The sequence below is a fragment of the Kitasatospora sp. NPDC127060 genome (assembly GCF_042724935.1).
In the GTDB taxonomy this organism is placed as follows: Bacteria; Actinomycetota; Actinomycetes; order Streptomycetales; family Streptomycetaceae; genus Kitasatospora.
The window spans coordinates 1-55,384 of the sequence record NZ_JBHXEG010000059.1 but is presented as its reverse complement, the minus strand read 5'-3'; the positions used below and the strand labels follow the sequence as shown (position 1 = coordinate 55,384).

Here is a 55,384-nt window from a genome sequence, read left to right as displayed (position 1 = left end):
GGGGTCTTGGCGAAGCCGAGCCCGGGGTCGAGGATCAACTGGTCCTCCTTGACCCCGGCGGCCAGCAGCGCCTCCATCCGCGCGGTCAGCTCGGCGACCACGTCCCGTACGACGTCCTGGTAGACGGCCAGCCGGTCCATGTCGGCGGACTGCCCGCGCCAGTGCATGACCACGAAGGGCGCGCCGGTCTCGGCGACCACCCGGGCCATCGCCGGGTCGGCGAGGCCGCCGGAGACGTCGTTGACGATCGCGGCGCCGGCCTCCACGGCCCGCTCGGCGACCGAGGCCCGCATGGTGTCGACGGACACCAGCACCCCGGCGTCGGCCAGCTCGCGCACCACCGGCAGCACCCGGCGCAGCTCCTCCTCCTCGGGCACCCGCGCCGAGCCGGGCCGGGTGGACTCGCCACCGACGTCCACCAGGTCCGCGCCGCGGGCCCGCAGCGCCAGCCCGTGGGCGATCGCCTTGGCGGGGTCCGACCACAGCCCGCCGTCCGAGAAGGAGTCCGGCGTGACGTTGACCACGCCCATCACGGCGCAGCGGTCGAGCCGCGGTAGTCCGGCCGGCAGCGAGAAGGACGGCGAGTTGCTCATGCCCCCATTATCGAACGGGGCCCCCGCCGAGGATTCTCGGCGGGGGCCCCGGACGGTACGAGGTGCCTCAGGCGGCCTCGCCGACCTCGCGGGTCGACGGGACGGGCATCAGGCCCTGACGCTGGCGCTTGCGGCCGAAGCGCGGCATGCCCAGGGTGATGAAGGCCTCCGCCTGCATCGCGGCGAAGCCGATCCGCGGCAGGTCCCGGGTGCTCGGGAAGACCAGGAAGCGCGGCTCCCACTCGGGCTGGAACTTGGCGTTGAACTTGTACAGCGACTCGATCTGGAACCAGCGCGACAGGAACACCAGCAGTCCGCGCCAGGCCCGCAGCACCGGGCCGGCGCCGATCCGCTCGCCGCGGGCCAGCGCCGAGCGGAACATCGCGAAGTTGAGCGACACCCGGCGGATGCCCAGGGCACCCACCTCCTGCAACGCGGCGACGATCAGCAGCTCGTTCAGGCCCGGGTCGGCGGCACGGTCGCGGCGCATCAGCTCCAGCGAGATGCCGTCCGGCCCCCAGGGCACGAAGTGCAGCACGGCCTTCAGGTCGTCGCCGCTCTCCCCCTCCTCCGGGGCCTTGTGGGCGGTGACCACCACGCAGTCGTCGTCCAGCGGGTCACCGAAGCGGCCCAGGGCCATCGAGAAGCCGCGCTCGGTGTCGGTGCCGCGCCAGCGGGCGGCGGCGTCGGCGATCCGGTACTTCTCCTCGGCGGTGAGGTCGGAGACCCGGCGCACCTTGCAGGAGTAGCCGTTGCGCTCGATCCGCTTGACCATCTGGCGCACGTTGCGCATGGCCCGGCCGGAGAGCGAGAAGGCACCGGTGTCGACGATCGCCTCGTCGCCCAGCTCCAGCGCGTCCAGGCCCGCCTCACGGGTCCAGACCTCGCCGCCGACCTCGCTGCAGCCCATCACGGCCGGCACCCAGGCGTGCTCGCGGGCCTCGGCCATGAACACCTTGATCGCGCCCGGCCAGGCCTCGACGTCGCCGACCGGGTCACCGGAGGCGAGCATCACGCCGGAGACCACCCGGTAGGAGATGGCGGCCTTGCCGGTGGGCGAGAACAGCACGCTCTTGTCGCGGCGCAGCGCGAAGTAGCCGAGCGAGTCGCGCTCGCCGTGCCGCTTGAGCAGCTCGCGGACCTTCTCCTCGTCCTCGGCGGTGAGCTCCGGCTTCGGCTTGCCCGGGCGCAGCGCCAGGTAGGCGGTGGTGAAGGCGGTCAGCAGGCCGAGGCCGCCGAGCAGGTAGGCGACCAGGTCGGACATCCGCTCGTTGGTGTAGCGGACGGGGCCCTCGAAGCCGAACAGCCCGTACCCGACGTGCTGCAGCCGCTCGGACAGCCCGGGGTGGCCGAGCTCGTACCGGGTGCGGGTGCTCACGATCAGCAGACCGAGCAGCACGCTGAAGGTACCCATCACGACCAGGTTGACCACCGCGCCCCAGCGGGTGCGCGGGTCGGCCTTGGCGTAGAACTCGCGCTGGTGCACCAGCATCACGGCGAGCACCACCAGCGAGACGACCGCGGGGCCGATCTGGTGCCAGCGCACGATGTGCAGCGCGGCGCTGAGCGGCAGCAGCACGCAGACCGCGCGCCAGGCCCGCCGCTTGCGCCGGCGAAGAGCGTGCGCCAGCGGCACCAGCAGGATGCCGACCATCAGCGTGCCCACCGCGGCCAGGCTGGTGGTGCCGCCCGGCAGCTGCCCGGCGAAGGTGTGCATCTTGGTGTGCCGGAGCTTGGGGAACACCGCGCTCGCGATGTCCACCAGCCCGATCAGCAGACAGGCGTAGCCGACCGCGCCGGGGAGCCAGGCCCTCGGGACGGTGGCCGCCTGGTTGCGCAGCGTCTGCAGACCGCGCCGACGGCGCGGCGGCTGCTCGGGGCTCGGCTCAACGGACACGGGAACGCTCATGGAAGCTCAGCGTAGAGGCTGCGGGGCGGTGTCCGTTCACTCCGGGGGAGCACGTGTGATGGACCTTCATGCCTATTCCTTCATCAGGCAATGCGCATACCAAGGATCCGGAAACGGACGGTAATCCGGTGCCGTGGGCGCGCTGCGGGTTGAGCCGGGGTGGAAGCCGTGGGCCCGCCGCCGCGTGGCGGCACAGGGCCCTCCGGCACGTGGTACGTACGGTGGACGCCGCATTCTAGGGCGCCGGTTGCCCCGGACCTCCCCCCACCCTCCCGACGCCGCCGGGGTGCCCGGACAGCCTAGCTGCGGTGGCCCGGTCTGACGCCCCGCCAGACGATGAAGCCTGCATCGACAGCGTCCCACCGGAAGGCCGACCGCATGGAACTGACCAGCGACGTGCTGGTGAACTCGCTGCTCGCCCTGGGAGCGGCGGCCCTGGTCACCACCTTGTGGATCTGGCCCCGGCTGGCCCGGCAGCGCCCGCTGCCGGTACTCGGCCGGATCGGCCTGCTGACAGTCGTTCAAGTCTCGATCCTCGCGGTGCTGGCGCTGTCGGTGAACAACTCCTTCGGGTTCTACACCTCCTGGGACGACCTGCTCAACCCCGGCGGCGCCAAGCTCGCGCTGGCCGGCAACGAGAACCACAACGGCACCCCGGTCTCCGAGCAGCTGGTCCAGCCGACCAACGAGGGCGGCCTGGAGGGGGTCTCCAACCTGCCCAAGGGCACGCCGGAGGAGGTCGGCAAGGTCGAGTCGGTCCGGGTCAACGGCAAGGACACCGGCTTCTCCGACCAGATGTTCGTCTACCTGCCGCCCGAGTACTTCGACCCGAAGTTCGCCCTGGTCCGCTTCCCGGCCGTGGTGGCCCTCGCCGGGTTCCCGGGCACCACCCTGAACCTGATGAAGGAGCTGCCGCTGCTGCAGACCGCGATCGAGCTGCAGCGCTCCGGCAAGATGCCGCCGACCGTCCTGGTGATGGCCCGCCCGGCGGTCACCCCGTCCCGGGACACCGAGTGCGTGGACGTTCCCGGCGGGCCGCGCACCGAGACCTGGTTCGTCAAGGACCTGCCCGAGGCGCTGCACAGCGCCTACCGGCTCGGCCGCTCGGCCGGCTCCTGGGGCGTGTTCGGCTACTCCACCGGCGGCAGCTGCGCGATGCGCCTGTCGATGCGCTTCCCGAACGTCTACGGCAACGCGGTCGGCCTGCACGGCGACTTCTCGGTGCGCCAGGACCAGTACACCGGCGGCGACCTCTTCAACGGTGACAAGGCGCTGGCCCAGCAGCACGACCTCGGCTGGCGGCTGCAGAACCTCCCGGCCCCGCGGCTCAACCTGCTGGTGGTCTCCACCCGCAAGGAGGGGGACTACCCGCAGACCGTCCAGTTCGTCGACCAGGCCACCCAGGTCGCGGCCGCCAACCCGCAGTTCAAGGTGGAGTCGCTGTACCTGGACGACGGCGGGCACAACTTCGACAGCTGGACCAGGGAGCTGCCCGCCTCGCTCGAATGGCTGGGCTCCCACCTCGGTTAGCGCGGACGAGTGACTACCCGCCGGTCGGCCCGCCCGGCCGGCGACTCGGGGGGACGTATCGCGACCGCCCGTCCGACCCCGGGCGGGCGGTCGCCCCGGATCCGCGCAGGAGGCGCCGTGCTGAGTACCAGATCGCTGTTCGACGAGATCTACCGGAACGACCAGGCGTACCAGCTGTTCTGCAGCATCGCGGCCGACGGGGAGGACCAGGGCGGCTGGGAGAACGAGCGGATCACCGCCCTCACCCGGGATCCGGTGCTCGCCCCGAAGATCGCCCGGCACGGCGCGGACGAGCGCAAGCACGGCCGGATCTTCAACCAGCTGCTGCACAAGCGCGGCCTGTCCAAGGTGCCCGTCCCGGACGACGCCGACTACTGCATGCTGCTGGAGCGCCTGGGCGTCGGCCTCTCCCACGAACGGCTGAACAGCGACGCCCCGCTGACCGACCGCGAGATCATCACCTACCTCGCGCACAGCCGGGTCACCGAGCAGCGCGCGGCCGAGCAGATGCGCCAGCTGGTCCGGGTGTACGAGGACAACCCCGAGCTGGGCCGGGCGATGCGGATGATCTCCGCCGACGAGGACAACCACCTCGCGTACTGCCACGAGGAGCTGCTGCGGCTGAGCGCCGAGGGCCACGGCCCGTACATCCGGCACGTCCTGGAGACCAGTGCCCGCGGCGAGATCCGCACCCACCGGGACGTCGGGCTGGCCGTCACCGCCCGGATGGCCCGGATCCTGCGCTGGTCGCGCTGGCGGCTGACCGTCGTCACCCTCGGGGTGCACGCGCTCTACCTGTACGACCGGGCCTTCGGCTGGCGCCGGATGGTCACGCTGCGGATGCCGGAGCGCCGCAACGCACTGGGCACCCCGGCTCCGCCGCATGCGGAGCCCGAGGTGCCCTGAGTCGTCGCCGGACCGCGGTCCGGTCCCGCCCTATCGACCGATGATGAGGCTCATCGCCTCGGCCCGGGTGGCCGGGTCGCGCAGCTGGCCGCGGACGCAGGAGGTGATGGTCTTGGCCCCGGGCTTGCGGATGCCGCGCATCGACATGCACATGTGCTCGCACTCGACCACGACGATCGCCCCGCGCGGTTCCAGGATCCGCATCAGCGCGTCGGCCACCTGGCTGGTCAGCCGTTCCTGCACCTGGGGGCGGCGGGCGTAGACGTCGACCAGCCGGGCGAGCTTGGACAGCCCGGTGATCTTGCCGCTGGTGGACGGGATGTACCCGACGTGCGCCACGCCGCGGAACGGCACCAGGTGGTGCTCGCAGACCGAGGTCAGCTCGATGTCCTTGACCAGCACCATCTCGTCGTGGCCGAGGTCGAAGGTGGTGGTCAGGACCTCCTCGGGCTCCTGCCACAGGCCCGCGAATATCTCCTTGTAGGCCCGCGCGACCCGGGCCGGCGTCTCCAACAGGCCCTCGCGGTCCGGGTCCTCCCCGACGGCGAGGAGCAGCTCGCGGATGGCGTTCTCGGCCCGCTTCTGGTCGAAGGCACCGACGGCGGGCGGACCGTCGAGCGTCACCGGGTCGATCATGCGGGCCTCGCTTACTCGTGGGAAGACTCTGGCTGAACAGCACGGATGCCGCGCCTCCAGGGTACAAACCCTGGTGACGCGGCATCCATTCCCTACGGTGGCCGAAATCAGCTCTCGGTCGGCGGCTCGGTGGCCGGCAGCGGCGGGAGCTTCACGATGTCGACCGGCGCGGTGTCCGAGGCGGCGGCGCCGTTGGTGAGCGCCAGCTCCTTCGGCGACTGCACCGGCGGCCGGGTGGACGGCGTGCGGCGGGCGGAGCCCGTCCAGGCCGGCCGGGCCGGGCGCTTGACGATCGGGGCGAAGATCTCGGCGATCTGCTCCTTGTTCAGGGTCTCCTTCTCCAGGAGTTCCAGAACCAGGTTGTCGAGCACGTCACGGTTCTCGACCAGGATCTCCCAGGCCTCGTTGTGCGCGCTCTCGATGAGCTTCTTGACCTCTTCGTCGACCAGCCCGGCGACCTCTTCCGAGTAGTCGCGCTGGTGGCCCATCTCGCGGCCCAGGAAGGGCTCCGAGTTGTCGTTGCCGAACTTGATCGCACCCAGGCGCTCGGTCATGCCGTACTGGGTGACCATGGCCCGCGCCGTGGCGGTGGCCTTCTCGATGTCGTTCGAGGCACCGGTGGTCGGGTCGTGGAAGACCAGCTCCTCCGCCGCACGCCCGCCCAGCATGTAAGCCAGCTGGTCGAGCATCTCGTTGCGGGTGGTGGAGTACTTGTCCTCCTCCGGCAGCACCATGGTGTAGCCGAGGGCCCGACCGCGGGACAGGATGGTGATCTTGTGCACCGGGTCGCTGTACTGGCAGGCCGCCGCGACCAGGGCGTGACCGCCCTCGTGGTACGCGGTGATCTTCTTCTCCTTGTCGGACATGATCCGCGTGCGCTTCTGCGGACCGGCCACGACGCGGTCGATCGCCTCGTCCAGGATGCCGTTGTCGATCAGCTTCTTGTCCGAGCGGGCGGTCAGCAGCGCGGCCTCGTTGAGGACGTTCGACAGGTCCGCGCCGGTGAAGCCGGGGGTGCGCTTGGCGACGGCCGACATGTCGACGTCGGGCGCGATCGGCTTGCCCTTCTGGTGCACCTTGAGGATGTCCAGACGGCCCTGGAGGTCGGGGCGCTCCACCGCGATCTGGCGGTCGAAGCGGCCCGGGCGCAGCAGCGCCGGGTCCAGGATGTCGGGGCGGTTGGTCGCCGCGATCAGGATCACGCCGCCCTTGACGTCGAAGCCGTCCATCTCGACCAGCAGCTGGTTGAGGGTCTGCTCGCGCTCGTCGTGGCCACCGCCGAGGCCCGCACCGCGGTGCCGGCCGACGGCGTCGATCTCGTCGACGAAGATGATCGCCGGGGCGTTCGCCTTGGCCTGCTCGAACAGGTCGCGGACGCGGCTGGCGCCGACGCCGACGAACATCTCGACGAAGTCGGAACCGGAGATCGAGTAGAACGGCACCCCGGCCTCGCCCGCGACGGCACGCGCCAGCAGGGTCTTGCCGGTACCGGGCGGGCCGTAGAGCAGCACACCCTTGGGGATCTTGGCGCCGACCGCCTGGAACTTGGCCGGCTCCTGCAGGAACTCCTTGATCTCGTGGAGCTCCTCGACCGCCTCGTCCGCGCCGGCGACGTCGGCGAAGGTGGTCTTCGGGGTGTCCTTGGTCAGCAGCTTGGCCTTGGACTTGCCGAACTGCATGACCCTGGAGCCGCCGCCCTGCATCTGGTTCATCAGGAACAGGAAGACCAGGACGATGATCACGATCGGCAGCATCGACAGCAGCAGGCTGACGAAGGTGCTCTGCTTCTCCGGGCTGACGGTGTAGCCCTCGGTGAGCGAACTGCTCTTGTCGTTCATCTGCGACTGCAGCTTGTCGGCGATCGCGACGCCCTGGTCACCGATGTACGAGGCCTGGAACTTGGTGCCGGAAGGGGCCTTGCCCGTACCGGCCGGGGACAGCGTAGCGCCGTCCTTCAACTGGATCTTGATCGTGTTCGAGTCACCGGTGGTGATCTGCGCCGACTTGACGTTGTGCGCGTCGATCGCCGCGACAACTTGACCGGTGTCGACCGTCTTGTAGCCGTTCGAGTCCGAAACGACCTGCATCAGTACGATGACGGCGAGGACGGCCAGCACGATCCACATGATCGGCGCACGGAAGTATCGCTTGACGTCCATCCATGCGGGGCGTTGCCGCCCCGTCCCTCCTGCCACTCAGCGGCGCCGGCCGGCTGTGGGCCGCGGCGCATCCGGTCGATGCTCATGTGAAGAGCGGTTTATTGGACCGTACCGCAGTCGGACCCGCCCATGGCGGGAGCACGGCGACACGGCTGTCGTTCTTTGTCCCCCCGGGTCCAACGGGCGGGAACGGCCTACTGTTCCCACCCGTAGCCCGAACGGGCCCTCAGCCGCCGTAGACGTGCGGAGCGAGGGTGCCGATGAAGGGCAGGTTACGCAGCTTCTCCGCGTAGTCCAGGCCGTAGCCGACCACGAACTCGTTGGGGATGTCGAACCCGACGTACTTCACGTCGATCTCGACCTTGGCCGCGTCCGGCTTGCGGAGCAGGGTGCAGACCTCGAGCGAGGCCGGGCCGCGCGAGCCCAGGTTGCCCAGCAGCCAGGACAGCGTCAGGCCGGAGTCGATGATGTCCTCGACGATCAGGACGTCCCGGCCGGCGATGTCGGTGTCCAGGTCCTTCAGGATCCGCACGACGCCGGAGGACTTGGTACCCATGCCGTACGAGGAGACGGCCATCCAGTCCATGGTGACCTGCGAGTGCAGGGCCCGGGCGAGATCGGCCATGACCATCACGGCCCCCTTGAGGACGCCGACGATCAGCAGGTCCTTGCCTGCGTAGTCCCGGTCGATACGCTCGGCCAGCTCCTGGAGCTTGGCGTCGATCTCGTCCTTGCTGATGAGCACCTTCGCGAGGTCAGCGCCCATGTCGTTCTGGTCCACCGGGGATACGTCCTCAAACGTTCGGGGTCTGTGTGGCCGGCGGCCGGCTCCCCCGGGACATGCCTCGCCCTCAGTCGCCCTGCCGCCGAAAGACCAGCGTGCCACACCTGCGGGTGGCCTCGACGCCCCCGGGTAGGTGCAGCGGCCCCTGGCCCCGCCATCCGGTGACCAGCAGGTCCACCGTCTCCAGGTGCCGGGCGAAGAGGTCCCCGGCCGGACAGCCCGCGCGGAGCGCGGCCCGGCGCAGCACCCGGCGCCGCACCGCGGACGGCAGTTCGGCCAGTTTCACGGCGTCCAGGGCACCCTCGCCCGTACGGAGGTCGCGTTCGGCCAAGGAAGCCCACTGGTCGAGGGCGTCGGCGTCGTCGCGGAACAGCCGGGCGGTCCGGGCCAGCGCCTCCACCACGCCACCGCCGAGGTGCTTCTCCAGCACCGGCAGCACCTCGTGGCGGACCCGGGAGCGGGTGTAGGCGGGATCACAGTTGTGCGGGTCGTCCCAGACCGGGATCGCCTGGGCGGAGCAGGCCTGCCGGGTGGCCGCCCGGTCCAGCTCCAGCAGCGGGCGGCGGTAGCGGCCCTTCTGGGCGGGCATCCCGGCCAGCGAGCGGGAGCCGGAGCCGCGGGCCAGACCCAGCAGCACCGTCTCGGCCTGGTCGTCCCGGGTGTGGCCGAGCAGCACCGCGATCGCGCCGTGGCGCTCGGCGGCCTCGTCCAGGGCGGCGTAGCGGGCGTCCCGGGCGGCGGCCTCCGGGCCGCCGGAGCGGCCGACCAGCACCGGGACCGCCTCGACCGGGTCCAGGCCCAGCGAGCGCAGGCGCTCGGCGACCTGGGCGGCCCGGTCGGCGGAGCCGGCCTGGAGGCCGTGGTCGACGGTGACGGCACCGACCCTCAGGCCGATCTTGGGGGCCTCGAAGGCGGTGGCGATGGCCAGCGCCATCGAGTCCGCGCCGCCGCTGACGGCGACCAGGACCAGCGGCGAGCCGGGCGCGGCCGGGGTGCGGGGCAGCCCGGAGGGGTGGCGGGCGGCGTTGCCGATCAGGGTGGTGCCGACGGCGGCACCCACCAGCGGCGCCCCGGCCGGGCGCTCGCGGGGCTCGCGCACGGGCGCGGTGAAGGTGGTACCGGCCTCGGCGGCGAGGTCGGTGAGCGTGCGGCGAACGGCCAGGCGTATCGCGGCGACTGCGGGGTGAGGGCCCACGGCGGACGACTCCTCGACGGAGGGGACAGGACTGCGGCGGGCGGCCGGAACCGCGCACCAGCATTGCGCCGCGTTACCGGGCGCTCACAGATGGTGGCAGAAAGTGGGGACCCACTACGCCACCCGCGCCACCGGTACGACCACCGTCCCACGTTCGGGTGAATGGAGAAACGTATCTTCACCCACGCTCTGCACGATTGGACCACTCGTACGAGCGGGTTTGACCGCCGCCGACCGACGGCGGCCCCACTGCGCGCCGGGATTGCCCGATCGGGCTCCCGGGGTCCCTCAGCGGGCGACCCGGGCGACCCAGGCGGCCGGGGCGTGGATCTCGTCCTTGGTCGGCAGGGTGTTCGGGGACGTCCACACCCGGTTGAAGCCCTCCATGCCGACCTGCTCCACCACGGCCCGGACGAACACCGCGCCGTCCTGGTACTGCCGCAGCTTGGCGTCCATGCCGAGCAGCCGGCGCAGCACCAGGTCGAGCCGGTTCGCCCCGCGGTCGCGGCGCTGCTGGAACTTCTCCCGGATCTCCGCGACCGTCGGCACCACCGCCGGGCCGACGCCGTCCATCACCACGTCCGCGTGGCCCTCCAGCAGCGACATCACCGCCGTCAGCCGGCCCAGGATCTCGCGCTGCGCGGGCGACTGGACGATCTCCAGCAGGGTTCCGGCCGGGGCGCCGTCCCGGCCCTCCCGGCCGCCCGTCCCCGGGAGCCCGCCGCCCAGCACGCCCGCCGCGTCGCGCAGCCGGTCCAGCAGCGCGCCCGGGTCCACGTCCGTCTCGGCCAGGAAGGACTGCACCTCGGACTGGATGTGGTCGCGCAGCCAGGGCACCGCGGTGAACTGGGTGCGGTGGGTCTCCTCGTGCAGGCAGACCCAGAGCCGGAAGTCGGACGGGTCGACGTCCAGCTCGCGCTCGACGTGCACGATGTTCGGCGCCACCAGCAGCAGTCGGCCCGGGCCCGGGCTCTCCGGGCCCAGCCGCGGCTTGTCGAACAGCGCCGCCGGACTGTCCGGCGCCTCCAGCGAGGGCTCGGCCGGGGCGAAGGTCTCGTACTGGCCCAGCACCTTCGTCGCCAGGAACGCCAGCAGCGCACCGACCTCGATCCCGGTGGCCTTCTCCCCCACCGCCCCGAAGACGCCCGCCGTCGCGCTGTTCGCCCGCCGCGCCTGGAGCTTCTCCACCAGCGGCTGGACCACGGTGCGGAAGCCCGCCACGTTCGCCCGCACCCAGCCCGGACGGTCCACCACCAGCACCGGCGTCGCGGTGGCCGCGGCCAGGCTGCTCGACCGCATCCCGGTGAACGCCCGCACGTGCTCCTCGGCCTCCAGCGCGTGCCGGCGCAGCTCGGCGACGACCGCCGCCGCCTCCGCCCGGCTCACCTCCGGCCCCGGCCGCACCAACCTGGTCGCGGTTGCGACCGCGAGATTCCAGTCGACCATGTCAGCCCCGCCACTCGCGCTCGTCATGCCCTCACCGTACGTGCTCACCACCACCGACGGCAGCCATCGGATCCCAACACCGACCCACCCTCCTCCCTGCCCTTCCCAGGCCCCCGTGAACCCGCCCGGCGGCTCCCCCGAAGGGCCCGGAAACCCTCGCCGCCCGGCCGGGCGCGGGAGGGGGTCGGGCTCAGTGGCAGCCGCAGGAGGTGAGGCGGGCGGCGATCCGGTCCATGGCGGCACGAGCGGTGTCGGCGGGGGCGGCGGTGCGGGTCATGACGGCGAAGGCGAGCAGGCGGCCGTCGGCGTCGACGGCGGTGCCGGCCAGGGTGTTGACGCCGCTGAGGGTGCCGGTCTTGGCGCGGATCAGGCCGGCCGCGTCGGCGGCGCCGGAGCCGGAGCCGTAGCGCTTGTTGAGGGTGCCGGTGAAGCCCGCGACCGGGAGGCCGGTGAGCACCGGGCGCAGGGTGGGGTGCTGGTCGGAGCCGGCCAGGGCGAGCAGCTTGACCAGCACGGCGGGCGGGATCTCGTTGTCCGGGTGCAGGCCGCTGCCGTCGTGGAGGACCACACCGGTCATCGGCACGCCGAGCTTGGCCAGCTCCTGGGTGACGGCGGTCGCCGCACCCTCGAAGCTGGCCGGCTGGTGACCGGCGAGGGCGACCTGACGGGCGATCGCCTCGGCGAGCTGGTTGTCCGAGGTGGTCAGCAGGCGCTCGACCAGCCGGGCGACGGTGGGCGAGTCGACCTTGCCGAGGACGGGGGCGTCGGTGGCGGCCGGGGCGGCGGCCGGCTTGGCCTTGCCCTCGACGGTGACGCCCTGGGCGGCGAGCATCGTGGCGAAGGCCGTGGCGGCCGCGCCGGCCGGGTCGGCGACCCGAGCCGGGGCGTCCTCCCTGCTCTTCGGGTCGATCCTCGCCTCGTCCACCATCAGCGGGACGACCAGGGCGATGTTCTGGTTGTCCGGGTTCCGGTGCTGCGGGCTGCCGCTGTACAGGGACAGGTCGTAGTCCAGCTTGACCGTGGTGGTGCCGGCCGCCTTGAGGGCGGTGGCGGTCTGCCGGGCGAGGGCCTCCAGCGAGGCGGGGGCGGTGTCGGCGTCGGCGGGCTGGCCGCCGATCTGCACCTGGTCGGCGGGCAGCGCGGTGAGCGTCGGGTCCCCGCCGCCGACCAGGGTCACGGTGCCCGGGTCCGCGCCGCGGACCACCCGGGTGGTGAGCCGGGTGTCGGCGGGGATCAGCGACAGGGCCGCGACCGTGGTGGCCAGCTTGGTGGTGGAGGCGGGGGTGGCCGGGGTGTTCTCCCCGGAGCCGTACAGGAGTCGGCCGTCGGCGGCGTCCGCGACGGCGATCGTCACGGTGCCCAGGCTCTTGTCGCCGAGGGCGGGGGCGAGCGCCTGCTGGAGGCCCTGCGTCGTGGGAACGGCGGCGGCCTCCGGGCCGCTGCCGGCGGTGGCCAGGACGGCGCCCGCCACGGGCGCCGGGCGCGCGGTCGGCGGAGCGCTGTCACCGGGCGTGGTGCTCCCCGACCCGTTCCGGCGGGCGGGCCCGGTGGAGCTCTGGCCCGGACCGGGCCTGGTCTTCCCGTGGTCACCCTTGCGGCCGTCGCGACCCCCCTGGTCGCCCTGGTCGCCCTGGCCGCCCTGGCCGTTGTCGTCCTCGCCCTGCCCCGCGCTGTGCCCGGCGGCACCGGGAGACGGCTGCGCGTACGCACCGCCCGCGCCCAGCACCGTTCCGGCGACCAGCAGGGCCGCTCCGAACAGTCCGGCCGCCCTCCCCCTGCGACGGCGCACCGCCCCCACCCCAGCTCCCACCGACCGGCCCCTTTCCCGAGCACTCACTCCCGTAGGAGACACTTGGATTCTGTCAGTCCCTACCTTGGAGGAACCGTTGGAGTTCGACGTCCTTATCGAAATCCCGAAGGGCTCTCGTAACAAGTACGAGGTCGACCACGAGACCGGTCGGCTGCGGCTCGACCGGATGCTCTTCACCTCGACCCGCTACCCGGCCGACTACGGCTACGTCGAGGGCACGCTCGGCGAGGACGGCGACCCGCTGGACGCCCTGGTCATCCTGGACGAGCCGACCTTCCCGGGCTGCCTCATCAAGTGCCGCGCCATCGGCATGTTCCAGATGACCGACGAGGCCGGCGGCGACGACAAGCTGCTGTGCGTCCCGGCGACGGACCCGCGCTGGGAGCACCTGCGCGACATCCACCACGTGTCGGAGTTCGACCGCCTGGAGATCCAGCACTTCTTCGAGGTCTACAAGGACCTGGAGCCGGGCAAGTCCGTCGAGGGTGCCAACTGGGTCGGCCGCGCCGAGGCCGAGGCCGAGGTCACCGCTTCGATCAAGCGCCTCGCGGAGCAGGGCGGCCACTGAGCCGTCGTTCCGATCTCGTTCGCTCCCCGTTCGATCGGGGGAGTTCGAGGTAGGTCGGGACAGCCTGGGCCGGGGTCCGCGGATTCGTCCGCGGGCCCCGGCCCCTGTCGTGTCCGGGGGCGATGGCCGTACGGTTTTACCGACAGGCTGTCGGCAAGAGTATCGACTTAGGTTAGCCTAACCAAATCTAGGGCCGATCCCGATCCCAGGAGGCCGCATGACCACGCCCGAGCCCACCCCGTTCTCCGCGGTGCTCCGCACCGCCAGCAGCGAGGAGCACGAGGCCGCGGAGCAGTCCTCGTTCATGAGCCGCCTGCTGGGCGGACAGCTCGGGATCGAGGCCTACGCCGACCTCACCGGCCAGCTCTGGCACGTCTACCGGGCCCTGGAGAGCCGGGCCGGGCAGCTCGCGGACCACCCGCTGGCCGGGCCCTTCATCGACCGGGCGCTGCTGCGCACCGCCGCCGTCGAGCGCGACCTGGCGCACCTGCGAGGCCCCGACTGGCGGGACGGACTGGCCCCGCTGCCGGCCACCACCGCCCTGGTCACCCGGATCGAGGAACTGGCCGCCGAGTGGCCGGCCGGGTACCTGGCCCACCACTACACCCGCTACCTGGGCGACCTCTCCGGCGGCCAGATCATCCGCGGCGTGGCCGAGAAGACCTGGGGCTTCGAGCGCAAGGGCGACGGCGTGCGGTTCTACGTCTTCGAGGAGATCGACAACCCGGCCGCCTTCAAGCGGGAGTACCGGGCCAAGCTGGACGCGGCGGGTGCGGCGATGGACGAGGTGGAGCGGCGCCGGGTGGTCGAGGAGTGCAAGCGGGCCTTCGTGCTCAACGGGGCGGTCTTCCACGACCTGGACGCCGGCTATCCGCTGAGCGCCTGAGGCCCCCGCGCCCAGGGAACCGGCCCCGGCGAGCGGGCGGGGGTGGCGCCGGTCCGGGCGCCGGCCCAGCGCGCCCCGCTGCCGCCGGTTCAGTCCTCCAGCCGGAAGCCGACCTTGAGGTACACCTGGTAGTGCTTGACCCGGCCGTCCTCCAGGTGGCCCCGGACCTGCCCGACCTCGAACCAGTCGAGGTTGCGCAGCGTCCGGGACGCCCTTTCCACCCCGTTGCGGATCGCGGCGTCGACGCTCTCGGTCGAGGACCCGACGATCTCGGTCACCCGGTACACGTGGTCGGTCATGGCGGACTCCCTCAGCTGTGCGACGGCCCCCGGTCCACCGTGCACCGCCCCGGGGCCGCCCGCACCCCGACGGCCGCCGCGACCGCTGCCGGGGCGGGCGGCCGGGGCCGGCCGGACACGTCCTAAAACGCCGCCCGGACCAGCCCGACCGGGGCGCCGCCGCCGAGCAGCGGGGCCGCGCCGATCCGCTCCACGGTGTCGTCCGCGCCGGTCACGCCGAGCCGGCGCAGGGCCGCCGCGAGCACCGGGCCGCGGGCCCGCTCCGCGCCGTCGTCGATCTTGAAGCCGAGCGCCCGGCCGTCCGGCAGCGCGACCAGTTGGACGGCCTCGGCGCCCATCTTGGACAGCGCGCCCGGGACGGCCCGCATCAGCCACGTGTCGGCCCGGCGGGTGCCGGCCACGTACTCGGGGTGGGTGCGCATGGCGTCGGCCACCCGGCGCTGCGCGGTGCCCTCGGCGGCCAGCACCAGGCTGCGGTAGCCGCGGGCCAGGCCGGTGAGCGAGACGGCCAGCAGCGGGGCGCCGCAGCCGTCCACCCCGGTGTGCCCGGGGGTCTCGCCGGTGGCCTCCGCCAGGGCCTCGCGGGCCAGCTGCTGGATCGGGTGCACCGGGTCGAGGTAGCCCTCGGTGTCCCAGCCGTTGGCGACGCAGGCGGCCAGCCAGCCGGCGTGCTTGCCGGAGCAGTCCATCAGGATCGGGGCGCGCCGGCCGCCGGCCGCGAGCAGCAGCTCCGCCTCGGTCTCGTCCAGCGGGAGGTCGGCCGGGGTGCGCAGGGCCGACTCGTCGAGGCCGGCCGAGCCGAGGATGGCCCGCACGCCGTCCAGGTGAAACGATTCTGCAGAGTGACTGGAGGCCGCCAGCGCCAGCAGCTCGCCCTCGATCGCCAGCCCGGCCCGCAGGGTGGCCACCGCCTGGAACGGCTTGGCCGTGGAGCGCGGGAAGACCGGCGCGTCGGGGTCACCGAGCGCGAACTCCACCGAGCCGTCGGCGGCGAGCAGGACCAGCGAGCCGTGGTGACGGCCCTCGGTGAAGCCCGAGCGTATGACCTCGGCGAGCACGGGCGGGTTGGCGGACTGGGACATCGGGAGCCTTCCGGGGGCGAGGGTGTGGGCCGGGAGGAAGCCGGAGTCCCACCCGCCCGCGACGCCTCAGCCGGTCAGAGCGGCCTCTCCGAGAGCAGGTCGTCGACCCGTGCTTCCCCATCACGGTACCTGCGGGTGATCTCCGCATTGCAACCGTCGGCCGTCCGCAGCAGCCGCTGGCGCCGGCCGGACACCTCGCGCTCGTGCGCCCGCAGCCGTTCCAGGGCGGCCAGCAGCTCCTCGGCCGGGTGGGCCGCCAGGTCGGCGAGCTGGACGTCGCCCATCAGGGCGTCCGCCTCCAGCTGCGACTCCTGGGTGCGCGGCGGGCCGAGGGTGACGTGCCGGGCCGAGCGCCGCACGGTGGAGGGCGCGTCGGTCAGGATGGCCGGCAGCCGGTCCAGCAGGTCGCCGCCGGGCTCCTCGCCGGCCGCCCGGGCGGGGTGGGCCGGGCCGCCGCCGGGGCGCCGGTCCAGTTCGGCGCGCAGGATGTCCATCCGCCCGTGCAGCAGCCGCCGCAGGTAGGACAGGTCGGCCTCCTGCTCCAGGGTCTCCCGGCGCAGGACCCGCAGCTGGTCCAGGCCCAGCCGCTCCAGGTCGGGCTCGCCGTCCGGGCCGACCGCCCAGGACGGGCCCCCGGGGGCCTGCGCCACCTGCCCGGAGCGACTCCACGCCGCGCTGCTCGCGTCCATCATCCAGCCCACCTGCCGTCGTCCGATCCCGCCCGCTCGCGGCAGCCCGTCCCTGCCGCCGGCCCGGCCCGTCCCCCGACGGGCTCGCGCGTCCCGTCCGTTGGCACGCCCGGGGGCCCCGAAGGGTTCCACTCCCCGGCCGGGACCACCCGCCGGGGCGACCCCGACAGAACGCCTGACCTACCGGCTCGACCGCCCGGCCGAACCCCGGCCCGGTGCGGCGGACCTTCAGGCGCGCCGGGCCCTTCGTACGACCCCCAGCGTGCCACCCCACCCGGCGCGCGCGCACCGCCCGTGCACCCGAACGGCCCCCCTGGCGAACAGGGGTGGCTGATATGACCGGGCCTTTCCGCAGGAAGAGTGGCGCCCGACCCTGCGCAGGCGCGCGCTGCACGGCGTGCGCCACCCTTTCGTGCGCCCCTGATGTGCGCCCCTGGTGCGCACCTCTCCCCGCGGGGCGGTGCGGCGCTCCGGCACAATGGCGGCATGCGAGCAGTGGTGCAGCGAGTGACCGAGGCCCGGGTGACCGTGGCCGGCGAGACCGTCGGCGCGATCGAGGGGCCCGGCCTGTGCGTCCTGGTCGGCGTGACCCACGAGGACACCCCGGCCAAGGCGGCCCAACTGGCCCGCAAGCTCTGGACGCTGCGGATCCTGCCGGCCGACGACCAGGGCGTGGAGCAGAGCTGCTCGGACATCGGCGGCCCGCTGCTGGTGATCAGCCAGTTCACCCTCTACGGCGACACCCGCAAGGGCCGCCGCCCCACCTGGAACGCCGCCGCCTCCGGCCCGGTCGCCGAGCCGCTGGTGGACGAGGTGGTCGCCCAACTGCGCGTGCTCGGCGCCAAGGTGGAGACGGGCAGGTTCGGCGCCGACATGCAGGTGGCGCTGGTGAACGACGGCCCGTTCACCGTCCTGGTCGAGGTCTGAGCCAGAGAACCGCCGAGCTCCCGGGCCACCGGACTACTGCGGGACGATCACGTCCTGGGTGCCCGGCACCGTCCCGGCCAGCAGCACCGCGTCCACCGGGACGTTCCGCTTGACGATCGCCAGCGCGATCGGGCCCAGCTCGTGGTGCCGGGCCGAGGAGGTCACGAAGCCCAGCGACCGCCCGTCCGGGTCGGAGGCCAGCCGCACCTCGGTGCCGTGCGGGGGCAGGGTCTCCTCGGTGCCGTCCAGGTGCAGGAAGACCAGCCGGCGCGGCGGGCGGCCCAGGTTGTGCACCCGGGCGACGGTCTCCTGACCGCGGTAGCAGCCCTTCTGCAGGTGGACGGCGGTGCGCAGCCAGTCCACCTCGTGCGGGATGGTCCGGTGGTCGGTCTCGAAGCCGAGCCGGGGGCGGTGGCCCTCGATCCGCAGCGCCTCGTACGCCCAGACCCCGGCTGCCGGACCGTACCCGGCGGTGAGCTTCTCCAGCTCGGCGCGCGGCACGAACAGGTCGCGCCCGTACGGGAGTTCGCGAACGGCGGCGGCGCCCTCGACGGAGCCGGTGGAGCCGGCCGGCAGGTGCACCACGGCGTACTCGGGGGTCGCGTCGGCGACCTCCACCCGGTAGAAGAACTTCATGCTCTCCAGGTACCCGACCAGCGCGCCCTGGGTGCCGGGCTCGACGTGGGCCCAGGTGGTGGTGCCGTCGTCGACCAGGTAGAGCGCGTGCTCGACGTGTCCGTTCGGGGAGAGCACCAGCGCCTCGGTGGCGTGCTGCGGCTCCAGCCCGCTGACGTGCTGGGTGAGCAGCAGGTGCAGCCAGGCGAGGCGGTCGGCGCCGGTGACGGTGACCACGCCGCGGTGCGAGAGGTCGACGAAGCCGGTGCCCCGGGACAGGTTCCGTTGCTCGCGGAAGATGTCGCCGTAGTGGGCGGCGACACCCTCGTCGGCCCCCTCGGCGGGGACGGCTCCGGGCAGGGCAAGCAGCGGGCTCTTCTCACCGGTCATACCGGCCAGCTTACGACCGGCCGTCGTCCTGCCCGGCGGCGCAGTCGGCGCAGCGCCCGAAGATGGCGAAGTGCTTGAGGTCGGTGTCGAAGCCGTGCTGCTCGCGCAGCCGGTCGATCAGCGGCTGGGCGATCTCGGTCCCGGTCTCGGTGACCTTCTCGCAGTCCCGGCAGACCAGGTGCAGGTGGTGGTGGCGGCCGGCCAGGTGGTAGGTCGGGGCGCCGTGGCCGAGGTGGGCGTGCGAGACCAGGCCCAGCTCCTCCAGCAGCTCCAGGGTCCGGTAGACGGTGGAGATGTTGACGCCGCTGGCGGTCTTGCGGACGTGGCAGAGGATGTCGTCGGGGGTGGCGTGGTCGAGCACGTCCACGGCCTCCAGGACGAGCTGTCGCTGCGGCGTGAGGCGGTAGCCGCGCTCGCGCAGGTCGGCCTTCCAGTCGCCGGAGAGCTGCCAGTCGGTGGTGCCGGTGTCCGCCACGGTTCTGTCCCTGCCAAGGTCGGGGGTCCTGAGGCAAGTGTAGGGACCGGCCGGGGGCCGGTCCCTACCTCGTGCACGGATTGTGCGGGCCTACTCGGAGAAGCCGGTCACTTGAAGAACGCGATGCCGTCGTCCGGGAGGTCGTTGATGTCCTTGATCAGCTGGGCCGGGCTGAGCACCTTCTTCAGCTGCGCGGACATGTACGGGCGCAGCGGCACGTTCGGGGCGGCCTTCTCGCCGACCCAGAGCAGCTCGCCGTTGACGAAGCCGTACAGCCGCTTGCCGCCGGAGTACTCCGGGGAGCCCTCGATGCGGGCCACCGCGTCGGTGGAGACGTCGACCTGCGGCTTGCCGTCGGCCAGCTCGCCGTACCAGATCTCGACCGTGCCGTCGTCGCGGACGGAGGAGATCTCGATCCCCCGGGCGCCGCTGGTGCCGTCGTGGTTGCTGGTGATGCGCCAGAAGGCGTGCTCGTTCTCCAGCGGACGGACCTTCTCACCCTCCTCGTTCAGCACCCAGGTGCGGGAGCGGAACTCCAGGAAGGGGCGGCCGTCGTGCCGGATCACGATCTCCTGGCCGAAGTTGCACTTCTCCGCGCCGGGGCCCGACTCATTGGGCAGGGGGGCGTACACGCCCGCGCCCTCCCAGGTACCGAGGAGGAAGGCGAGCGGGACGACGTCCCTGTGGAGGTCAGAAGGGATCTCGATCATGTTCCTGGTCGCTGTCGTGGTCGGTGCGGTCTGCCTCAACCGTACGGCAGGGTCAGCGCTGGCCCTGGTACAGCTTCATCACCGAGAAGATGGCGAACCAGGTGATCAGCACGGCCATCAGGGCCAGCAGACCGTCGAAGAAGATTTCCAGACCGGACACGGGGGGCTCCCAGGCGGCGACAGTGTGGTGGATTTTGCTCGCGCTCACTCTATCCGGCGGGCTACGGCCGGTCGCGGTGAGCCCCACCACGTCGGGTTTCGCGTCCCACCGCGTCGGGTTCCGCGCCCCGCCGCGCCGGTTGCCGGGCCGGCCGGCCGGGGCCGCGTCCGGACGCCGTCCAAGGTTTGCCCAAGGGATTCCGCGATGACGGCGGACGGGGCCCGCGCGGCCTCTAAGGTGGCGCCATGTCGAAGAAGCTCGTCATCAAGGTGACCGCCGGGGCGGATGCGCCCGAGCGGTGCTCACAGGCCTTCACGGTGGCGGCCGTGGCCGTCGCCAGCGGGATCGACGTCTCGCTCTGGCTGACCGGGGAGTCGTCCTGGTTCGCCGTGCCGGGGCGGGCGGCGGAGTTCGAGCTGCCGCACGCCGCGCCGCTGCCGGACCTCCTGGAGTCCGTCCTGGCGGCCGGCTCGGTGACCCTGTGCACCCAGTGCGCGGCCCGGCGCGGGATCGAGCAGAAGGACACCGTCGAGGGCGTCCGGATCGCGGGCGCGCAGGTCTTCCTCAGCGAGATCATGGCGGACGGCGTCCAGGCGCTCGTCTACTGACCGCTACGACCGGTCCTCGTGGTCGGGGCGGTCCCGGTCGTGGCCGGGGTCGTCCCACTTCGGGTCGTCCCAGCGCGGGTCGTTCCACCAGTCGTCGTCCGGGTCCCGCTTGTTGGCGAACACCGCGGCGAGCGGCGGGATGACCATCGCGACCACGCAGAGGCCGACCGCCGCGCCCACCGAGAAGAACCGCACCACGCCCCAGGCCAGGACGAACAGGCCCAGGCACACGCCCATCATGGCGTAGTAGTAGCGCCGCCGGCGCCTCGTCTGCACGTCTTCCACGGTACGACCGAGGGCCCCTGCACGGCAGGGGCCCCGGTGTGGTCGTCCGAACCGGTCAGACCGCGATCGCGACCTCGACGGCGGTGCCCTGGGAGGCCACCACCTGACGGTCCACGGTCTGGCCCGGGACCAGCGCGCGCAGGGTCCACTTGCCCGGGCGGGCGAAGAACCGGAACTGGCCGGTCGCCGAGGTGGGCACCTCGGCCGTGAACTCGCCGCCCTCGTCGAGCAACCGGACGTAGCCGTTGACCGGCTCACCGTCGCGGGTCACCGAACCCTGGATGATCGTCTCGTTCGCCACGTCAACTCCTGCCAGGTCCGGGCCGCCGGCCTTCGCACCGCACATGTCTGTCTCCTTCTGACTTACGGGTCGAGCCGGGGGCTCAGTTGTTGCCGAGCTCGATCGGCACGCCGACGAGGCTGCCGTACTCGGTCCAGGAACCGTCGTAGTTCTTGACGTTCTGCTGGTCCAGCAGCTCGTGCAGCACGAACCAGGTGAGCGCGGAGCGCTCGCCGATGCGGCAGTAGGCGATGGTGTCCTTCGCCAGGTCGATGCCCTCGGCCTCGTACAGGGCCTTGAGCTCCTCGTCGCTCTTGAAGGTGCCGTCGTCGTTGGCGTTCTTGGCCCACGGGATGTTGCGGGCGCTCGGCACGTGGCCGGGGCGCTGCGACTGCTCCTGCGGGAGGTGCGCCGGGGCGAGCAGCTTGCCGGAGAACTCGTCGGGCGAGCGGACGTCGACCAGGTTGAGGGTGCCGATGGCGGCGATCACGTCGTCGCGGAAGGCGCGGATCGAGGAGTCGGCGGCCTGCGCCTTGTACTCGGTCGCGGCGCGGGCCGGCACCTCGGAGACCAGGTCGCGGGAGTCCAGCTCCCACTTCTTGCGGCCGCCGTCCAGCAGGCGGACGTCGCCGTGGCCGTACAGCTTGAAGTACCAGTAGGCGTACGAGGCGAACCAGTTGTTGTTGCCGCCGTACAGGACGACGGTGTCGTCGTTGGCGATGCCCTTGGCGCTGAGCAGCGCCTCGAAGCCGGCCTGGTCGATGAAGTCGCGGCGGACCGGGTCCTGGAGGTCCTTCTTCCAGTCGATCCGGACGGCGTTGCGGATGTGGTTCTTGTCGTACGCGGAGGTGTCCTCGTCGACCTCGACGATGACGACCTTCGGGTCGTCCAGGCGGGCCTGGACCCAGTCGGCGTCGACCAGGACGTCACTGCGGCTCATGGTGGTGTTCTCCATCCGGGGGCGGTTGGCGGAAGGTGCTGCTCAACAGGTGCTGCAGGGGTGCCCGAAACGGGTGCGGTCCGAATACCCGTCCGAATGATGGGACGGAGGAGCGAAGCCGGGACGACCGGGCGGGGACTGCGGCGTACGGCGGCGACCAGCGGCCGCAAGGGCTCCACGAGGTCACCGGGGAATCGGCGGCGGGCGTCAACTGCCCTGCCAGGATGCCGACTTAGCGCATTCGACACAGACAGGCGGCCACGCGGCACAGGTCGACCGCCCGCCGCTTCGTGAGATCCGTCTGTCGCTTCATGCCGACGATGCTAGGGACACCGGGGGTCGCCTGTCATCAGCGTATCGAATGGCGAGATCAAAACGATCGAATGTTGGGATTCGCCCCCGCGCCGCCCGACCGGCGCCCAGCCGGGCCCGTGCCGGGCACCCCGCCGCGGCGCACAACGGGCGGAAACGACGCCGCTCCGCGGTCCGCGCTGGACAGCGCGTCTCGCGGAGCGGAACGGGGCGCACCCGGGCCGGGCTCAGCCCAGCAGCTTCACGCCCTTGCCCTCGAAGGACAGCTGGAGTCCCTCCGGCAGCGGCGTCACGCCGTCCTTCGCCGCCAGCTTCAGCCCGGCCGGCATCGAGTCCAGGGTGACGCTGGCCGGCTCGACCTTCCGGTTGGAGAGCCCGGCGAACATCTCGGCCAGCGAGCTCAGCCGGAGGCCGTCCACCGTGATGGTGTTGCCGTCGTTGTGCACGGTGGCCTCGCCGACCGAGACCGGCCCCAGCGAGGCCTTGACCTTGCCCGGCCCGCCGTACGACAGGCTCAGCCGGGAGTTGCCGCCGACCGGCAGCGAGGCGCCGCCCAGCAGTTGGGAGGCCGGGGGCAGCAGCTTGGCGAGGTCCTGGTAGGTGATCACGCCGCTGCCGGTGCCGGTGTCCACCGTGGCGCTGTTCAGGTTGTCGCTCACCTCGACCCCGGAGAGCTTGGCCTTGAAGGAGTGCAGCGCCACCTGCTGGCCGTTGTTCCGCACGGTCAGGCCGTCCGAGGAGATCCGGACGTCGTCGAGCTTCTTCGACACCACCTGGGTGAGGAACGGGAAGCCCTCGATCGTGACGTCCGGCCGCTTGCTCATCTGGCCGCTCTTCACCAACTGGTCGGCGGCCTCGTCCTCGGCCACTCCGACCGCGATCCGGTCCGCGCCCAGCAGCAGCCCGGAGAGCACCGCCACGCCGATCGTCGCCTTCAGCCATCCGCGCATCGTGTCCCCCGTCGTCACCGGTCGCCGTCGTCGCCCGCCGCGGTCCGCCGCCGTCCCGTCCCTGGACCGCCCCGGACGCGGCCCCTACCGCACGACCGTACGACGTCCCGCCCCGGAAGGTGGTTCCGGGGCGGGACGCGGTCGCGGCGGACGGGCTCAGCCGGCCAGCGGGCCGGTGGCCATCCAGATCAGCGGCGCGGCCACCGCCAGCGGCAGCGCCACGCCCGCCGTCATGTGCACGAAGCGGGACGGGAAGTCGTACGCCGCGACCCGGCGCCCGACCAACGCACCCAGCCCGGCCAGCGCACCCAGCGCCACCGGCGCGCCCACCAGGAAGCCCAGCAGCACCGCCGCGACCAGGCCCAGCACCGGGCCCAGCTGCTTCGGCCCGGGCAGCGGCGCCGCCGCCAGCACGGTGGCCAGCGCCACCGCGCCCACCCCGGCCGGCACCCAGTCGGCCAGCAGCAGCGCGGTGCACAGCGCCGTCACCACGGTGGCCGAACCCAGCACGGTCAGCGCGTAGAACCGCTCCTTCGGGTCCGACGGCCGGAACGTCTGCAGCACCAGCACCAGCAGGAAGAACCCGCCCAGCGTGCCCACCACGGCCGCCACGCCGCCGTCCGAGTCCGCCAGCAGCACCGCCGCATCGGCCACGAAGCCGGACAGCGCCGCCAGCAGGATGCCCTGCCGAGCCGGCCACATGCCGTTCAGCCGGAACCAGCCGGCCGCCGTCAGCAGCTGCAGCAGCGCCACCACCAGGGCCAGCGCCACCTGCCCCAGCGCCGCACCGCCGGCCAGCAGCGCGGCCGCGCCGGCCGTGATCAGGGCGGGCTGGAGGCCCGGGTCGATGATCGGCGAACCGGTCCGGCCCTGCGGGCCCCCGGCCCCCGGGGCGGCCGGCACCGGCCGCCCCGGGGGGGCGCCGTACGGCGGGGCGGCAGGGGCGTCCGGGCGCTTGAGCGTCATGGTCGGCGAGTCGAAACCGAGCCCGGCGGCGGGCGGCATCCCGGCGGCGGGCGGCCCGGCGGGCGCGGGGTGGCCGACGGGCGCGGCCTGCCGCGGGGCCTGCTGCGGCACCGGGGCCGCGTGCCGTGCCCGGGACGGCTGCTGCGGCTGCGGCGGCATCACCGGCTGCGGCATCGGCTGATGCCGCATCGGGGGCTGCTGCACCGGCTGCTGCTGCTGCGGCGGCCGGCCGGAGTACTGCGGCGGGGCGACCGGCATCGCACCGGCGACCCGCACCGGCGGCAGCAGGGTGGTCGCCGCCGCGTCGTCCAGCGGCGGGACGGGCGGCAGCAGCGTCGTCGCCGCGTCGTCCAGCGGGGGCACCGGCGGCAGCAGCGTGGTCGCGGCCGGGTCGTCCAGCGGCGGGACGGGCGGCAGCACCGTGGTCGCCGCGTCGTCGTCCACCGGATAGCCGTACGGGTGCTGCGCGTACTGCGGCGGGTACGGCGCCTGCTGCTGCGGATGCGGATGCCGGGGCTGCTGCGGCCAGTCGCCGTAGCCGCCGCCGTCGTTCGGGTAGTTCATGTCCGTCACGCCGCTCAGCCTCCCGCGAACGGCGGGAGGACCTCGACCGTCCCGCCCTCGGTCAGGGCCACGGTCGCGTGGTCCCGGCCGCCCACCTGCGCCCCGTCGACCAGGTACGAGCAGTGCCCGAGCAGCCCGACGAACTTCGGCCGGTCGGCGTGCCGCTCCTTGGCCGCCGCCAGCGCCTCCGCCAGGGTCGCCGCCTCGTACGGCTCCTCGGCCAGCCCGGCCTCGGACTTCGCCGCCGCCCAGTAGCGGATCGTCCCGCGCACCCGGGCGCCGCTGGCGGGCTCGGTGGTCGCGCCCATCGGGCCACCCCTTCCGTTCGTCCTCGCCCGGCCCCGGTGACCCGGTCCGGCTCGCCACCGCAGCGCCGTCCGACCACCCGAACGATGGACCCCGACAGCGCCGCCGATGTGGGTCCCATGATGGCCTGTCCGCCGGTCCCGGCGGCAATCGCCCCGGCCGGGCGGGCCCGCGGCGGCGCTCGAAGCTGTGTCCAGACTCACCCGGCGTGCGCCCGCATTGGGCGAACCGCCGGATTCGCGCACTCCCGGCGCGGAAGGCGGTCGGCTATCCTCATGGACCAAGAGGGATCCGGGCAGAGTCGCCCCCGGGTCCTTTTGTGCTTTCAGGACGCCAGTACGGACGTTCGTGCGATTCGCCGGCCCACCCCCGGCGTGCCGCAGGGACCGCCCCGCCTCTCGCGGCACAAGGACGTGCCGGGTCGGCGGGGTGACGCCACCCGGCGCCGGGCCGCCACCCGGAACCGGACCAGACCGGAGGGTTCGCGGGATGAGCAGGGCAGGAACGGTGCACCAGGGGTTGCGGGACCCCCGGCCCGTCGAGCGCTCCCCCGACCCCGCCCGGGCGTCCTTCCCCCTCCCCTCAGCACTTGCGCCCTCCGGCTGCGGCGGCAACCGTGGCGCTACCGCGACGACCCGGAAAGGGGACCACCGGGTATGAGTTCACTCCTCCTCCTCACCAACGCACTGCAGCCGTCCGCCGAAGTGCTGCCGGCCCTCGGCCTGCTGCTGCACAACGTCCGGGTGGCCCCCGCCGAGGGAGCGGCCCTGGTGGACACCCCCAGCGCGGACGTCATCCTGGTCGACGGGCGGCGCGACCTGCCGCAGATCCGCAGCCTGTGCCAGCTGCTGCGCTCCACCGGCATCGGCTGCCCGCTGATCCTGGTGGTCACCGAGGGCGGCCTGGCCGCCGTGACCGCCGAGTGGGGCATCGACGACGTCCTGCTGGACACCGCCGGCCCGGCCGAGGTCGAGGCCCGGCTTCGGCTGGCGCTCGGCCGCCTCCAGGTCGTCACCGACGACAGCCCGATGGAGATCCGCAACGGCGACCTCTCGGTCGACGAGGCCACCTACTCCGCCAAGCTCAAGGGCCGGGCACTCGACCTCACCTTCAAGGAGTTCGAGCTGCTCAAGTACCTCGCCCAGCACCCCGGCCGGGTCTTCACCCGGGCCCAGCTGCTGCAGGAGGTCTGGGGCTACGACTACTTCGGCGGCACCCGCACGGTGGACGTGCACGTCCGCCGGCTGCGCGCCAAGCTCGGCGTCGAGAACGAGCAGCTGATCGGCACCGTGCGCAACGTCGGCTACCGCTTCGTCGTCCCGGAGAAGGCCGAGAAGAGCGAGCGCCCGGAGCTCGCCCAGCGCCCCTCGGCCCCGCTGGAGGCCTGACCTCCCCGCCGGACGAGCCGGGCGGGCCGTCCCCCGCCCGGCTCGTCCGGATTGCTCCCGGTGCGCCCCCGGAGCGGCCCCAGGTCCCACTGCCGCCCCGGGGACCACACGCGTAGACTCGCCCCGTGGCCAAGGTGACGCGCGACGATGTAGCCCGACTGGCTGGGACCTCGACCGCGGTCGTCAGCTACGTGATCAACAACGGTCCGCGCCCGGTCGCGCCCGCGACCCGGGAGAAGGTCCTCGCGGCGATCGAGCAGCTCGGCTACCGGCCGAACAGCGTCGCCCAGGCGATGGCCTCCCGGCGGACCAACCTGATCGGCATGGTCGTCCCGGACGCCCGCCAGCCCTTCTTCGCCGAGATGGCGCACGCCGTCGAACGGGCCGCCTCCGAGCGCGGCAAGCTCGTGCTGATCGGGAACTCCGACTACGTCGACGACCGCGAGGTCCACTACGTCCGTGCCTTCCTCGGCATGCGGGTCTCCGGCCTGATCCTGGTCAGCCAGGGCCCCTCGCAGCGCGCCGCCGAGGAGTTCGCCGCGATGGAGGGGGCGAAGGTCGTCCTGCTGCACCGCCGTCCCGAGGCGATCGACGACGTCGCGGTGGTCACCGACGACGTCGGCGGCGCCGAGGCCGTCGTCCGCCACCTGCTGGAGGAGCACGGACACCCGTACGTGGCCTGCTTCGGCGGCCCGGTGGAGTCCCCCGCGCCCGGCGACCCGGTCATCGACCACGTCGAGGGCTGGCAGCGCGCCATGGACGCCCACGGCATCCCCACCGCACCGCACCTGATCGACGCGCCCTTCCACCGCTACGGCGCCTACGAGGTCGCGCTCGAAGTGCTGCGCTCCCCCGACCGGCCGCGGGCGGTCTTCTGCTCCACCGACGACCAGGCCATCGGCGTGCTGCGGGCCGCCCGCGAGGTCGGCCTGCGCGTCCCCGAGGACCTCGCGGTGGCCGGCTTCGACGACGTGCCCGAGGCCGCGCTCGCCGACCCGCCGCTGACCACCGTCGCCTCCGACCGCGACGCGATGGCCCGGGCCGCCGTGGACCTGGTGCTGGACGACTCCCTGATGGTGCCCGGCTCGGACACCGAACGGGTCCGCAAGTTCCCGTCCCGCCTGGTCATCCGCCGTTCCTGCGGCTGCGACGGCGCCGCCCCCGGCCGGGCCGCCCAGGAGTAACCGGAGCGGAACCACCGGTTCCGCCCCATCGGCGGCCTGACCAGGCTTTATGAGAACCCAACGGGGTTCTCGGCACGTTCTGAGCCGCTTCTCATCCGGTCCTCATCCACCAGGCGGAGCTTGGTCGGCATGAGCGAACAGCGGCACAACCCCAGCGAGCAGTACGGCCAGTACGAGCCCCGCGTCATCGAGGGCACCGTGCTGGGCTCCGACACCGGCGGCACCGACCCGTACGCCGGGTACGGCCACCGCGCGGGCGGCACCGACCCGTACGCCGGGTACGGCCACCGCGAGGGCGGCACCGACCCGTGCGCCGGATACGGCCACCGCGAGGACCACTCCGACGGCGCCTTCGGCGCGACGCCGCCCCCGCCGCCCATGCCGCCCGAGCCGCCCACCCTGTTCGGTCACCCCTCGGGCCCTGAGGGCCCCGAGGGCCCCGAGGGCCCCGGCGACCACGGCGGCCGGGCGCGGCGCGGACTGCTGCGCGGGCGGCTCGCCCTGGTGACCGCCGTCGCCGCGATCGCCGCCGTGATCGGCGGGGTCACCGGCGGGATCATCGCCGCCGACCGGCAGTCCGCCGACACCCGGGTCGGCACCATCGCCAGCCCCGTCTCGGCCCGTACCGACGGCACCGCCAACGTGCCCGCCGTCGCCGCCGCCGTCTCGCCCAGCGTCGTGCAGATCACCGTCAAGGACCGCACCGGCACCGCCACCGGCACCGGCGTCGTCCTGAACACCGACGGCCGGATCCTCACCAACTTCCACGTGATCGCCACCGCCTCCGACGGCGGACAGATCACCGTCACCTTCAAGGACGGCTCCACCGCCTCCGCCACCGTCACCGGCACCGACAAGAAGCTCGACGTCGCCGTGATCACCGCGAGCGGCGCCAAGAACCTCACCCCCGCCGTCCTCGGCGACTCCTCCACCACGGCCATCGGCGACCCGGTCGTCGCCATCGGCAACCCCGACGGCCTCACCGGCACCGTCACCTCCGGCATCATCAGCGCCGAGAACCGCGACGTCACCGTCCAGCTCGACGAGGGCGCCACCAGCGGCAACGGCGGCTTCGGCCTCCCGTTCCTGCCCGGCCTGCCCGGTACCCGCGGCGGCGGCGCCCAGCAGCAGCAGAACAACGGCGACACCACCACCTACAAGGCCTTCCAGACCGACGCGGCCCTCAACCCCGGCAACTCGGGCGGGCCGCTGATCAACGCCAACGGGCAGGTCATCGCCATCAACTCGGCGATGTACGCGCCCAGCGGATCCAACTCCTCCGGCAGCAGCGGCGCCGGCAGCGTCGGTCTCGGCTTCGCCATCCCGATCAACGACATCAAGCAGGTCCTGCCGAAGCTCGAATCCGGCCAGAGCCTGTGAGCCACAATCCGTAGGAACCGGTAGACGTCCGCGAGGCGGACAATTACCTCCAGTACCTCCAGCAGACCCAGCAGGCCCTCCACCCGACGAGAAAGGGCACCAGCCCATGACCCCGTCCGCCGACGACCGCAGCACCGCCGAGGCCGGCCACCCCTCCGCCCGGCTCCTCGTGGTCGACGACGAACCCGCCCTCCGGGACGCCCTGGAGAGCAGCCTCGCCTTCGAGGGCTACGAGGTCGCCACCGCCACCGACGGCTACGAGGCCCTGGAGTCCGTCGAACGCGACAAGCCCGACCTCGTCCTGCTGGACATCATGATGCCCCGGATGGACGGCCTCACCGCCGTCCGCCGGATGCGCTCCCGCGGCGACACCGTCCCCGTGCTGATGCTCACCGCCCGCGACGCCGTCGGCGACCGCGTCACCGGCCTCGACGTCGGCGCCGACGACTACCTCGCCAAGCCCTTCGAACTCGACGAACTCCTCGCCCGCGTCCGCGCCCTGCTGCGCCGCAACGCCCTCGCCACCGAGGCCGCCGCCCGCGCCGTCGTCGAGGACGACAGCGAGGTCCTCGCCTTCGCCGACCTGCGGATGAACACCGCCACCCGCGAGGTCACCCGGGCCGGCAAGTCCGTCGAACTCACCCGCACCGAGTTCATGCTGCTGGAGATGTTCCTCTCCCACCCCCGCCAGGTCCTCACCCGCGAGCAGATCCTCAAGGCGGTCTGGGGCTTCGACTTCGAGCCGTCCTCCAACTCCCTGGACGTCTACGTGATGTACCTGCGCCGCAAGACCGAGCAGGGCGGCATGCCGCGCCTCATCCAGACCGTACGAGGCGTCGGCTACGCCCTGCGCCCGGCCGCCGGCACCAGCGCGTGAGCACTGTTCCGCCTCCCCCGCCGCTGACGCCGCCACGAGCCCCGCGTCGGCGCGCACGCGTCGTCCAGTGGTTCCGCTCGCGCTCACTCCGCGGCCGCCTCACCTTCCTGAGCGCGGCAGCGGTGGCGGTGGCCATCGCCATGTCGGCGCTGGCCTGCTGGTTCATCGTGGACAAGCAGTTGTACGGACAGGTGAAAGCGGACCTGGCGAGCGCGCCGCCGGCCATGATCGGCAGGAATCTCAATCTGTACGAGACTCCGGAAGCGGCTCTGGCAGCCAACCAGCCCCGTAACAACACCCCGGAGTTCAGCGGGGCCGCACCCCGGGACACCCAGTTCCTCACGTCGAACGGCGTGGGTCTGCCCCCGGGTTCGCCTCGGGCGATCGTGGTCGAGCCGGAGGATGACGCCGCATTCCGGCTCAAGGCCGGTCAGTCCATCATCCGTGACGGCCACTACACGAACGGGGCTCCCGCGCTGGTCCGGCTCTCCCTGGTCCACTACTTCTCACAGCCCACCGTCGTGATGGTCGCCACCCCCACCCAGTCCGTCGAGGACTCCCTCCAGGGCCTCGCCATCCTCCTCGGCGCCGTCTCCCTCGGCGGCATCCTGCTCGCCGCCGTCGCCGGCCGGCTCGTCGCCCTCTCCTCCCTCAAGCCCGTCGACCAACTCACCGACGCCGTCGAGCACATCGCCCGCACCGAGGAGGTCGGCACCACCATCCCGGTGAACGGCGACGACGAGATCGCCCGCCTGTCCACCTCCTTCAACTCGATGAGCACCGCCCTGGCCAACTCCCGCGAGCGCCAGACCCGGCTGATCGCCGACGCGGGCCACGAGCTGCGCACGCCCCTCACCTCGCTGCGGACCAACGTCGACCTGCTGATCCGCAGCAACGACACCGGCCGCCCGCTGCCCCCGGCGACCAAGACCAAGCTGCTGGGCAACATGAAGGCCCAGATGCAGGAACTCACCGTGCTGATCGGCGACCTGCTGCAGCTCTCCCGCCCCGACACCCCCAAGGCCGGGCCGAACCTCACCGTGGTCGCCCTGCACGAGATCGTCGGCCGGGCGGTCGAACGGGCCAAGCTCCGCGGCCCCGGGCTGGTCTTCGAGACGAGCACCGAGCCCTGGTACGCGCACGGCGACGCGGCCGGACTGGAGCGGGCCGTGATCAACCTGCTGGACAACGCGGTGAAGTACAGCCCGCCCGGCGGCACCATCGACGTCCGGCTCCGGCAGGGCGTGCTGACCGTCCGCGACCACGGCCCGGGCATCCCGCCGGACGAGCTCCAGTACGTCTTCGACCGGTTCTGGCGCTCCCCGTCCTCACGTCAACTCCCCGGATCCGGCCTGGGGTTGTCGATCGTCGCGCAGAGCGTCCGGGAGGCCGGCGGCGAGGTCACGCTCGGCCCGGCCGCGGACGGCGGCCCCGGCGCGCTGGCGACCGTACGACTTCCCGGCGGCCCCGCCCCCGAGTAGCCGCCGGGAGAACAGCAGGGGCGGGGCGCCCCGACAGCGCCCCGCCCCTCCTCATGTCCGGCTCACGGTCAGTCGACGTCGCTGCCCGGGCCGAGGACCTTGATCCGGTCCTGCGCCGGCGGCTTCAGCGGCGAGCCCGCCGTGCTGTGGGCCGTCAGGTAGGCCGTGAAGACGTCCAGGTCGGAGGCGCCGACGAGCTTGTCGGTGCCGGCCGCGAAGGCCGGGAAGCCGTCGCCGCCGCCGGCCAGGAACTCATTGGCCGCGACCCGGTAGGTGGCGGCCGGGTCGACCGGCGCGCCGTTCAGCCGGATCGAGTCCAGCACGACGCGGTCCGCGCCGGTCTTGCGCATGTCCAGGGTGTAGTGGAGGTTCGAGGACACCTGGAGGATCTTCGGCGCCGCGTCGTTGAGACCGCTCACCTGCTGCTGGAGCGCCTGGACCAGCTGGGCGCCGGTCAGCGTCTTGACCTGCATCATGTTGGTGAACGGCTGGACGGTGAACGCCTCGCCGTAGGTCACCACCCCGTCGCCCTCGCCGCCGGAGGCCTTGTAGACCAGGTCGGAGCGCAGGCCCCCAGGGTTCATGAAGGCGACCTGGGCCCCGCCCTTGCCGACCGGGGCGAGCCCCTCCAGCTGGGCGTCGGCGATCACGTCGCCGAGCGGCTTCTCCAGGTCGGCGCTGCCGCGGCCGTTGACGTCCGCGGAGATGTAGCCGATCGGGCGGTTGGCCTTCGGCGCGGCCAGCTTGGAGTAGTGGTCGATCAGCGCCGTCATGTCCGGGGCCTTCTCGACCGTACGGCGCACCACGTGGTTCTCGGCCTTGACCGACGGGCGGACGATCTCGCCGGTGGTCTTGTCCAGCTTCATGTCGATCTCGGTGAACAGCCGGCCGAAGGAGGCGGCGCTGGTCACCGAGCGCGGCACGCCGGCGGGGTCGGGGATGGTGCAGGCGTACGCGTTGTGGGTGTGGCCGGTGACGATGGCGCCGACCGCGGGGTCGATCTGCTTGGCGATGTCGACGATCGGGCCGGAGATGCCCTGACCGGCCGCGCCGCAGTCGTAGTTGTAGACGCTGCTGGCCGGGTACCCGCCCTCGTGGATCAGCGCGACGATCGAGTTGACGCCCTTGGCCTTCAGCTCCGCGGCGTACTTGTTGATCGTGGTGACCTCGTTGGCGAACTTCAGGCCCTTGACGCCCTCGGCGGTCACGATGTTCGGCGTGCCCTCCAGGGTGACACCGATGAAGCCGATCTTCACGCCCTGCGACTTGGTCACCCAGTACGGCGGCAGCAGCGGCTTGCCGGACTTCTCGTCGGTGACGTTGGCCGACAGGTAGTTGAAGTTGGCGCCCTTGAAGGTGCGGCCGGGCTCGTAGCAGCCGTCAGTCGGGTGGCAGCCGCCCTCCTGCTTGCGCAGCAGCTCCGCCGCGCCCTGGTCGAACTCGTGGTTGCCGACCGAGGTGACGTCCAGGCCCAGCTTGTCCATCGCCTCGATGGTCGGCTCGTCGTGGAACAGCGCCGAGGTGAGGGGGCTGGCACCGACGATGTCGCCGGCCGCGACGGTGATCGAGTCGTCGGCCGGGATCCGCGCCTTGCGCAGTTCGGTGGCCAGGTACTCGATGCCGCCGGCCGGGGTCGACACGACCTGCCCGGTGGCCGGGTCGACCTCCTTGATCGTGCCGGAGGAGCCGGCCGGCGGCTCCAGGTTGCCGTGGAAGTCGTTGATCGCCAACAGCTGGAGGTTGACGGTCTTGTGACGCTTGGCGTTGGCGTCGGCGGCCTGGGCGGCCGTCGGCACGACCACCGTGCCGAACAGACCTGCGGCGGCGACGACGGCGAACGCCGACCGTCGGGATCTGACGGTGAGCATGAGAGGTTCCCCTGCACCTTGGAGGAGCACGCGGCGGCGGAGCGCAGCGGCGTGCGGGCGATGTGTTGCGCGAGTGCAGCCTAGGGTCAACGCGCGTAGCTGTCAGGAGGTCGGACGTAACGAGAGGATTACCTGCTGACGAACCATCGCCACCGGAGCGGGACGGGCAGCCTGCGCACCGACTCACGGGCCCCGCTCAGACCCCCGGTTCGGCCGCCAACTGCCGCTCGGCCCTGGTGCGTTCGGCCACCGCGTCCTCGGTCATCGCGCGGTCGGTGTACACCAGCGGCCGCTCGGTGTCGGTGATAATGTGCTTGACCACCTGGACGTTGCCGTTGACGTCCCACACCGCGATGCCCGGCGACAGCGTCGGGATGATCTCCACCGCCCAGCGCGGCAGGCCCAGCACCCGGCCGGTGGCCCGCGCCTCATCGGCCTTCTGCATGTAGATCGTCCGGGTGGAGGCCATCTTCAGGATCGCCGACGCCTCCTTGGCCGCCGCACCGTCCACCACGTCCGACAGGTGGTGCACAACCGCCACGAACGAGAGCCCGAGCCGACGGCCGAACTTCAGCAGCCGTTGGAACAGCTGGGCCACGAAGGGGCTGTTGATGATGTGCCAGGCCTCCTCGACCAGGAAGATGCGCTTCCTCCGGTCCGGCCGGATCCAGGTGTGCTCCAGCCACACCCCGACGATCGCCATCAGGATCGGCATCGCGATCGAGTTGCGGTCGATGTGCGAGAGGTCGAAGACGATCAGCGGCGCGTCCAGGTCGATGCCGTCACTGGTCGGGCCGTCGAACATGCCACGCAGGTCACCGTCGACCAGCCGGTCCAGCACCAGCGCCACGTCCAGGCCCCAGGACTGCACCTCCTCCACCGCCACGCCCAGCGACTCCACCGAGGACAGCTCGGGGCTGCGCAGGGTGTCGATGATGTCGTCCAGCACCGGCTGGCGGTCCTTCACCGTGGCCACCACATGGGCGTGCGCGGCCTTCAGCGCGAAGCCCGCCCGCTCCTCCAGACCGCGCCCCATCGCCACCTCGATGATGGTGCGCAGCAGCGACAGCTGTCCGGTCTGGGTGATCGCCGGATCCAGCGGATTGAGCTTCACCCCGCCGTCGCGGGCCGCCATCGGGTCGAGCCGGATCGACTTTATGCCCAGCGCGTTCGCGATCAGGTTCCACTCGCCGACGCCGTCCTCGCCCTGCGCGTCGAGCACCACGACCTGCCGGTCACGGAACCTCAACTGCCGCAGCACGTACGTCTTCTCCAGCGCCGACTTGCCGTTGCCGGACTCGCCCAGCACCAGCCAGTGCGGGGCCGGCAGCTGCTGCCCGTACAGCTGGAACGGGTCGTAGACGTAGCCTTTGCCGCTGTACACCTCGCGCCCGATGATCACTCCGGAGTCGCCCAACCCCGGTGCGGCGGTGGGCAGGTAGACCGCCTGCGCCTGACCGGTGGAGGTGCGCACCGGCAGCCGGGTGGTCTCCACCTTGCCGAACATCAGGCTGGTGAACGCGTCGGTGAGGTTGCCGAGCGCCATGGGCGGCCTCCTGGTGTCAGCGGTAGGGGTGGACAAGCGCGGGTCCGGGGTGGACCGGCGCGACGGTCAGCGGCGGATGCCGGTGGCGAACGGCAGGGTGTTGACGAACGCCCGGTGGTGCTCCCGGTCGCACCACTCCAGCTTGAGGTAGCTCTTGCCGGCCGAGGCCCGGATGGTCCGCTTGTCACGGGCCAGCGCGTCGGGGTTGCGCGAGGAGACCGTGATGTAGCCGACCAGGTTCACCCCGGCCGCGCCGGAGGCCAGGTCATCACCGCGCTGGTCCACCCGGCCGGTGTGGGCCAGGTCGCGCGGGTCGACCGTACGGTTCATCTTGGCCGCGCGGCTGGCCTCCGCCTCGTCGTTGGTCTTCTCGGTCAGCATCCGCTCGATCGCGACGTCGGTGGGCTCCAGGTCCATCGTCACCGCGACCGTCCGGATCACGTCCGGGGTGTGCACCAGCAGCGGCGCCAGGAAGTTGACGCCCACCGGGGTGAGCGGCCACTCCTTGACCCACGCGGTGGCGTGGCACCACGGCTCCCGGGTCGCCGACTCGCGGGTCTTCGCGGTCAGGTACTGCGGGTGGGTCGCGTCCAGCTCGGCCGGCCAGGCGTTGCGCCGGGACATCGCCTGGATGTGGTCGATCGGGTGGTCCGGGTCGTACATCGAGTGCAGCAGCGAGGACAGCCGGGCCTGGCCCAGCGGCTGGCGCACCCGGATGTCCGCCTCCGCCAGCCGGGCGCAGATGTCGGTCAGCTCGCGGGCCATCACTGCCGCCAGCCCGTCGTCGTCCCGGGCCCGCCCGCCGGTGGCCGTGCGACCCATCGCGTGCGCCTCGGCGGCCAGGTCCCGGGTGTAGTGCATGCAGGCCACCAGGTACGCCCGGTGCTGCTCCGAGGAGGTCGACACCATCGACTGCAGCTGGTCGTACGACTCCTGCAGCCAGCGCGGCGCGTCGTGGTCGCCGCGCCGCTCGACGTCCTTGGCGTGGGCGTCCGGGTCAGCGGGCAGGGTGCGGGCCAGGATCTGCAGCCGGGTCACGAAGCCGTCCCCGTTGGCGACGTGCTTGAGCAGCGTGCCGAAGCGGTCGACCAGCGCCTCCTGGTCCTCCGAGTCCCGCAGCCCGACGCCCGGACCCTCGATCTCGATCGCGGCCGTCACCGTCCGCCGCTCCAGGTGCATCAGCACCCCGACCTCGTCCGGCCCGAACGGCGCGGTCAGCCAGCGCAGCCGGCCCACCCCCGGCGGCGGGCCGATCTCCACCTCGCGGCCGTCCATCCGGGTGCCCGAGTCCATCGCCTCCGAGCGCCACACCGCGCGCCCGCTGCGGATCGTCCGACGGTAGGTGCGGTTGATCTCCACCCACTTGTAGAACGTCCGCTTGCGGTACGGCACGTAGACCGCCGCGATGGCCAGCAGCGGCAGGCCGATCAGACCGGCGATCCGCAGCGGCAGGACGGGCATCAGCAGACCCCAGAGCATCCCGAGGAACGCCCCGAAGATGATCAGTATGATCTCGCCGGACTCCCGGTTCCGGCCGATCGGCGCATTCGGGCGGGCCTTGCCGATCAGGTAGGTGCGGCGCTGGTGCACGTACGGCTGGGCGTACTGGGCACCGTACTGACCGAGCGGTTCGCTGCTCACTTACCCGTCACCCTCCCTTCGCTGGATTGCTGTCGCGGATCGGAACCGGGGCGGCCTGCGGCGGCCCGGCCTGCGGCGGTGGGGCCGGCGTCCGGCCGGCGTGCGCGGCGATGCCGGGCGCCACCGAGCCACCCCCCGCACCGCCGCCCCCGCCGCCTGCCGGCGCACCGCGGTCGCCGTGGGTGGTGATGCCCTGCTTCATCAGGTTCGCGGTGCCGTTGATCATCGCCGAACCGGCCTGCACCGCGCTGGCCCGGGCCCGACGCATGTTCAGCATCTCGTCGCCGAAGGTCGGGACGAACCGGTACACCGCGGCACTCGCGAAGATCGACAGGAACAGGATCGCCAGCCCGGACAACACCCGGGCGAAGTCGTCGTTCGCCCCGGCCCCGGTCGCCACCGCGCCCGCCAGCCCCATGATGATCACGATGATCGGCTTCGCCAGGTCCACCGCCAGCATCATCCCGGCCCAGCGGCGCACGTGCTTCCACAACTGCCGGTCCACCAGCCCCGCGTAGACCGCCGTCCCCAGCAGCGCCCCGACGTACAGCATCGCCGCGCGGATCACCAGCTCGATCCAGAGCACCGCCGCCGCCAGCACCGCGACCAGCGACACGATCACCAGGATCAGCGGCCCGCCGCCGACGTCCCCCTTCTCCAGGGTGTCCGCGAACCCGCCCAGGTACGTCCCGGTGTCCGACTTCGTCCCGACCGCGATCGCCTTCGTCAGCCCGTCCGTCACGCTCACCACGGTGAACAGGATCAACGGTGTGAACGCGGAGGCCACCACCGTCAGCCACAGGAACCCGACCGCCTCCGAGATCGCCGTCGTCAACGGCGCCCCCCGCACCGCCCGCTTGGTCACCGCCAACAGCCACAGCACCAGCGTGATCACCGTCGACACCGCGAACACCACGGCGTACTGCTGCAGGAACGACTGGTTGGTGAAGTCCACCGCCGTCGTCCCGTCGATCGCCCCCGACAACTTCCGCACCACCCAAGCCGCCGCCTGGGCACACCCCTTGGCCAACGACCCGAGCGGATCGGTCACGGTCCCGACGGTCCCACTGCCGGGCAGCGAACCGCCACCGGGCGGGGCGCAGTAGACATCATTGCCGGGAAGCGGCACTCCCGGGCATGCCGTGTTGGTCACCCCGGCGCTGGGCGTGGGCGCCGGGTCAGCCGTCGCGCGGCCGGTCGCCAGCACGACCGAGAGCGCGCCGAACAGCGCCGTCCCGGCCACCCGACCGACTATCCGCCGAATGGGACCCGAGTTACCGTCAGCGGGCATAGCGGAAGCCTCCGAACTGCTCGACGGCACCAGTGATCTCCTCCGCGGTCGCGGCTTGCTGGTCCGGCGGGATCGGGGCCGGGCCCGCCGCTCGGCTGTAGTCGGTGAGCTTCCAGTCCGTCCCGGTCCATCGCAGGCTGAGGGTGAGCGTGAACCACTCCTCGGACACCGGTTTGGTCGACCGGTCGCCGGCCAGCCCGAACAGGCCGGTGCACCAGACGTCGACCTTGACGCTGTCCGGGGTGTAGCCGTTGGACTTGGTCCCGGCCGGAATCGTCCGGCTGACGAAGGTCAGGCCCTTGGGAGGCCGGCCCTGGGCGTCCACGCCGAACCGGGCCGCCGTCTCCGGTGAGAACCCCTGGTCCAGCCGGCTCTGCAGGGCCCCCGCCGCGCCCGGTTCGGCGATGGTGGCGACGATGGTGTGGCGGCTGTCGGTGCGGAACATGTCCGCGGAGCCGATGGCCACCGCGTAGTTGGCGGCGGCGGACTGGGCGCCCTGGTCGCTGTGCGGGAAGCCGGAGGCGATGCCGTTGACGGTGGTGCCGACGGGCTGGTCGCCGCTGGGCGCCGGGCCGGCGCCGGTGCCAGTGGTGGGGGCGGCGCGGTCGGCGGAGCCGCCGTTGCCGCCGGGGCCGGGCTTGCCGCGGTTGGCGATGGAGATGGCGACGACGAGCAGGGTGACGACCACGAGGACGGTCAGCAGGGTTCTCAGTGGCCGGGACTGACGGGCGGTCGCCGGAACGGAGGGCTGTTCGTCGACCGGCAGCCGCGTACGGGTGTGCGGCTGGTCGTCGGACAACGGCACGGCGGCCCTCCTGGTGCGGGGAGCCGGGACGGCTCCGGGGGCCCTCCGCCCGGGGGCGGGCGCGGACGGAGGGTGGGAACGGGGGTGGACTCCTGGCGGTCGGCCCGCTGGGGAGGTCCGGGCGGGAACCTGCCCTCAGGAGGTCCGGGTCGCTGCTGTCCGATCGTCAGATGGCCATGCCGTAGACAATGGTGAACAGAGTGCCGAGTGATCCAATGATGAACACGCCGGTCAGGCCGGCGACGATCAGCCCCTTGCCCTGTTCGGCTCCGAAGCTGTCGCGCATCGCGGTCGCGCCGATCCGCTGTTTGGCCGCACCCCAGACCGCGAGGCCGAGGCAGACGAGGATGGCGACGGCCATGATGACCTCGACCATCACCCGGGCCTCCGACCCGAGGCTCGCGAACGGGCCCCAGTCCGGGGCGATCCCGCCGATGATGGTGTCGATATTCGGCTTCTTGGGAGGGTCCTCGGCCAGGTGGCCGACCGCATAGCTGTGCACGCTGCTCAGGTTCATTTCCATCTCACCGCCCGATCAGGCAAATTCAAGGGCCCGGACCCCGTCCGCGCGAAGGGCCGGTGCCTATTCTTGGCCAGATCTGATGTCGACTTGGCTACTTCTCGCGGATTGGTCGTGAGGCATCGGACACGTACGCGAGGATGTCCACCGTACGAAGGATAGCGCTCACTCTTTGTATCTCTGATGATTGCGGTGAGCAACGCCTTCCGGGACACTTCGACTGACGATTCGTCGGGATGGTGCTGATGGTACTCCGGAAGGGCGGTACGGCCGCCGCTGCTGCGGGAGTTGTTGCGTTCGGGTTCCTCGGTCTGGTGACCATGGGGACGTTTGCGGCGAGTGGGGCGCCGCAGCAGTCGGCGAATCGTTCCGCCCTCTCTCCGGGGACGGTGCCGGCGGCCTACCAGGACGCGATCCAGAAGTGGGGCTCGCTCTGCTCGGAGATCTCCCCGCCGATGCTCGCGGCGCAGCTGTACCAGGAAAGCGGTTTCGATCCCAAGGCCCAATCCGGCGTCGGGGCCCAGGGAATGGCGCAGTTCATGCCGGGCACCTGGCCGGGGTACGCCACGGACGGTGACGGGGACGGCAAGAAGGACGTCTGGAACCCGTACGACGCGATCGCCACGGCGGCGGTCTACGACTGCGCGCTCGCCAAGGACGTGGCGGGGGTGCCGGGCGATCCGCAGGCCAACATGCTGGCCGCCTACAACGCCGGCCCGTACGCGGTGACGGCGAACCGGGGCATCCCGCCGTACAAGGAGACCCAGGGGTACGTGCGGAACATCCAGGCGATGGCCCGCAGTTTCACCGCGCCGACGGCGCCGGTGGCGGTGTCCGCGCAGTCGGCCGCCGCGATCTACTTCGCGCAGACCAAGCTCGGCACCCCGTACCTGTGGGGCGGTGACGGGGCGGCCTGGCAGAACGGGCGGTTCGACTGCTCCGGGCTCACCGTGGCCGCGTTCGGCACCGTGGGCATCACCCTGCCCCGGGTGGCCAACGACCAGTGGTACGCCGGTCCGCACCCGTCGCGGGATCAGTTGCGGCCGGGTGACCTGGTGTTCTTCGCGACGGACCTGAACGATCCGCGGACCATCCACCACGTGGGGATCTACGTCGGCGGCGGCTACATGATCAACGCGCCGCACACCGGAGCGGTGATCCGCTACGACAAGATCGACACCAAGGAGTACATCGGAGCGACCCGGGTCACCACGGACGGCGCCCAGGCGCTGCCGACCCGCAACGACACCAGCGGCGCGGTCAACGCCCCGAGCCGGCCGGGCACGACGGCGCCGACCACCCCGGCGGCCCCGGCCCAGCCCGCGCTCGCCGCCCCGCCCGCCCCGACCACCCCGGGGCGGACCGGCTGAGGCGGCGGAACCGGTGGGACCGGCCGAAACGTCCGTGCACCTGTGTGCGGCCTGTGGACGCTGAGTCAAGTTTCCATAACCGCGCGTTTCCGTGGAACGCTGTGTCCCGGCGATGACGTTGGGTCCGGTGGCCCCCCGTCAGCTTCACGCGTCGGGCGGGCCCCGGCGGGAACGAACAGGTGCAGCGGACCAGAAGAAGGAGGTACGGCGTGTCGACGCCGCTTGCCGACACGACCAACCCCGACCTCGGCCTGCTCTACGCCGTCAACGGCCTGGCCAAGCGCGCCCCCCAGTGGCTGGACCACCTGGTCTCGTGGACCGGCGAGTACGGCATCCTGATCGGCCTCGCGATGCTCGGGCTGGTGGGGTGGCTGCAGGCCAGACGCCGCCCGGACGCGCCGGTGGCGATCGCCGGGCTGCTCTGGGTGCCGCTCTCGGTGGCCATCGCCGAGCTGGCCAATCTGCCGATCGCCGCGATCGTGGACCGGCCGCGGCCCTTCGTCGACCACCCGGGCCTGCTGGTGCTGGTGGACGGCAAGGCCGGCACCCACTCCTTCGTCAGCGACCACTCGACCATGACGATGGCCGTGGCGGTGTCGCTGTTCCTGGTGAACCGGAGACTGGGCTGGATCGCCGGGGGGCTGGCCCTGTTGCAGGGCTTCTGCCGGATGTTCATGGGCGTCCACTACCCGACCGACGTGATCGGCGGCTTCGCGCTCGCCGTGGCCGTGGTGCTGCTGCTGGCGCCGATCGCGATGGCGGTGCTGGTCCCGTTCTGCCACGCGCTGAGCCGGACGGCGGTCGCTCCGCTGATCCGGGCCCCGGAACGCGGCAGCACCGGCGGGGCCGGTGGGGCCGGCCGTGGCGGCGCCCAGCGCGGCCGCCGACGCGGGCGGGGGACGGTGCGCTCCGAGGAGCAGCCGCCGGAGTCCGACCTCGCGGCCTGATCCGACCGGATCCGGTCGGATCCGGTCGGATCCGCCGGACCGCGCTAGTCCGGCGCCCCGCCGCCGGATTCGGATTCGGTGAGGTGGTCGGCCGCTTCACGGCGGGCCAGGTCGCGGGAGCGGCGGGCCGCTGAGTACCAGCCGCAGCTGCAGGCAGCGAAGGCGAAGGAGCCGCGTTCGCTGACCGCGACGCGGTGCTCGGGCATCGGGGTGGTGCCGGGGGCCACCGGCAGCTCACTGTGCACGGGATTCACCGTAACGTGCCGGACGCTCCGGGCGCGACGCCCGCCGGTTTCCGCCGGGCCCGTAACCCTTGGCGGCCCAACTCGTTTGCCCGGAAAGAGCTCTGCCCACCCGGTGGTGGCCGGCGGGGCAGTCGGGCCCGAGGGGGTTGTCGCGAGGATGAAGATGACCGACCAGCAGCGAACCGGGCGGCCAGCGCGCCGCCCGGGGCCGCACCTGCGCTCGGCGGCCGGAGCCGCCCTGCTCGCCGCCGCCCTGGCCGCGGGGGCCGCCGGGTGCTCCGGTGGTTCCGGTGGCGGCTCCTCCGACCAGCAGTCGAGCGCCCCGGACCAGCTGGCCGGCGACCCGGTGACGGCGGTGCGCAACGCCGCCGACATCACGGGCCGGACGGGTTCCGCGCACGCCGCCACCGAGCTGGTCACGGAGTCCGCCGACAAGAAGGCCTCCTTCTCCGGGACCGGCGGCTACGACTACGTGAAGCGGATCGGCCGGCTGGAGGTCCAGGTGCCGCCGGGGGCGGCGACCACCGGGAAGATCGTCGAGGTGGTCCTGCCGGGCACCGTCTACCTGCAGAACAGCGGCGCCAAGGTGCCCGAGGGCAAGTGGGTCAAGCTGGACGTGCGCCAGCTGCCGGACGGCAACCTGGTCAGCAGCGGCGCTACCGATCCGGCCACCGCGGCGGGTGCGCTGCGCGGGGTCCAGAAAGCCGACCTGGTCGGCACCGAGACCGTGGACGGAGCCCCGCTGCACCACTACCGGGGCACCCTGGACCTGGCCAAGGCGGCCGACGCCACCGGTGGCCGGGGCGGGGACGGTCTGCGGATGGGCGGGCAGACCTTCACCGTCAAGGAGGTCCCGTACGACGCCTGGCTGGACGACCAGGGCCGGCTGCACAAGGTGGTGGAGGTGTTCACCTTCGCCGGGGTGGCCGGTTCGAAGGAGGCCAAGGACCAGGTGAAGGTCACCTCGACGACCGCGCTGTCGGACTTCGGCAAGCCGGTCGAGGCGGCCGAGCCGCCGTCCTCGGACATCTATCAGATGAAGCCCTCGGAGAGCCCGAAGTAGAGCTGCTCGGACACGCCCTGGGGCCGCCGGGGGGCAGCGCTCCGGCGCCGGGGCGCAACGGGGCGCCGCCGGGGCGGGTGGCCGTCCGGGGAGCGACGGCCACCCGTTTCGGCGGCGCCGAGATGGCCCGTCCGTGCCATGTGGACGGGCCCCGGAGTGCCTAGGCTGGACGTCGGGTGGCTGCCGCCCGGGCTGGCGAGGCACTGAAGGGGTGGTGCAGGTGGTGTCGTCCACGGGCGGCCGCAACGGCGGCCACGACGACGCGGCCCTCGACGAGATCGAGCTGGCCGGCGAGCTGATGATCGCCGCGACGGCCAGCAGCGGGGACCGGCTGCCGACCGAGCGGATCGACGAGGTGCTGCTGGACCGGGTGGACCCGGTCCGGGTCGAGCGGGAGGGCGACGGCTGACGGGAGCCCCGGGCCGCCCCGGGGCCGGGTCAGCTGCGCAGCAGTCGGCCGATCGCGGCCGAGGCCTCCGCCACCTTGGCGTCCAGTTCGACGCCGCCCTGCTCGGCGGCCGCGGCGACGCAGTGCCGCAGGTGCTCCTCCAGCAGGGAGAGCGCGAAGGACTGGAGGGCCTTGGTGCTGGCCGAGACCTGGGTGAGCACGTCGATGCAGTAGACGTCCTCGTCGACCATCCGCTGGAGGCCGCGGATCTGGCCCTCGATCCGGCGCAGCCGCTTGAGGTGGGCGTCCTTCTGCGCGCTGTAGCCGTGCGGGCCGTGCCCGCCGCCGTGGCCCGTGGCGGGGGTGCCGACCTGCGGGTCGGTGCCCGGCGCGTGGTCCGGCTCGGTGCGCGCTTGCGTCGTGGTCATCGGCCCGCCTTCGTCTGAGTGCCTGGTGGCTGCGTCGGCCACCAGTGTCCAACACCGGGGCCGTGTGTGGTGTTCCGACGGCTCACCCGGCATGTGCCGAACGGCCTGGTGGGGGTCGTGGCGGGGTTCACCCGTCTGAGCGGCGCCCCGGTCTTCCGCACGCAGGACGGGGCAATCCCGCCGAGGTTCCGTCAGACTGAGTCCTTGCGTCCGTACCTGGCGGTGCGGTCCGGGCAACCGGCGTGACAGCCGAACGGAAGAGGAGGTTCCGCCTCCCCGGGCACCACCCCGTTTGCGCGATCGCGCTTGGTTGCACCTAGCATCGTTCAGTCCCTACCCCGCACATCGGAGAATTCCGTGCGTTTTAGCCTGACCCCGAAGGAGACGAGTTTCTACGACATGTTCGCCGCCGCCGCGGAGAACCTCGTCGTCGGATCGAAGCTCCTGCTGGAACTGCTGGGATCAGACGTGTCGGCCCGCGCGGAGATCGTCGAGCGCATGCGCGCCGCCGAGCACGCCGGGGACGACACCACCCATGCCGTCTTCCACCAGCTGAACTCCTCCTTCATCACGCCCTTCGACCGCGAGGACATCTACAGCCTCGCCTCGTCGCTGGACGACATCATGGACTTCATGGAGGAGGCCGTCGACCTGGTCGTCCTCTACGACGTCCAGACCCTGCCGAAGGGCGTCGAGCAGCAGATCGAGGTGCTCGCCCGGGCCGCGGAGCTCACCGCCGCGGCGATGCCGAACCTGCGCAGCATGTCGAACCTCACCGAGTACTGGATCGAGGTCAACCGGCTGGAGAACCAGGCCGACCAGATCCACCGCAAGCTGCTCGCCCACCTGTTCTCCGGTCAGTACGACGCCATCGAGGTCCTCAAGCTCAAGCAGATCGTGGACGTCCTTGAGGAGGCGGCGGACGCGTTCGAGCACGTCGCCAACACGGTGGAGACCATCGCCGTCAAGGAGTCCTGACCCTCGTGGACATGGCAGCACTCATCGCCGTCATCGGGGTTGCGTTCTTCTTCACGTACACCAACGGCTTCCACGACTCGGCGAACGCGATCGCCACGTCGGTCTCCACCCGGGCTCTGACCCCGAAGGCCGCGCTCGCGATGGCCGCGGTGATGAACCTGGCCGGCGCCTTCCTCGGCAGCGGCGTGGCACACACCGTCTCCAAGGGGATCATCGAGACGCCCACCGGCAACCAGGGGATGGCGATCCTGTTCGCGGCCCTGGTCGGCGCGATCGCCTGGAACCTGATCACCTGGTACTTCGGCCTGCCGTCCTCCTCCTCGCACGCGCTGTTCGGCGGCATGGTGGGCGCGGCCCTGGCCGGCGGCATCGACGTGATCTGGAGCGGGGTCCTCGACAAGATCGTCATCCCGATGATCGTCTCGCCGATCGTCGGCCTGATCGGCGGCTTCGCCGTGATGCTGGCGATCCTGTGGATCTTCCGCCGGGCCAACCCGCACCGCGCCAAGCGCAACTTCCGGGTCGCCCAGACCGCCTCGGCCGCCGCGATGGCTCTGGCTCACGGCCTGCAGGACGCCCAGAAGACGATGGGCGTCGTGGTCATGGCGCTCACCATCTCCGGTCACCAGACCACGGGTGACATCCCGGTCTGGGTGAAGATCTCCTGCGCGACCATGCTCTCGCTGGGCACCTACGCGGGCGGCTGGCGGATCATGCGGACCCTCGGCCGGAAGATCATCGAGCTGGACCCGCCGCAGGGCTTCGCGGCCGAGGCCACCTCCGCGGCGATCATGTACATCACGTCGTTCGTCTTCAAGGCGCCGATCTCCACCACCCACGTGATCACCGCGGCGATCATGGGCGCGGGGGCCACCAAGCGGATCCGCGCGGTGCGCTGGGGCGTCGCGAAGAACATCGTGCTCGGCTGGTTCATCACGATGCCGGCGGCCGCCATCGTCGCAGCGCTGATGTACTGGTTCGTCCACCTGTTCTGGGGCTGACCCCCGGACGGCCACGGCCTGGTCCGGCAATCGGGCGAACGACTTCAGGGCCCGCCCCCACATCTCGGGGGCGGGCCCTTCTCATGTCCCGCGGCGGCACCGCCATGCAGCACCGCGGAACAGCTGGGGTCGGGCTTAGCCGAAGCGGCCGGAGATGTAGTCCTCGGTCGCCTGCACCGACGGGTTGGAGAAGATCCGCTGGGTGTCGTCCAGCTCGATCAGCTTGCCCGGCTGGCCGACGCCGGCCAGGTTGAAGAAGGCGGTGCGGTCGCTGACGCGGGCCGCCTGCTGCATGTTGTGGGTCACGATGACGATGGTGAACTGCGACTTCAGCTCGCCGATCAGGTCCTCGATGGCGAGGGTGGAGATCGGGTCGAGCGCCGAGCAGGGCTCGTCCATCAGCAGGACCTGCGGCTCGACCGCGATCGCGCGGGCGATGCACAGGCGCTGCTGCTGACCGCCGGAGAGGCCGGCCCCGGGCTTGTTCAGCCGGTTGTGGACCTCCTTCCAGAGGTTGGCGCCCTTCAGCGAGCGCTCCACCACCTCGTCCAGGACGGCCTTCTTCCGCACGCCGGCGAGCTTGAGCCCGGCGACCACGTTGTCGTAGATCGACATGGTCGGGAACGGGTTCGGGCGCTGGAAGACCATGCCGATGGAGCGGCGCACGGCGACCGGGTCGACGTTGGAGGCGTACAGGTTCTCGTCGTCCAGGAGGACCTTGCCCTCGACCCGGGCGCCGGGGATCACCTCGTGCATCCGGTTGAGGGTGCGCAGGAAGGTGGACTTGCCGCAGCCGGAGGGGCCGATGAAGGCCGTCACGGAGCGGGGCTCGATGCTCATCGAGATGTCCTCGATGGCCTTGGTGGTGCCGTAGTAGGCCGACAGTCCGCTGACGTCGATGCGCTTGGCCATGATCGTTGCTTCTCTCGTCTGTCTCGTACGTCAGTCGGTCGCTCAGTGTCCGCCCTTGGGCGAGCGCCAGCGTGCGATGCCCCGGGCGACGAGGTTGAGCCCCATCACGAAGGCGATCAGCACCAGCGCGGCGCCCCAGGCGCGGGCGTAGCCGAAGTCGTTGTTGACCACCGAGTACTGCTGCCAGATGTACATCGGCAGGGACTGCTGCGGTCCGTCGAACGGGTTGCTGTTGATGTAGTCGGCGCCGAACACCAGCATCATCACCGGGGCGGTCTCGCCCGTGATGCGGGCGACCGCGAGCATCACACCGGTGGTGATGCCGCCGATCGCGGTGGGGAGGACGATCCGCAGGATGGTCTTCCACTTCGGCACACCGAGGGCGTACGAGGCCTCGCGCAGCTCGTTCGGGACGAGCTTGAGCATCTCCTCGGTGGAGCGGACCACGACCGGGATCATCAGGATCGCCAGCGCGAGGCTGCCCGAGAAGCCGGAGTAGCCGAAGCCCAGGGCGAGGTTCCACAGCGAGAGGACGAACAGACCGGCGACGATCGACGGGACACCCGTCATGACGTCGACGAAGAAGGTGACGGCCTTGGCGAGTCGGCCGCGGCCGTACTCCACCAGGTAGACGGCGGTCAGCAGGCCCAGCGGGGCGGCCATCACGGTGGCCAGGACGACCTGCTGGAGGGTGCCGAGCAGCGCGTGGTAGATGCCGCCGCCGGGGCCGGACTGGATGACGCCCTTCATCGAGTGGCTCAGGAAGTTCCCGTTCACCACGCCGATGCCCTGCTGGATCGTGTAGACGGTCAGCGAGACCAGCGGCACGACGGCCAGGATGAAGGCGACCCAGACCACCGAGGTGGCGAAGCGGTCCTTGGCCTGGCGGCGGCCCTCGACCTGGGCCGAGATCAGGTAGCTGCCGAGCAGGAACAGCAGGGCCGAGATCAGGCCCCACTGCAGGTGGCTCTCCAGCCCGCCGGCGGCGCCGATCGCGCAGCCGACCGCGATCGAGCCGACGGCGATGACGGGCGGGGTCCACCGGGGCAGCCGGTTGGCGGTCAGCCTCGGGCCGACCTGCGGCCGGGCGTCCTCAGGGACGGTGACGGTGGTCATGCGTTGGCCCCCGAGTACTCCTTGCGGCGGGCGATGATCAGTCGCGCGGCACCGTTCACCAGCAGGGTGATGACGAACAGGACGAGGCCGGAGGCCATCAGCGCGTCGCGGCCGTTGTTGCCGGCCTCGGCGAACTTCAGCGCGATGTTCTGCGCGAAGGTGCCGCCGCCCGCGTCCAGGATGTGCAGCGACAGGACGCTGTTGGCGGAGAGCACCACGGCGACCGCGATGGTCTCGCCGAGCGCCCGGCCGAGGCCGAGCATCGAGGCCGAGATGATGCCGGGGCGGCCGAACGGCAGCACCGCGGTGCGGATCATCTCCCAGCGGGTCGCGCCGAGCGCGAGCGCCGCCTCCTCGTGCATCCGCGGCACCTGGCGGAACACCTCGCGGGAGACCGCGGTGATGATCGGCAGGATCATGATCGCCAGCAGGATGCCGACGGTGAACAGGTTGCGCGGGGTGCCGGTCTTGGTCTGGTCGAAGAGGTACGTCCAGCCCAGGTACTGGTTGAGCCAGCTGGTCAGCCCGTCCATGTGCGGAACGAGGAACAGCGCGCCCCAGAGGCCGTAGACGATGCTGGGGACGGCGGCGAGCAGGTCGACCAGGTAGGCGAACGGCTGGGCGATCCGCCGCGGCGCGTAGTGCGAGATGAACAGCGCGATCCCGATGGCCACCGGGACGGCGATCACCATCGCGATGAGGGCGCTGACGATGGTGCCGAAGGCCAGGACGGCGATGCCGAAGACCGGCTTCGGGGCGTCCGGCGTCCACTCGAAGGTGGTGAGGAAGTTGCCGTTGTTGTTGCTGAGAGCCTGACCCGAGCGCCAGGCCAGGAAGCCGGCGATCGCGGCCATGATGACCAGCAGCAGGATGCCCGCACCGCGGGCGAGGTTCATGAAGATCTTGTCGCCGACGCGGCTGTCGCGCGATCGGCGTTCCCTGCCTCGCGGGGCGGCAGGGGAGGATGAAGTCATTGGTCTACTCCGGTCTGGTGGCGCCGCCCCGGTAGGGGGCCGGCACCATGGCGGCGGTGCCCCGGACGTTGGTGCTGGGTCGGTGCGTTCCGGCGGGACGGCCCCGGCCCCCCTCGCTCACGGGGCCGTCCCACCGGTGGTCCTGTCCGGTCAGGCGAGCGCGGAGACCGCGGCCTTGACCTTGTCGCCGATCGCGGCCGGCATCGGGACGTAGCCCTTGTCGCCGATCGACTTCTGGGCGGCGTCGCCGATGGTGTAGGTCAGGAAGGACTTCAGGGTGTCCAGGGTCTCGGCCTTGTTGCCCTTGTCGCAGGCGATCTCGTAGGTCACCAGGACGATCGGGTAGGCGTTGTCGGCCTTGGTGCCGTAGTCCAGGGAGAGCGCGAGGTCGCCGTCGGTGCCCGACACGGTGGAGGAGGCGATGGTGAGCGCGGCGTTGGCGGCGGTCGCCTCGACGGGCTTGGCGGCGCCGGTGGCGATCTGGGCGCTCTTCAGGTTGTTGGTCTGGGCGTAGGACAGCTCGGCGTAGCCGATCGAGTTCTTGACCTGCTTGATCTGGGCCGAGACGCCAGCGCTGCCGTTCGCCGACTGGCCGCCCTTGCCCTTCCACGTCTTGTTCGGCTCGGCGCTCCAGGCGCCGCCACCGGTCTTGGCGAAGTAGGAGGTCAGGTTGAAGGTGGTCCCGGAGTCGTCCGAGCGGTGGAAGCTCTGGATCTCGGCGTCCGGCAGCTTCGCGCTCGGGTTCAGCGCGACGATGGCCGGGTCGGTCCACTTGGTGATCTGCCCGTCGAAGATCTTGGCGGCGGTCGGGCCGTCCAGGACCAGGTTGTCGACGCCCTCGACGTTGTAGACCAGCGAGACCAGGCCGGCCACCATCGGCAGGTCGATCGCCTTGCCACCGGTGCAGACGGCCTTGGAGGCGTCGACGTCGGCCGGCTTCAGCGCGAAGTCGGTGCCGGCGAAGGCCACCTTGCCCTGGGTGAACTGCTGGACACCGGCACCGGAGCCGCCGCCGCTGTAGTTGACCGTGGTGCCGGAGCAGGCCGAACCGAAGTTGGTCTTCCAGACGTCGATGGCCGGGGCCTGCGCGGTCGAACCGGCGCCGAGCAGCGTGCCGGGCTTGCCACAGTTGACCGCGGCACCGGCCGCGGCGGAGCTGCCAGAGCCACCGGACGCCTTGGTGTTGTTGTTGTCGTCCGAACCGCAGGCGGCGAGCGACAGCGAGCTGACGAGCGCCATGGCACCGATGGCGAGGGCCTTGGAGCGGCCGTTCCGCTGGAGCTTCACAGGGGTGTCCCTTTCTGTGGCATTGCCCGTCGCGCAGACCGTGCGGACACGGCCGAGCGCGGGTTTTGCTGTGGTCCGGGGCCTGTCCGGCCCTCCGGTAGTCCCGAAGTTAGGCCGGGTAAGTGACACGTCAGCCGGTCGCAAGTGAACGGGGAGTGAACCTCGAACGGATGACAGGAAACTACGTCACGTAGTAACGGTTGCGTCACGCCCAGGGCGCGAGGAGATCACTTCCACCGGTCCTTCGCCGGTGCGCGCTCGCCCGTGCGTACGGGCTTGGCACCCAGGATCACCAGCAGCGCGTCGATCAGCAACCGGTCCCGGTCATGGGTCAACCGCGCCCGGGCCTTGCCCGCCGGCAGCCACTCCAGGCGGTCGACCTCCCGGTTCGGCCGGAAGGCGCCTCCGGTCGGCACCGCGGCCCAGTAGCGGACCTCCTTCGGACGGCCCTGCGCCAGGTAGTGCTGGGCGGGCAGCTCCGGACCGAGCAGGCAGTGGAAGCCGGTCTCCTCCCGCACCTCGCGCAGCGCCGCCTCGACCACGCCCTCGCCCGGGTCGAGCTTGCCCTTGGGCAGGCTCCAGTCGTCGTACTTCGGCCGGTGGATCACCGCGATCCGCGGCCGCCCCAGCCGGCCGCTGGGCTTCGGCCGTCCGGGCAGCCAGAGCACCCCACCCGCCGCCAGGACCACCGGGGCGCGGCCCGCCCCGGTCGGATGCGCGTCCACCGGTTGCCCGGTGCTCAGGCGATCGTGCAAGTCAGGCCGTCCGTGGTGCGGGGGAATGCCCCCAGCCCTCGGCCGGGGGGATCTCCAGCCAGCCGTCCGGAGCCGGCGGGAGTTCGGGCCACCGGCGGCCGAAGGCGTACCGCGCCGCCTCCACCTCCAGTCGCTGATCAGCATGCACCACGCCCAGCACGTAAGCGGTCGCGGGGGTGATCCGCGGGGTGCGCGCCGCCGTCGCCGCGGTGACCGCGGCGTCCGCCGCCTCCTGGTGCCGGCCCAGCACCGCGTCCAGCTCGTCCAGCTCTGCGGACTGCCGACCGCACACCTCCAGTGCGTACCGGGCCCGCTTCACCAGGATCCGCAACCGGGACCAGGGTGCGTCGTCCGCGGCCAGCGCGGTGTCCGCGTCCGCCGTACCGCGCGCCGCGGGCACCGCGCCCAGCCGGCGCAGCCCGTCCCCGCCGTACGGCGTCGCGGCCCGCCGCAACGGCAGCTGCTGGGCACTCGCCGACAGCGCGGTGAGCGCGGCTGCCGCCTGCGGCAGCAGCACCGCCGACGCCCGGCCGCCCGCCGCCTCCAGCAGCGGCGCCTCACCGACCAGCAGGGTCATCCGGTCCGCCAGGGCGTGCAGCCGGGCCGAGCGGAGCTCCTGGAGCACCGTGGAGTGCGCCCTGGTCCGGGCCAGGGTCAGCTGCCGGTCCAGCAGCGCCCGCGCCTTGGGGGCGCCGGCGTGCCCGGCCAGCATGCCCGTGCCCTCCGGGTCGGTGCCGCTCAGCGAGTCCACCGCGCCCAGCAGCCGGGCCGAGCGGCGGACGTAACCGGGCTCCAGCGCCAGCAGGTTGAGCAGCCAGCGCAGTTCGGTGCGCGACTCCTGCGCCCAGGTCTGGTCGAAGACCGTCCCGAAGGTGTGCAGCAGTCCGCCGACCCGCCGTACGGCCCGCAGCAGGTCGGCGGTGCCGTTCGCCGGGACGGCCGCGGCCGAGCCCGGTCTGGCGCCGACCTCGCCCACCGCGAGCGGCAGGGCGCGCAGGAACGCCCCGGCCTGGGCGGTGAGATGGCGGGAAAGGATGTCCCCGGCGGTCGCTGTGGAGGCCGCCTGGGCCGTCATCGGCGCATCGGTCATGGCGTGGTAGATCCCCGTTCCCCCGGGGCCCTTCCCCGGGGCTGGTGGCCGACCGCCGGAGCAGGTCCCCCCGGGGCCTCGGGGGCCCCGACCGCTCCGGCGGGCTCGCATCAGTGGACGCGTCAGCGCGAGGTGGCGGCCCGGCGGCGCTGGCGCGAGTCGATGAGCAGGTCCTGGACGTGCCGCAGCGGCCGGCCCTCGGCGTCCTGCGAGTGGCGCTCCCACGCGCCGTCCGGTCCCAGGTGCCAGGACTCGGTCTCGTCCGAGACACCGAGGTCGATCAGCCCGGACAGCTCGGCGCGGTGCGCCGGGTCGGTGATCCGCAGCAGGGCCTCGATCCGGCGGTCCAGGTTGCGGTGCATCATGTCGGCGCTGCCGATCCACACCTCGGGATCGCCGTTGTTGCCGAACACGAAGACCCGGGAGTGCTCCAGGAAGCGCCCCAGGATGCTGCGCACCCGGATGTTCTCGCTCAGCCCCGGCACCCCCGGCCGGATCGCGCAGATCCCGCGCACCCAGACGTCCACCGGCACCCCGGCCTGCGAGGCCCGGTAGAGCGCGTCGATCACGGCCTCGTCGACGATCGAGTTGACCTTGATCTTCACGAACGCGGGCCGGCCCGCCCGGTGGTGGGCGATCTCGTTGTGGATCCGCGAGACCAGCCCGTCGCGCAGGCCGCGCGGGGCGGTCAGCAGCCGGCGGTAGGACTCGCGGCGGGAGTAGCCGGACAGCCGGTTGAAGAGGTCCGAGAGGTCCGCGCCGACCTGCGGGTCGGAGGTGAGCAGACCGAGGTCCTCGTACAGCCGGGCCGTCTTCGGGTGGTAGTTGCCGGTGCCGACGTGCGAGTAGCGGCGCAGGGTGTCGCCCTCCTGGCGGACCACCAGCGACAGCTTGCAGTGGGTCTTCAGCCCGACCAGGCCGTAGACCACGTGGCAGCCGGACTCCTCCAGCTTGCGGGCCCACTTGATGTTGGCCTGCTCGTCGAAGCGCGCCTTGATCTCGACCAGCACCAACACCTGCTTGCCGGACTCGGCCGCGTCGATCAGGGCGTCCACGATCGGTGAGTCGCCCGAGGTGCGGTAGAGGGTCTGCTTGATCGCCAGCACGTCCGGGTCGGCGGCGGCCTGCTCCAGGAAGGCCTGCACCGAGGTGGAGAAGCTGTCGTACGGGTGGTGCAGCAGCACGTCGCGCTCGCGCATCGCGGCGAAGATGTCCGGCTGGGAGGCGGACTCGACGTCGGTCAGCCCGCGGGCCGTACCGGCCACGAACTTCGGGTAGTTGAGCTCCGGCCGGTCCAGCTCGGCGATCCCGAACAGCCCGGTCAGGTCGAGCGGCCCGGGCAGCGGGAAGACCTCCGCCTCGGTGATGTTCAGCTCCCGCACCAGCAGGTCCAGGATGTAGGGGTCGATCGACTCCTCGACCTCCAGCCGGACCGGCGGGCCGAAGCGCCGCCGCATCAGCTCCTTCTCCAGGGCCTTGAGGATGTTCTCGGTGTCGTCCTCCTCCACCTCGAGGTCCTCGTTGCGGGTGACCCGGAAGGCGTGGTGCGCCAGCACCTCCATCCCCGGGAAGAGCTCCTCCAGGTGCGCGCCCATCACGTCCTCCAGCGGGACGTACCGCTGGGGCGAGGCCTCCAGGAAGCGGGCCAGCGACTGCGGCACCTTCACCCGGGCGAAGTGCTTGTGTCCGGACACCGGGTTGCGGACGACCACGGCCAGGTTGAGGGACAGACCCGATATGTAGGGGAAGGGGTGCGCGGGGTCGACCGCCAGCGGGGTCAGCACCGGGAAGATCTTCTGCCGGAACAGGGTGTGCAGCCGGGCCTGCTCCTTCTCCGCCAGCTCCGGCCAACGGACCACCTCGATGCCCTCGGCGGCGAGGTCCGGCAGCACCTCCTGCTGGAAGGCCGCCGCATGACGGGCCATCAGCTCGCGCGAGCGGGTCCAGATCAGGTCCAGCACCTCGCGCGGCTGGAGGCCGGACGCGCTGCGCTGGGCGACCCCGGTGGCGATCCGGCGCTTCAGGCCGGCCACCCGGACCATGAAGAACTCGTCCAGGTTGCTGGCGAAGATCGCCAGGAACTTGGCCCGCTCCAGCAGCGGGATCCTCGGGTCCTCCGCCAGCTCCAGGACGCGCTCGTTGAACGCGAGCCAGCTCCGCTCACGGTCCAGGAAGCGGCCCTGCGGCAGTGCTTCGAACTCCTGCTCGTCCGTGGTCGACAGCTCCGGCGGAACGCCCAGCGCACCGGACATCCGGGCCGTGGGCGACGGCGGGGCAGAGACGGGGCGGGGGATGCTCATGGGTTCCAGCTCCTCCAGCAGGACGGCGTCCGGACGCGAATGGCTCTGCGGGCCGTCGTCCTCGCCCCGGGTCGACCCCGGGGACAGCGCCCACCCACCCGGCGCGGTCCGTACAGGACCGGCCGGCGAATGGCGGTCGACTCTGCACGAGCGAGACACTACGGACTTCATCCTGTGATCTTCGCGGCAGCAATTGAATCCACGGTAAACACCGCATGGCCGGGAGGAAAGCTGAGTCGGTCGGAGCAAGGGGCGGCGGGCCTCCCCGCCGCTGCCCCGCGACCTCTCCGTTACCGCCGGGCCGTCCGTGACCTACGGGCGGGGACGGCCCGGACGGGGCTGTGGATGCGGGCGGTGGCCGGTGCGGGCCTCGCCGGTGCGGTGGTGGCCGGTGCGGGCCTCGCCGGTGCGGTGGTGGCCGGTGCGGCCGTGGCTAGCGGCGGGTGGCCGTCCGGTCCGCCTGGTACCGGGCGCGGTACATGAGGTCCACCTCGTGGATGGTGAATCCCAGTCGCTCGTACACCCGGACCGCGGCCGGATTGTCGGCGTCGACGTAGAGGAGGACGGTCGCCAGTCCGCGCTCGCCGTCACCTGACCCGGTCAGGTGACGCAGGCCGGCCGCGGTCAGCGCCCGACCCAGGCCGCTGCCCTGCTCGGCCGGGTCCACCCCGACCACGTAGACCTCACCCAGCTCCGGCTCGGTGGCGGTGGCCGGGTGCACCTTCGTCCAGTGGAAACCGACCACCTTGCCGCCCCGGGTCGCCAGGAAGAAGCCGGCCGGGTCGAACCAGGGCTCGGCGATCCGCTCGGCCAGGTCCTGCTCCGTCCAGGAACCCTGCTCGGGGTGGTGGGCGAATGCCAGGGCGTTCAGCCGCAACCACTCGGCGTCGTCCTCCCCCGGGCGGAAGGTCCGCAGCTCGATGCCCTCGGGGACGGGCACCGCCTCGGTCTGCGCACCGGTGCGACGCATCTGCCGCAGCTCCCGGACCAGCTCGGCACCGTACGCCTCGGCCAGGTGCCGGGCCGCCGGGTGACCGCCGTGCACCCAGAAGTCCACCGCGTCGTGCCCGGCTCCGTGCGCCTGCGCCAGGACGGCGTCGACCAGCGGACGGGCCAGGCCGCGGCCCCGGGCGGCCGGGTCGACCACCAGCTCGGCAGCAGGGTTGGCGGGCGGGTTCGCGGCTGCTGTCTCCGGCACCTCGACCTGGCCGTAGCCGACAACGGATCCGCTCTCGCTGCCGATGACGTGGGTGACACCCGGCCGAGGCGTCTCGGCGTTCCGCAGCCGCAGCCGGCCCTGTTCGGAGACGGCGGCCCGGCCGTCGACCGCCTGGGCCTCCGCCAGAACACGCAGAGCGCCGTCGCGCTGCTCGGGGCGGAGCACGTTGTTCGCAATGACCGCTGTCTGATCGTCCATGTACCGACGATACGTCAACGGAAATGCGAAAAGCCCCTGATCCAAAAGGATCAGGGGCTTTTCTGAAGAATTGTTCGGCGGCGTCCTACTCTCCCACAGGGTCCCCCCTGCAGTACCATCGGCGCTGTGAGGCTTAGCTTCCGGGTTCGGAA

General features: G+C 72.0%; 54 protein-coding genes and 1 rRNA gene (1 of these 55 cut by a window edge). 17 read left to right on the top strand and 38 right to left on the bottom strand.

Translation table 11 applies throughout. From position 1 onward, the window contains the following. Positions 1–593: the 5' portion of a dihydropteroate synthase gene (gene folP, locus ACFWIS_RS28040; protein ID WP_380461725.1), read on the bottom strand. The gene continues 280 nt to the left of window position 1, outside the view; the window shows 593 of its 873 coding nt (coding positions 1–593); the start codon lies at positions 591–593; the stop codon falls past the left edge of the window. 67 nt (positions 594–660) lie between these two features. Continuing rightward, entirely contained in the window at positions 661–2,502 is a 1,842-nt protein-coding gene (locus tag ACFWIS_RS28035; protein WP_380461724.1) for a phosphatidylglycerol lysyltransferase domain-containing protein, read from the bottom strand. A gap of 378 nt (positions 2,503–2,880) precedes the next feature. On the opposite strand from ACFWIS_RS28035, the gene ACFWIS_RS28030 reads away from it, so the two are divergent. Both ACFWIS_RS28030 and ACFWIS_RS28025 read left to right on the top strand, forming a co-directional pair. Beyond that, a complete protein-coding gene (locus tag ACFWIS_RS28030; protein ID WP_380461723.1) occupies positions 2,881–4,032 on the top strand; it encodes an alpha/beta hydrolase in 1,152 nt (383 codons plus the stop codon). A gap of 117 nt (positions 4,033–4,149) precedes the next feature. After that, positions 4,150–4,938 carry a ferritin-like domain-containing protein gene (locus ACFWIS_RS28025; RefSeq protein WP_380461722.1) on the top strand — a complete coding sequence of 263 codons (789 nt, stop codon included), beginning with the start codon at positions 4,150–4,152 and terminating at the stop codon, positions 4,936–4,938. A 30-nt stretch (positions 4,939–4,968) separates the two neighbouring features. Here ACFWIS_RS28025 and folE read toward each other — a convergent pair whose 3' ends face one another. The 6 genes from folE to dacB form a co-directional block, all read right to left on the bottom strand. Further along, entirely contained in the window at positions 4,969–5,574 is a 606-nt protein-coding gene (gene folE / locus ACFWIS_RS28020) for a GTP cyclohydrolase I FolE (protein WP_380461721.1), read from the bottom strand. Between the two features lie 107 nt (positions 5,575–5,681). After that, entirely contained in the window at positions 5,682–7,733 is a 2,052-nt protein-coding gene (ftsH, locus tag ACFWIS_RS28015) for an ATP-dependent zinc metalloprotease FtsH (protein WP_380461720.1), read from the bottom strand. Between the two features lie 226 nt (positions 7,734–7,959). Beyond that, a complete protein-coding gene (hpt, locus tag ACFWIS_RS28010; RefSeq protein WP_045692298.1) occupies positions 7,960–8,514 on the bottom strand; it encodes a hypoxanthine phosphoribosyltransferase in 555 nt (184 codons plus the stop codon). A 70-nt stretch (positions 8,515–8,584) separates the two neighbouring features. Next, on the bottom strand, positions 8,585–9,712 hold the full coding sequence (gene tilS / locus ACFWIS_RS28005; RefSeq protein WP_380461719.1) for a tRNA lysidine(34) synthetase TilS: 1,128 nt from the start codon (positions 9,710–9,712) through the stop codon (positions 8,585–8,587). Between the two features lie 288 nt (positions 9,713–10,000). Next, positions 10,001–11,185: a zinc-dependent metalloprotease gene (locus tag ACFWIS_RS28000; protein ID WP_380461718.1), complete on the bottom strand. Its 1,185-nt coding sequence runs from the start codon at positions 11,183–11,185 to the stop codon at positions 10,001–10,003. Between the two features lie 163 nt (positions 11,186–11,348). Continuing rightward, positions 11,349–12,947 carry a D-alanyl-D-alanine carboxypeptidase/D-alanyl-D-alanine-endopeptidase gene (gene dacB, locus ACFWIS_RS27995; protein WP_380461717.1) on the bottom strand — a complete coding sequence of 533 codons (1,599 nt, stop codon included), beginning with the start codon at positions 12,945–12,947 and terminating at the stop codon, positions 11,349–11,351. A gap of 97 nt (positions 12,948–13,044) precedes the next feature. Between dacB and ACFWIS_RS27990 the strand changes: the two genes are divergently transcribed. Together ACFWIS_RS27990 and ACFWIS_RS27985 are read left to right on the top strand one after the other, a co-directional pair. After that, on the top strand, positions 13,045–13,536 hold the full coding sequence (locus tag ACFWIS_RS27990; RefSeq protein WP_030244505.1) for an inorganic diphosphatase: 492 nt from the start codon (positions 13,045–13,047) through the stop codon (positions 13,534–13,536). A 217-nt stretch (positions 13,537–13,753) separates the two neighbouring features. Next, the gene (locus ACFWIS_RS27985) at positions 13,754–14,422 is read left to right on the top strand and encodes a heme oxygenase (biliverdin-producing) (RefSeq protein WP_380461716.1); all 669 of its coding nucleotides are present in this window, start codon (positions 13,754–13,756) and stop codon (positions 14,420–14,422) included. Between the two features lie 89 nt (positions 14,423–14,511). Here the strand turns inward: ACFWIS_RS27985 and ACFWIS_RS27980 are convergent, their stop codons facing one another. The 3 genes from ACFWIS_RS27980 to ACFWIS_RS27970 form a co-directional block, all read right to left on the bottom strand. Then, positions 14,512–14,721, bottom strand: a complete 210-nt coding sequence (locus ACFWIS_RS27980) for a dodecin (RefSeq protein ID WP_380461715.1) — start codon at positions 14,719–14,721, stop codon at positions 14,512–14,514. Between the two features lie 122 nt (positions 14,722–14,843). Then, complete coding sequence (locus ACFWIS_RS27975) at positions 14,844–15,803, bottom strand: asparaginase (protein WP_380461714.1); 960 nt, start codon at positions 15,801–15,803, stop codon at positions 14,844–14,846. A gap of 74 nt (positions 15,804–15,877) precedes the next feature. Beyond that, positions 15,878–16,495 (bottom strand): ABC transporter substrate-binding protein, encoded by a 618-nt coding sequence (locus ACFWIS_RS27970; RefSeq protein WP_380461713.1) that lies wholly within the window; start codon positions 16,493–16,495, stop codon positions 15,878–15,880. Positions 16,496–16,978: 483 nt separating this feature from the next. Between ACFWIS_RS27970 and dtd the strand changes: the two genes are divergently transcribed. Continuing rightward, positions 16,979–17,419 carry a D-aminoacyl-tRNA deacylase gene (gene dtd / locus ACFWIS_RS27965; RefSeq protein WP_380461712.1) on the top strand — a complete coding sequence of 147 codons (441 nt, stop codon included), beginning with the start codon at positions 16,979–16,981 and terminating at the stop codon, positions 17,417–17,419. A 33-nt stretch (positions 17,420–17,452) separates the two neighbouring features. On the opposite strand, the gene ACFWIS_RS27960 is transcribed toward dtd, so the two are convergent. The 3 genes from ACFWIS_RS27960 to ACFWIS_RS27950 all read right to left on the bottom strand — a co-directional run bounded on the left by ACFWIS_RS27960 (position 17,453) and on the right by ACFWIS_RS27950 (position 19,609). Continuing rightward, positions 17,453–18,424, bottom strand: coding sequence for a YgfZ/GcvT domain-containing protein (locus tag ACFWIS_RS27960; RefSeq protein ID WP_380461711.1), 972 nt, complete (start codon positions 18,422–18,424; stop codon positions 17,453–17,455). Between the two features lie 10 nt (positions 18,425–18,434). Continuing rightward, positions 18,435–18,899 carry a Fur family transcriptional regulator gene (locus ACFWIS_RS27955; protein WP_380461710.1) on the bottom strand — a complete coding sequence of 155 codons (465 nt, stop codon included), beginning with the start codon at positions 18,897–18,899 and terminating at the stop codon, positions 18,435–18,437. A 107-nt stretch (positions 18,900–19,006) separates the two neighbouring features. Continuing rightward, positions 19,007–19,609, bottom strand: a complete 603-nt coding sequence (locus ACFWIS_RS27950) for an FABP family protein (protein WP_380461709.1) — start codon at positions 19,607–19,609, stop codon at positions 19,007–19,009. Positions 19,610–20,014: 405 nt separating this feature from the next. On the opposite strand from ACFWIS_RS27950, the gene ACFWIS_RS27945 reads away from it, so the two are divergent. Further along, positions 20,015–20,377, top strand: coding sequence for a DsrE family protein (locus ACFWIS_RS27945; protein ID WP_380461708.1), 363 nt, complete (start codon positions 20,015–20,017; stop codon positions 20,375–20,377). A gap of 3 nt (positions 20,378–20,380) precedes the next feature. On the opposite strand, the gene ACFWIS_RS27940 is transcribed toward ACFWIS_RS27945, so the two are convergent. The 7 genes from ACFWIS_RS27940 to ACFWIS_RS27910 form a co-directional block, all read right to left on the bottom strand. After that, on the bottom strand, positions 20,381–20,653 hold the full coding sequence (locus tag ACFWIS_RS27940) for a DUF3099 domain-containing protein (RefSeq protein ID WP_380461707.1): 273 nt from the start codon (positions 20,651–20,653) through the stop codon (positions 20,381–20,383). Between the two features lie 64 nt (positions 20,654–20,717). After that, positions 20,718–21,008, bottom strand: coding sequence for a DUF1416 domain-containing protein (locus tag ACFWIS_RS27935; protein WP_030059605.1), 291 nt, complete (start codon positions 21,006–21,008; stop codon positions 20,718–20,720). Positions 21,009–21,045: 37 nt separating this feature from the next. Then, on the bottom strand, positions 21,046–21,882 hold the full coding sequence (locus ACFWIS_RS27930) for a sulfurtransferase (protein WP_380461706.1): 837 nt from the start codon (positions 21,880–21,882) through the stop codon (positions 21,046–21,048). 232 nt (positions 21,883–22,114) lie between these two features. Further along, entirely contained in the window at positions 22,115–22,195 is an 81-nt protein-coding gene (locus tag ACFWIS_RS27925; RefSeq protein ID WP_350517234.1) for an Ms5788A family Cys-rich leader peptide, read from the bottom strand. 226 nt (positions 22,196–22,421) lie between these two features. Further along, positions 22,422–23,144, bottom strand: coding sequence for a DUF2993 domain-containing protein (locus tag ACFWIS_RS27920; RefSeq protein WP_380461705.1), 723 nt, complete (start codon positions 23,142–23,144; stop codon positions 22,422–22,424). Positions 23,145–23,300: 156 nt separating this feature from the next. Further along, positions 23,301–24,683, bottom strand: coding sequence for a hypothetical protein (locus tag ACFWIS_RS27915; protein ID WP_380524026.1), 1,383 nt, complete (start codon positions 24,681–24,683; stop codon positions 23,301–23,303). 5 nt (positions 24,684–24,688) lie between these two features. Further along, entirely contained in the window at positions 24,689–24,982 is a 294-nt protein-coding gene (locus ACFWIS_RS27910; protein ID WP_380464106.1) for a MoaD/ThiS family protein, read from the bottom strand. A 654-nt stretch (positions 24,983–25,636) separates the two neighbouring features. On the opposite strand from ACFWIS_RS27910, the gene ACFWIS_RS27905 reads away from it, so the two are divergent. From ACFWIS_RS27905 to ACFWIS_RS27885, 5 genes are all read left to right on the top strand, one after another. Continuing rightward, positions 25,637–26,368, top strand: coding sequence for a response regulator transcription factor (locus tag ACFWIS_RS27905; RefSeq protein ID WP_380464104.1), 732 nt, complete (start codon positions 25,637–25,639; stop codon positions 26,366–26,368). Between the two features lie 125 nt (positions 26,369–26,493). After that, positions 26,494–27,552: a LacI family DNA-binding transcriptional regulator gene (locus ACFWIS_RS27900; protein WP_380461650.1), complete on the top strand. Its 1,059-nt coding sequence runs from the start codon at positions 26,494–26,496 to the stop codon at positions 27,550–27,552. 129 nt (positions 27,553–27,681) lie between these two features. Further along, positions 27,682–28,932, top strand: coding sequence for a S1C family serine protease (locus ACFWIS_RS27895; protein WP_380461649.1), 1,251 nt, complete (start codon positions 27,682–27,684; stop codon positions 28,930–28,932). 106 nt (positions 28,933–29,038) lie between these two features. Continuing rightward, positions 29,039–29,809 (top strand): response regulator transcription factor, encoded by a 771-nt coding sequence (locus ACFWIS_RS27890; RefSeq protein ID WP_380461648.1) that lies wholly within the window; start codon positions 29,039–29,041, stop codon positions 29,807–29,809. Positions 29,810–29,931: 122 nt separating this feature from the next. After that, positions 29,932–31,290 (top strand): ATP-binding protein, encoded by a 1,359-nt coding sequence (locus ACFWIS_RS27885; RefSeq protein WP_380461647.1) that lies wholly within the window; start codon positions 29,932–29,934, stop codon positions 31,288–31,290. Positions 31,291–31,358: 68 nt separating this feature from the next. Here ACFWIS_RS27885 and ACFWIS_RS27880 read toward each other — a convergent pair whose 3' ends face one another. From ACFWIS_RS27880 to ACFWIS_RS27855, 6 genes are all read right to left on the bottom strand, one after another. After that, on the bottom strand, positions 31,359–33,158 hold the full coding sequence (locus ACFWIS_RS27880; protein WP_380461646.1) for a bifunctional metallophosphatase/5'-nucleotidase: 1,800 nt from the start codon (positions 33,156–33,158) through the stop codon (positions 31,359–31,361). Positions 33,159–33,354: 196 nt separating this feature from the next. Next, complete coding sequence (locus ACFWIS_RS27875) at positions 33,355–34,704, bottom strand: ATP-binding protein (RefSeq protein ID WP_380461645.1); 1,350 nt, start codon at positions 34,702–34,704, stop codon at positions 33,355–33,357. A gap of 66 nt (positions 34,705–34,770) precedes the next feature. After that, entirely contained in the window at positions 34,771–36,345 is a 1,575-nt protein-coding gene (locus ACFWIS_RS27870; RefSeq protein ID WP_380461644.1) for an SCO6880 family protein, read from the bottom strand. 7 nt (positions 36,346–36,352) lie between these two features. Next, on the bottom strand, positions 36,353–37,636 hold the full coding sequence (locus ACFWIS_RS27865) for a hypothetical protein (protein ID WP_380461643.1): 1,284 nt from the start codon (positions 37,634–37,636) through the stop codon (positions 36,353–36,355). Further along, a complete protein-coding gene (locus ACFWIS_RS27860; RefSeq protein ID WP_380461642.1) occupies positions 37,626–38,441 on the bottom strand; it encodes a hypothetical protein in 816 nt (271 codons plus the stop codon). The genes ACFWIS_RS27865 and ACFWIS_RS27860 overlap by 11 nt, the downstream gene beginning before the upstream one ends. Positions 38,442–38,607: 166 nt before the next feature. Then, positions 38,608–38,958 carry a hypothetical protein gene (locus ACFWIS_RS27855; protein ID WP_380461641.1) on the bottom strand — a complete coding sequence of 117 codons (351 nt, stop codon included), beginning with the start codon at positions 38,956–38,958 and terminating at the stop codon, positions 38,608–38,610. Between the two features lie 248 nt (positions 38,959–39,206). Between ACFWIS_RS27855 and ACFWIS_RS27850 the strand changes: the two genes are divergently transcribed. Then, positions 39,207–40,331, top strand: a complete 1,125-nt coding sequence (locus ACFWIS_RS27850; protein ID WP_380461640.1) for an NlpC/P60 family protein — start codon at positions 39,207–39,209, stop codon at positions 40,329–40,331. Positions 40,332–40,540: 209 nt separating this feature from the next. Continuing rightward, positions 40,541–41,278, top strand: a complete 738-nt coding sequence (locus ACFWIS_RS27845; RefSeq protein ID WP_380461639.1) for a phosphatase PAP2 family protein — start codon at positions 40,541–40,543, stop codon at positions 41,276–41,278. A 44-nt stretch (positions 41,279–41,322) separates the two neighbouring features. Here ACFWIS_RS27845 and ACFWIS_RS27840 read toward each other — a convergent pair whose 3' ends face one another. Continuing rightward, the gene (locus ACFWIS_RS27840) at positions 41,323–41,523 is read right to left on the bottom strand and encodes a hypothetical protein (RefSeq protein WP_380461638.1); all 201 of its coding nucleotides are present in this window, start codon (positions 41,521–41,523) and stop codon (positions 41,323–41,325) included. Between the two features lie 163 nt (positions 41,524–41,686). Between ACFWIS_RS27840 and ACFWIS_RS27835 the strand changes: the two genes are divergently transcribed. Further along, positions 41,687–42,586 (top strand): hypothetical protein, encoded by a 900-nt coding sequence (locus ACFWIS_RS27835; RefSeq protein ID WP_380461637.1) that lies wholly within the window; start codon positions 41,687–41,689, stop codon positions 42,584–42,586. A gap of 220 nt (positions 42,587–42,806) precedes the next feature. Beyond that, on the top strand, positions 42,807–42,995 hold the full coding sequence (locus ACFWIS_RS27830) for a hypothetical protein (protein ID WP_380461636.1): 189 nt from the start codon (positions 42,807–42,809) through the stop codon (positions 42,993–42,995). 29 nt (positions 42,996–43,024) lie between these two features. Here ACFWIS_RS27830 and ACFWIS_RS27825 read toward each other — a convergent pair whose 3' ends face one another. After that, on the bottom strand, positions 43,025–43,402 hold the full coding sequence (locus ACFWIS_RS27825; RefSeq protein WP_380461635.1) for a metal-sensitive transcriptional regulator: 378 nt from the start codon (positions 43,400–43,402) through the stop codon (positions 43,025–43,027). Positions 43,403–43,759: 357 nt separating this feature from the next. Here ACFWIS_RS27825 and ACFWIS_RS27820 point away from each other — a divergent pair, with 357 nt between their 5' ends. Both ACFWIS_RS27820 and ACFWIS_RS27815 read left to right on the top strand, forming a co-directional pair. Continuing rightward, positions 43,760–44,380, top strand: coding sequence for a DUF47 domain-containing protein (locus tag ACFWIS_RS27820; RefSeq protein ID WP_380461634.1), 621 nt, complete (start codon positions 43,760–43,762; stop codon positions 44,378–44,380). A gap of 5 nt (positions 44,381–44,385) precedes the next feature. After that, positions 44,386–45,381 (top strand): anion permease, encoded by a 996-nt coding sequence (locus ACFWIS_RS27815; RefSeq protein ID WP_380461633.1) that lies wholly within the window; start codon positions 44,386–44,388, stop codon positions 45,379–45,381. Between the two features lie 135 nt (positions 45,382–45,516). Here the strand turns inward: ACFWIS_RS27815 and pstB are convergent, their stop codons facing one another. From pstB to rrf, 9 genes are all read right to left on the bottom strand, one after another. Further along, a complete protein-coding gene (gene pstB, locus ACFWIS_RS27810) occupies positions 45,517–46,293 on the bottom strand; it encodes a phosphate ABC transporter ATP-binding protein PstB (protein ID WP_380461632.1) in 777 nt (258 codons plus the stop codon). Positions 46,294–46,335: 42 nt separating this feature from the next. Further along, positions 46,336–47,409, bottom strand: a complete 1,074-nt coding sequence (pstA, locus tag ACFWIS_RS27805) for a phosphate ABC transporter permease PstA (RefSeq protein ID WP_380461631.1) — start codon at positions 47,407–47,409, stop codon at positions 46,336–46,338. Further along, on the bottom strand, positions 47,406–48,383 hold the full coding sequence (gene pstC, locus ACFWIS_RS27800; protein WP_380461630.1) for a phosphate ABC transporter permease subunit PstC: 978 nt from the start codon (positions 48,381–48,383) through the stop codon (positions 47,406–47,408). Before pstC ends, pstA begins: the two co-directional genes overlap by 4 nt. A gap of 150 nt (positions 48,384–48,533) precedes the next feature. Further along, positions 48,534–49,670, bottom strand: coding sequence for a phosphate ABC transporter substrate-binding protein PstS (gene pstS, locus ACFWIS_RS27795; RefSeq protein WP_380461629.1), 1,137 nt, complete (start codon positions 49,668–49,670; stop codon positions 48,534–48,536). 227 nt (positions 49,671–49,897) lie between these two features. Beyond that, entirely contained in the window at positions 49,898–50,395 is a 498-nt protein-coding gene (locus ACFWIS_RS27790) for an NUDIX hydrolase (protein WP_380461651.1), read from the bottom strand. Between the two features lie 31 nt (positions 50,396–50,426). Continuing rightward, positions 50,427–51,515, bottom strand: a complete 1,089-nt coding sequence (locus ACFWIS_RS27785) for a CHAD domain-containing protein (RefSeq protein ID WP_380461628.1) — start codon at positions 51,513–51,515, stop codon at positions 50,427–50,429. A 122-nt stretch (positions 51,516–51,637) separates the two neighbouring features. Next, on the bottom strand, positions 51,638–53,815 hold the full coding sequence (locus ACFWIS_RS27780) for an RNA degradosome polyphosphate kinase (protein ID WP_380461627.1): 2,178 nt from the start codon (positions 53,813–53,815) through the stop codon (positions 51,638–51,640). 433 nt (positions 53,816–54,248) lie between these two features. Beyond that, positions 54,249–55,232, bottom strand: coding sequence for a mycothiol synthase (gene mshD, locus ACFWIS_RS27775; protein ID WP_380461626.1), 984 nt, complete (start codon positions 55,230–55,232; stop codon positions 54,249–54,251). A 72-nt stretch (positions 55,233–55,304) separates the two neighbouring features. Then, positions 55,305–55,384, bottom strand: a 5S ribosomal RNA gene (gene rrf / locus ACFWIS_RS27770); the annotation flags it as partial.

What these genes read in the sequence shown, in the direction of transcription:
- ACFWIS_RS27975 (WP_380461714.1), bottom strand. Translation starts at nt 15,803, where the DNA reads ATGTCCCAGTCCGCCAACCCGCCCGTGCTCGCCGAGGTCATACGCTCG.
- ACFWIS_RS27780 (WP_380461627.1), bottom strand. Translation starts at nt 53,815, where the DNA reads ATGAGCATCCCCCGCCCCGTCTCTGCCCCGCCGTCGCCCACGGCCCGG.
- ACFWIS_RS27960 (WP_380461711.1), bottom strand. Translation starts at nt 18,424, where the DNA reads ATGACCGGTGAGAAGAGCCCGCTGCTTGCCCTGCCCGGAGCCGTCCCC.
- ACFWIS_RS27865 (WP_380461643.1), bottom strand. Translation starts at nt 37,636, where the DNA reads ATGCCCGCTGACGGTAACTCGGGTCCCATTCGGCGGATAGTCGGTCGG.
- ACFWIS_RS27970 (WP_380461713.1), bottom strand. Translation starts at nt 16,495, where the DNA reads ATGATGGACGCGAGCAGCGCGGCGTGGAGTCGCTCCGGGCAGGTGGCG.
- ACFWIS_RS28030 (WP_380461723.1), top strand. Translation starts at nt 2,881, where the DNA reads ATGGAACTGACCAGCGACGTGCTGGTGAACTCGCTGCTCGCCCTGGGA.
- ACFWIS_RS28000 (WP_380461718.1), bottom strand. Translation starts at nt 11,185, where the DNA reads ATGACGAGCGCGAGTGGCGGGGCTGACATGGTCGACTGGAATCTCGCG.
- ACFWIS_RS27935 (WP_030059605.1), bottom strand. Translation starts at nt 21,008, where the DNA reads ATGTGCGGTGCGAAGGCCGGCGGCCCGGACCTGGCAGGAGTTGACGTG.
- ACFWIS_RS27895 (WP_380461649.1), top strand. Translation starts at nt 27,682, where the DNA reads ATGAGCGAACAGCGGCACAACCCCAGCGAGCAGTACGGCCAGTACGAG.
- ACFWIS_RS27825 (WP_380461635.1), bottom strand. Translation starts at nt 43,402, where the DNA reads ATGACCACGACGCAAGCGCGCACCGAGCCGGACCACGCGCCGGGCACC.
- ACFWIS_RS27875 (WP_380461645.1), bottom strand. Translation starts at nt 34,704, where the DNA reads ATGGCGCTCGGCAACCTCACCGACGCGTTCACCAGCCTGATGTTCGGC.
- ACFWIS_RS27925 (WP_350517234.1), bottom strand. Translation starts at nt 22,195, where the DNA reads ATGAAGCGACAGACGGATCTCACGAAGCGGCGGGCGGTCGACCTGTGC.
- ACFWIS_RS27855 (WP_380461641.1), bottom strand. Translation starts at nt 38,958, where the DNA reads ATGAACCTGAGCAGCGTGCACAGCTATGCGGTCGGCCACCTGGCCGAG.
- folE (WP_380461721.1), bottom strand. Translation starts at nt 5,574, where the DNA reads ATGATCGACCCGGTGACGCTCGACGGTCCGCCCGCCGTCGGTGCCTTC.
- ACFWIS_RS27905 (WP_380464104.1), top strand. Translation starts at nt 25,637, where the DNA reads ATGAGTTCACTCCTCCTCCTCACCAACGCACTGCAGCCGTCCGCCGAA.
- ACFWIS_RS27980 (WP_380461715.1), bottom strand. Translation starts at nt 14,721, where the DNA reads ATGACCGACCACGTGTACCGGGTGACCGAGATCGTCGGGTCCTCGACC.
- pstC (WP_380461630.1), bottom strand. Translation starts at nt 48,383, where the DNA reads ATGACTTCATCCTCCCCTGCCGCCCCGCGAGGCAGGGAACGCCGATCG.
- ACFWIS_RS27920 (WP_380461705.1), bottom strand. Translation starts at nt 23,144, where the DNA reads ATGCGCGGATGGCTGAAGGCGACGATCGGCGTGGCGGTGCTCTCCGGG.
- dtd (WP_380461712.1), top strand. Translation starts at nt 16,979, where the DNA reads ATGCGAGCAGTGGTGCAGCGAGTGACCGAGGCCCGGGTGACCGTGGCC.
- ftsH (WP_380461720.1), bottom strand. Translation starts at nt 7,733, where the DNA reads ATGGACGTCAAGCGATACTTCCGTGCGCCGATCATGTGGATCGTGCTG.
- ACFWIS_RS27930 (WP_380461706.1), bottom strand. Translation starts at nt 21,882, where the DNA reads ATGAGCCGCAGTGACGTCCTGGTCGACGCCGACTGGGTCCAGGCCCGC.
- ACFWIS_RS27890 (WP_380461648.1), top strand. Translation starts at nt 29,039, where the DNA reads ATGACCCCGTCCGCCGACGACCGCAGCACCGCCGAGGCCGGCCACCCC.
- ACFWIS_RS27985 (WP_380461716.1), top strand. Translation starts at nt 13,754, where the DNA reads ATGACCACGCCCGAGCCCACCCCGTTCTCCGCGGTGCTCCGCACCGCC.
- ACFWIS_RS27880 (WP_380461646.1), bottom strand. Translation starts at nt 33,158, where the DNA reads ATGCTCACCGTCAGATCCCGACGGTCGGCGTTCGCCGTCGTCGCCGCC.
- ACFWIS_RS27950 (WP_380461709.1), bottom strand. Translation starts at nt 19,609, where the DNA reads ATGATCGAGATCCCTTCTGACCTCCACAGGGACGTCGTCCCGCTCGCC.
- ACFWIS_RS27850 (WP_380461640.1), top strand. Translation starts at nt 39,207, where the DNA reads ATGGTACTCCGGAAGGGCGGTACGGCCGCCGCTGCTGCGGGAGTTGTT.
- ACFWIS_RS27785 (WP_380461628.1), bottom strand. Translation starts at nt 51,515, where the DNA reads ATGACCGATGCGCCGATGACGGCCCAGGCGGCCTCCACAGCGACCGCC.
- ACFWIS_RS28035 (WP_380461724.1), bottom strand. Translation starts at nt 2,502, where the DNA reads ATGAGCGTTCCCGTGTCCGTTGAGCCGAGCCCCGAGCAGCCGCCGCGC.
- pstA (WP_380461631.1), bottom strand. Translation starts at nt 47,409, where the DNA reads ATGACCACCGTCACCGTCCCTGAGGACGCCCGGCCGCAGGTCGGCCCG.
- ACFWIS_RS27910 (WP_380464106.1), bottom strand. Translation starts at nt 24,982, where the DNA reads ATGGGCGCGACCACCGAGCCCGCCAGCGGCGCCCGGGTGCGCGGGACG.
- ACFWIS_RS27835 (WP_380461637.1), top strand. Translation starts at nt 41,687, where the DNA reads ATGACCGACCAGCAGCGAACCGGGCGGCCAGCGCGCCGCCCGGGGCCG.
- ACFWIS_RS27945 (WP_380461708.1), top strand. Translation starts at nt 20,015, where the DNA reads ATGTCGAAGAAGCTCGTCATCAAGGTGACCGCCGGGGCGGATGCGCCC.
- pstB (WP_380461632.1), bottom strand. Translation starts at nt 46,293, where the DNA reads ATGGCCAAGCGCATCGACGTCAGCGGACTGTCGGCCTACTACGGCACC.
- mshD (WP_380461626.1), bottom strand. Translation starts at nt 55,232, where the DNA reads ATGGACGATCAGACAGCGGTCATTGCGAACAACGTGCTCCGCCCCGAG.